The organism is Izhakiella australiensis (genome assembly GCF_002006995.1).
GTDB classification, from domain to species: Bacteria; Pseudomonadota; Gammaproteobacteria; order Enterobacterales; family Enterobacteriaceae; genus Izhakiella; species Izhakiella australiensis.
On the sequence record NZ_MRUL01000024.1, the window covers coordinates 1 to 51450 of the forward strand.

Sequence of the window (51450 nt, forward strand, 5' to 3'; positions counted from 1 at the left end):
CTGTAACGTCCTGCGCAGCTTATCAGGATATTTGCCCGGATATTTCTCCTGCAGATACTCAAGAACCGTTGCCGGCGAGATTTGCGGCCGGGATTCAAGTAAGGGAAGAATGTCGCTCAGCCAGACATCCTCCAGAGGATCCTGGCGGGTCCGCCAGTGTCGCTCCCCGAACGGTTGCCACTGTCCTTTTTCAATACGCCGGCCTGAACGGACCGAGATGCCCGCAGTAGCCGCAGCGGCTTCCTGGGTAAGACCTTTATTACGTTGAGTCATGTAAAAACTGACCTGCCTGATATTCAGCGCCACAACCTCTCCCGGGTGGGGAAAAAACGGGACGCTAAGGTTACAAACAGGCCAGAGTAATTGTCGCGAATCGGACGGGGTAATTGTCGCCTAATACCGGCATGGGTAATGGAAGCACCATCGAAGTCAGCAGAGAAACTGGACAGGCTGTTCTCGATATCCGGTCAGGAGTAATCAGTGACCAAACGAAATTACGCTTCCTGCAGAATTACGTCAGTACACAGTGTCATTAATAACTATCAACGTGACGTTGATAAAAACGCGGCTTTATATTCATAAAGCTAATCTTGTATGAGTAATACGGAGAATATGTAAATGAATTTAAATGATTCAGCCTGGATGAGTAATAATATTTCTGATATTGGGAATAAAACACTCAGAGAAATCTGTATGCTAGGAACACATGATGCTGGCATGGGAGTTTTTACCTCAGGAACACCTTTTGCTTCCCCCTGCAATACAGTGACTCAAAAAAAACAGATATCAGGCCAGTTACAACTTGGTTCAAGGTATTTTGATATCCGCCCGGTTGTCAGTGGTGGAAATTTTTTTACCGGTCACTACACAGAAATTGATGCAGGTTTGATTAAAAGCTGGCAGGGCGCAAATGGACAATCCATTGAGTCAGTTATTAACGACATAAATGAGTATACGAAGGAAAATGCAGAACTGATTATTTTGCACTTATCTCATGACCTTGACACTGACGTTGGTAATAGCAAATATTCCCCGTTTACTCAGGAGCAATGGGGCGATTTGCTCAGTTATATGAAAAGTAATATTTCTCATCTGAAATCAGTCACAGGTGATGATATCACAAAACTGACACTCAATGACTATATCGGTGATGGTGAGGCTGCGGTCATTATTGTGGTGGAACCTTCGGGGGAAAATATAAAAAGTGATGAATTCATTGGTGAGGGGGTTTATCCTGCCACCTGTTTTCCTGTGTACAATTCCTACGCAAATACGAATGATCTGGATGTAATGATAAAAGACCAGCTGGATAAGATGCGTAAGGAGAAAACTTCACCAGAAGGCAGTTATTTTCTGCTGTCCTGGACACTGACTCAGTCAGCCAGTCAGATTACTACCTGTGCAACAGGTCTGGGGAAGAGTATCCTTGATCTAGCTGAAAACGCGAATGCTTCCCTGAATGCAAAGTTGCTACCAGCGTGTAATAAGACCTGCTTCCCAAATATTGTATACATTGATGCAATTAATGAGGATACTGATGTTATTGACCTGGTTATGAAAATTAATGACAGTCTGGAAAAAGAAAACAAGGATATGGAAGTTACTCCTCAGGAAATAAAATATCCCACAGCAGATGGTACAGAATTGCCAGCACTGGTCGGTTATGTGAAAGACTCCAAGCCTGGTCGTCTTATTATTTTTTGCCATGGTCATACGGAAAATATGCATGTATTTGACAAATATATTCCGGAGTTCACCGATGTTAATACTATGACGCTGGCTGTTACTTACCGTAATGATGATAAATTTCCTGTACTGGCCGGCGCGGAGGATGTGATTTATGCATCAACAGCTATTCTGAAGCAATACCCCAGCGTTGAAAAAATTTACCTTTACAGTGCTTCTATGGGAGGTGCTATTGCAGGTACGGCGATTGGTGAGAGTAAACATTATACGCTACCTGGCAACAGACGATTTGAATACTGGGTCAGTGCATCCGGTGTGACGAATCTGATTGAGCTTTATGCTGAAGCTGCATTGTTTGTGCCGGGGACGCGAGAGGAAATCGAAGATGATGCAGGTGGCACTCCTATTGAAAAACATCAGGAATATGTTCGGCGATCTCCGGCTCTGCGTGCTGAGGACCTTAAAGCTGCAGGCCTGAAGCATGTCGAAGTTATCCACGCCAAGTACGACGGTATTGTACTTTATAATCAGGCTGAGGAATTAGTTTCAGCGCTGGAAAAAAATAATGTGGATGTTAAATTAACAACACTTAAGTGCTTTAAAGGAGAGGGAGGCGCTGGCGCGACCATATACAGCGATGTTCTTTTACCTGACAATGTAGCCTGCCTCCTTAGTGGTTGTTCAATCAGCAGTGAGAGGGTTGCTGGTCATGTAATTACTGGTGACATTAACAATCCATCATCCAGCGCCGGGAGAGGCGCGCTGAAAAAAATATTATTACCGTAAGAAGTACACTTTTCAGTCTACCCCTGTTAAATGATTTTTTTATCGTGTGGATAAGTAAATCAAATGTAAGTTAATTAACTAATGACCTGGTAAGCATTTCAGCTAATTAAAGTGTGTGCTTAGTGTTTTTTTAAATTAATCCGAAAGGAATAAAGTTATGTCTGATTTTTCATTGAAAAAACCACCCGTTGTGCTTGTTCATGGCCGAAATACTGATTCCGGAGTATGGGGGGAGTTAAAACAATTCCTGATAAATAACGGTTATTCTGAAAATATGTTATTTGGATGGAATTATGACACCACGCAGTCAACCAATGAAGTCCTCTCTGCTAAGTTCAAAGAGTATGTCAAAGGTGTGCTTCAGCAAACCGGCGAAAAAAACGTTGATATTGTAGCCCATTCTCTGGGTTCACTTCCCAGCCGCTGGTATATTAAGTTTGATGGTGGTAAAGATATCGTGCGTAACTGGATTTCGTTGGCTGGACCAAATCACGGAACAGCTCTCGGCTATCTGTGTGCTATATGGGACCAGGGATGTAAAGATATGACTCCAGATTCCTGGGTTATATCACATCTGAATGAGGATACAGAAACACCTGCCCCAACGAAGTACACAACCATCTGGTCTCCGGGAGATGAGCAGATTTCTCCTCCTACAAGCACGAAGCTTTCCGGTGCAGATAATATTGAAGTTTCTTCAATGAAACATAATGACTTACTGAGCTCACAGGAAGTATTCGGGCATATATTATCCACGTTAGACTCTGGCAATTAACTGCCATTTTGACAGTCAGTGGTCAGCTAAAACTGGCCACTGCCTGACGATAATTGCCGGGCTGAAGCAACAACAGGACTGGGGCTGATGAGCAAGCCGGATGAGAAAGCAATCGAGCGTGATTTCTGTGCTGGTGTGCTTTCCCTCCAGGCTTTGGCGGATAAGTACGGAATCACGATAAAAGCCCTGCGCTACATGGCTGGTAAAAAGGGCTGGATAAGGGCAAAAGGGGCAGGGACAAAAGCGGGGCAAAAAAACGGGGCAAAAAAAATTATGCCCCAAAAAAAATCAGCCCCAAAACAATCACAGAACATGGGTGAACGGTCGCCTAAAAGTGAGCAAGTTTCAACCGTTGGGATAATGCACCATGACGATATCGATCTGGCGCTTGATCCTGATGAGTTCGGCTTAACCGAAAAAGAGGCGCTCTTTGCTTGGGGTTGTGTCAGGACCAACAGTAGGATCGGGGGATACCGTTTTGCCGGTTACAGCGACAACAAAAAAACGGCTTACGTTGAAGCGAGTCGTTTGTATAGAAAACCCAATATTGCCCGCGCTATCCGCGAACTAAAAAACCGGATGAGAAAGCGCTACACCGCTGACCTGGATGAAATTGTCGATCAGTTAGTGGCGATCACAAAAGCCGACCCTAACGCGCTGACGCAATATCGCCGTCTTAACTGTCGTTACTGCTGGGGTGAGTACCACCTGTATCAGTGGCGGGATATTCAGGAATTTGACCGTGCGGCTGAAAAAAACATGAAAGATGGAAAGCCCGAGCCAGAGTATGGCGGGCTGGGTTTCATCGAGAATGCTGACCCAAACCCTGATTGTCCAAGGTGCTACGGCGAAGGTATCAGAAGTTTAATGCCGGTAGTGATGTACATGAGCCGGATAATGAATATCAGCCTGGTATCACCAATAAAGATTTTTTCGCCAACCTGAAAGCACAGGCGTGGTGGCTGGTGGCAGATCGGTTCCGCAATACTTTTAATGTCGTGAACGGTAAAGAGAAGCGGGAAAGTTTTACCGACGATCAGCTAATCAGTATCGATAAAGATTGTCCTTTTCTGGACAAGCTGAAATTCGAGCTTTCGACACCCAAACGCGATTTTGACCGCAACGGGCGGGTGAAGGTGGAGAGTAAAGACGATTTAAAAAAACGCGATGTGCCGTCACCCAATATTGCGGATGCGTTCATCATGGCGTTTGCGCCGGTTGACTCTTCTCTTGATGCCTGGATGCGGCTGTAACGGGGACAATAATGGCACGAAAAAACAGAAATCCGGCTGAGCGTGTGGGGCAGATCACCGCTGACAGCTATGATAATTTTATGGCCCGCGTTGGGATGGGCCAGCCTACCGGTGCATTTCTTGTGGGGGAACTGGAGCGTCTGGACCAGACCCTGAATTTACCGCTGGTGGGTTATACCTACTCGCGCGATGTTCAGTTCCGTGAAGATGTTTCAATTGCTGATGATATTTCAAGCTGGACTAACACCAGCTTTGGTGCGGCGGGGAGTGGTGCCAATCCTAACGGCAAAAACTGGATCGGCAAGGATTCCACGGCGATTGCCGGGGTAAACGTCAATATTGATAAAGATGGCAACCCGCTTTCTCTGTGGGGAATGGAGCTTGGCTGGACGGTCATTGAATTACAGGCCGCGCAGCAGGTTGGTCGCCCAATTGACGCGCAGAAATATGATGGTATGCAGCTTAAGTGGAATATGGACGCCGACGAGCAGGTTTATATCGGTGATACCAGCCTCAGCGTTAAAGGGCTACTGAATCTTGACAGGGTGCCAGTGAGTAACGCGGTTAAGCCCTGGGCGCAGTCAACCCCCGACGAGATCCGGGACAGTATTAACACGCTGCTTACCAACGCCTGGAAAGCCTCCGCCTATTCAGTTGTGCCGACTGATTTACTGCTGCCACCTGAGCAGTTTGCCTATTTGTCATCAGTCATTGTGTCCTCTGCCGGTAATCAGTCACTGCTGACCTACCTGAAAACCAACACCATTTCCTATCACCAGAATGGTGTGCCGCTGGATATTCGCGCGGTGAAATGGCTGAAAGGTCGCGGTGTCTCCGGCAAAGATCGCATGGTGGCTTACACCAATGATAAAAAATATGTGCGTTTCCCGCTGGTGCCGTTGCAGAGCATTCCTGTGCAGTATCGTGGCATTTACCAGATTGTGACCTACTACGGCAAGCTGGGTGCCGTCGAGCCTGTGTACCGCGAAACGCTGTCTTATTGTGATGGTATCTGATAACCGGAACGGCCCCGCCTGACTGGCGGGGAACAATATTCTGTTTAGATAACGAGGGATTCATATGTCTTTCACAGACTACGCAACAGTCGTTGCTGATAGCGGTAGCGACCTACAGACTCAGATGGCTCAACGTATCAAAGATGGCTGGCAACCTTTTGGACAACCTCTACTGGTGACTCCTAACCTGAGCCGATCGTTTCAAATAATGCAAGTGGTTGTAAAAGGTACTGGTGGTGGGGATGGTGGTTCTGCAAGTGTCGATACGCTTGAAGGGGCAACGGATACCGGCAAGGCGTTGATGAAAGCGGCGGATTCCGCAGCAGGCAGGACAGCAATTGGGGCGGGTACATCGAATCTTAAAGTCGGTACCGCCGCAACGGATGCCAAAGCAGGTAATTATGCGCCAAAATCTACCGACATAAGCGATGCTACTGATATCGGGAAAAAGATCCTGGTAGCAGCAGATGCTGCTGCCGTGAAAACGCTGCTGGGTATCAGCTAATCATTTTGAAACATATTCAGGAGCAGCTTAAATGACCAAAGAAAAGTTGATTGCGATTACTGTACACACGCCGTTCAGCCTGACGCTTGGCGATGGAACAGTACAGGATTTTCCCCGTGGGCGGCATAACGTACCCGCGCCAGTAGCAGAACACTGGTTTACCCAGGCGCACGCGGAAATAAACGATATTGCCGTGCCGGATAACAGCGACGAATATCAGGCACAAATTGAAGCCCTGAAAAACCAGATTGCAGAACGTGACTCGACCATCCGTGATCTGACTTCACAGGTGGACGAGCAAAAAGCGCAAACTGAAGCGCTGAATCAGCAGATAGCGGAACTGCTTGCCGGAGGTGATGGCGATGGCAAAAAACCAAAACCTTCCAACAGTAAGTGATTTTCGTACCGCTTTCCCGCAGTTTTCCGATACCACCCGATACCCCGATGCTCAAATACAGTTTCGCCTGAACCTGGCTGATGTGCTGCTCAGCGAGAAAGTCACGGGTAATGATCTGTTTCCTTACTTTGTTGAGCTTTTTGTTGCGCACTACATGGTGCTGTGGGCGGCTGACAGCCGAGCGATGGCTACGGGCGGTGCCGGGGGCGCATCGGGTGGTGTGGCTTCATCTAAATCTGTCGATAAAGTCAGCGTCAGCTATGACACTGGAGCCACGTTAAACCCTGACGCTGGCTTCTGGAACTATACCCGTTACGGGACTGAGTTCTGGCAGTTAATTATGATGTTCGGCGCGGGGGGTATCCAGCTATGAAAAGCGGCGTCACGATGAGAGTTGATAAGGCGCAATCTGTTTTAGATGCACTGAAGACTATCGGTAACAGGGATGTACTGATTGGCATTCCTGCTGAAGACTCCGCGCGGGATGATGCGCCTTTCGGCAATGCTGGCATTGGTTATATCAATGAAAACGGCTCTCCTGCGCAAAATATTCCGGCCAGACCACATCTGCAACCCGGTGTTAAATCGGTACAGGATAAAACGCTGCCCATGCTTAAACAGGCAGCGCTTTTTACACTTGATGGCAATATCTCTGGCGCGGACAGACTTCTTAATCAGGCCGGGGCAACAGCAGCGGATGGCGTAAGGCGTTTTATTACCGCCTCTGATTTTGCTCCGCTGGCGGACAGTACGGTAGCTGCCCGCGCACGAAGGGGGAGGAAAGGTGCCAAAGCGGAACTTAAAAGCCGCGCGGCGGGTAACGCACCTGATAATGCCACGGCCCGCCCACTTATCGATACCGGACAGTATCGTCGCTCTATCACGTACATTGTGAGGGATAAAAATGCCAAATCTTGATGTAACAGACGTGCTGTTTGATCCCGACTTCTGTGATACCCGTCTGCTGGTTACGCGGCGGTTTCAACAGACGGATGCAGACGGCATCACGATCAGCGTGGAAGAAAAATCGGGCTTTTCGGGTGTGGTGACGGTTGATCGCTCACTGGAAAACCGCCGAATGCAGGCAGGGCAGGCTATTGGCGGGGCGATACTGGTGGTGACGACTGAACGCCTGAGTAACGGCGAAACGGGACGTGATGCTGATATTGTCACGTATCAGAACCGTGATTACCGGGTGTCCTTTGTCGATCCTTATACCGCGTATGGTGCGGGTTTTGTTCAGGCGCACTGTGAATTGCTGCCATTTGATGGAGGAATACCGGTTGAGCAATAACACAAGCCAGGAGCGTGGCTGGCTGACACCTGTCAGGGAATCACCCGTTTATGGTGAAGAACTGGACAGGCTTCTCAGCCGATGGCTACGCGGTGTTTCCGGCCTTCCTGAGTCTGTGGTTCGTCCCCGCTGGCAACCAAAACAGCCCGCACTATTGCCGCCAGAGACTAACTGGTGCGCTTTCGGTGTGGTGGATATGTCGGTCGATGATAATCCGGCATTTGTTAACCAGACCGAAGATAATACTGAACTCTGGCGGCATGAGACCATTGAATGCCTAGCTTCCTTTTACGGCCCCGCAGGGCAGCAGTATGCGACCCGTTTTCGTGACGGGATCGCCGTTAGTCAGAACAACGCGGAACTGAACACTCAGGGGCTGTCGCTCGCGGGTTACAGCCACATTATCCCTTTTCCCGAACTCATCAACAATCAGTGGGTACGCCGGTACGATTTTACCGTGCGCCTGCGCCGTAAGGTTGTGCGCGAATACAACATTAAATCGCTGGTTGCTGAATCACCGACCGATATACCGGTCTCCTTTTCCGGAGAATAAATTATGTCACAGGGCTTACCTGTATCGAGAGTGGTTAATGTCACTGTCGATATGTCGCCGCGTGCGGCAAGCGCACGGAATTTTGGTGCTCTACTGATAATTGGGGCATCGTCTGTTATTGATCCCCTGGAGCGCCTGCGGGCGTATTCGTCTGTTGAAGAAGTGGCTACCGATTTTGGCACTGACGCGCCGGAATATCAGGCAGCGGCACTTTATTATCAACAATCCCCCCGTCCGGTTGATCTCTTTATCGGGCGCTGGGTCAGTGAAGCCTCTGCGGGAATGCTGCGCGGCGCGATACTGACCTCAGAACAGGCGAAAATCAGTAACTTCACCGGTGTTACCGATGGCGCTATGAAAATCACCGTCAACGGGAAAGCGGTAAATGTTACTGGCGTCGATTTATCGAAAGAGACTAACCTGAACGGTGTTGCACAGCGTATTGCGGAAAAAATCAGCACCGCTACCGTCCTGTGGGATGCGAACAACAGCCGGTTTATGGTGGTGTCATCTACAGCAGGTAAGAACAGCACGGTGGGTTACGCTACCGCGCCGGACAGCGGTACCGATCTGACCGCGTTAACACTGCTGTCACAGGCGGCGGGCGCGTCACCTGTAGCGGGTATGGACGGGGAAACAGCGGTGCAGGCGGTAGCGACACTGGCCGATTTTTCCAGCGCCTGGTATGGTCTTATCGTTGCCGCTGACCTGTCGGCGGATGATGCCACCTCCATTGCTGCCTTTATCGGTGCCAGCAGCACATCGCGTATTTTCGGTTTAACCACGCAGGATACGGCGGCTATCGACGCCACCAGAACGGACGATATTGCCTCGGCGCTGAAAAAAGGCAATTACGGTCGTGTTTTCACACAATACTCCACCTCATCCCCCTGGGCCGCTGCTTCGGCATTTGGTCGCGCTTTTACGGTGAACTTTGGCGGTAACAATACCACTATCACGCTGAAATTTAAGCAGGAGCCGGGCATTACAGCGGAACTGCTGCGAACGTCCCAGGCGGATGCGCTGGCGGCAAAAAACTGTAACGTTTTTGTTCGTTATGACAACGAAACGGCCATTTTGCAGGAAGGCGTGATGACCAATGGCGATTTTTTTGATGAGCGCCACGGCCTCGACTGGCTGCAAAACTATGTTCAGAACAATCTCTATAACCTGCTTTACACCAGTACAACCAAAGTACCGCAAACCGATCCGGGAGGGACGCGGCTGTTGGCCAGCGTAGAGCAGTCGATGGAACAGGCGGTGAATAACGGTCTGATCGCCCCCGGCGTCTGGAATGGCGGTGTGATAGGGCAACTGTCTCCGGGCGATACGCTGACCAAAGGGTATTACGCCTGGATCCAGCCAATGGCAGAACAGGCGCAGGCAGATCGCGAGAAACGCAAAGCGCCGCCGATTCAGGTCGCCTGCAAACTCGCCGGTGCCGTGCATTTTGCTGATGTACTGATCACAGTCGTTCGCTAAGGGGAAAAAATGGCAACTTACAGTTTTATGGATGTGTCGGCCTCAATGACGGGGCCGACCGGTGTAATTGACCTCGGTTATGGTTCGGCAAACTCCGATGAGGGGATCGTGGTCGCCATGACAGAGGCGAAGAACACCATGACTATTGGCGCAGACGGTGAAGGTATGCACAGCCTGCACGCCGGGAAATCGGGCACTGTCACGATTAACCTGCTTAAAACTTCTCCCGTTAACAAAAAGCTGATGATCGCCTACAACGCACAAAGTCAGTCGTCAGCGCTATGGGGCAACAATGTGTTTGTGATCCGCAACCATGCGTCAGGCGATATCGCTACGGCTCGCGGCGGTGCGTTTCAGAAAATACCCGACTGGCAGAATGCCAAAGACGGCAACACGGTGGCCTGGGTGTTTGACTGCATCAAAATCGATGAACTGCTGGGAGAATTTTAAACGATGGAAAAGAAAACCTGTTGTATTGGCGGCGTTGAAGTGGATGCCGATATTGCGCGAACCGTGCTTAATGATGTACTGCCCGCCGTTACAAGAGTAACGGAGGACAGTGTTATGCGGGGATTATCCGCAGAGATTGTCAGGGAACGGGCAAAAATCACCGCCGAAACGGTGATAAACGTTATGTCATCCCTGCTGAAAACTAAAGCTTAGACCAGACCTCAAGAGGATCAGGTAAGCCCTCATCAAGATACTTCTGAAAAGTATTCTCAGTTTCAATCAATTTACGCAGGTATTCAGCTTCATTCAGAACTTTTCCTGAATTTGCCGAAACATACTGGAGATAATTTATCGCCAGTTCTCTTGCGTTAAGTTTTTCAGACATGCGGACCTCCTTAGTCCTTCGGTGTGAGAGCCAGAAGGATAACGCTAAGGCTGTCCGCAACCAATTATACGGAGAAATCACCGTGGATATTGAACTGAACGGTAATACCTACCGCGCCGGAAAACTCAGCGTGTTTGATCAACTGAAAGTGGCAAGAAAACTGTTGCCGGTATTATCCGGCATGGTGGGTGAATTGCAGAAGCTGCGCAGTGGCGAAACCGCCATTGAAACGTTGTTGCCTGCCATTGCTGATGCGGTGGCGGGAATGAGTGACAGCGATTGTGATGCCATCCTCCACCCGTGTCTTTCCGTGGTTTCCCGGCAGAACGGTAATAAATGGATGCCGGTTTTTCGTCAGGGTGAACTGATGTTTGACGATATCGACCTGATTAGCATGTTGAACATCGTTGCTCAGGTTATCGGGGATTCGCTGGGAAATTTTTTTCACGCACCCCAAGACGCCGTGACAGCACCCCCGCAGCAGGTTTAGTCCTCGACAGTCTTCCTGATGGCGAGAACTACCTGATGGATCCGGTGGATGCCGGTTACATCCCCTATACCGCTCTGAAAGATGGCTCGGTCGATCTCGCTGATAACCAGTTACGCAGTCGCCAGAAGAAGTCTGTTGCACTGCCCTCGCGCACTGTGCTTGACGGCATTCAGGGCGCGGTGGCACTGCTTTCCGGCGTGGTGCGTCAGCGTGGCTTTGAGAACGACACCAGCGAGACGGATAAAAATGGCATTCCGTCCCATTCTATCGCCATGATCGTTGATGGTGGTGATGTGAACGCCATTGCCCGTGCGATTGCTTTAAAAAAGACGCCGGGGGCTGGCACTTTTGGCGATACGGCAGCACAGGTGACCGACAGTTACGGGATGCCACGTAAGATCAGCTTTTCCCGTCCGAAAGAAGTGCGCGTATCCGTTGAGATCGACCTGACGGCATTTACCGGGTACACAACGCTCACTGGCGATAAAATCCGTTCTGCTGTCGCGGCGTACATTAATGCGCAACTGATAGGCGACAAGCTGTACCTGACCCGGCTGTATTCCCCCGCCAACCTGCCCGGTGATGAGGAAGGGCAGACCTACGATATTACCGCGATAAAAATCGGTCGCTCTGCGGATGCTGTCAGTGAAGAAAATCTGCTGGTGGCCTTCAACGAGGCGGTTAGCTGTACGGCGGATGATGTTCGACTGGTGGTAACGTCATGAGAGACTATACCGACTACATTACGCCTGCACATCTGACCGCAGATAAATTCTTCAGGCATATCAGTCTTATCACCCGCCCGTTTACCGACATTGCCACGCAGGCAGGGCAACTGAACGCGCTGTTCAGCATTGACCACGGTAACGGGCCGCAGCTTGATGCCGTGGGGGAATGGATCGGCCTGTCACGCTACGTCAAAACGCCGATAACCGGCGTTTATTTTGCGCTCGATACGGAAGGGGTGGGCTTTGACCAGGGAAGCTGGAAAAGGCGCTTTGATGCGGACAGTGGTTTTACCGAACTCGACGATGATACCTACCGGTCTATATTACGGGCAAAAATTCGCGCTAATCACTGGGACGGCACCTGCGAAATGCTGGCCGATATTTACCAGGGCGTTATCCCCGATGAATCCGTAAAAATCTTCTTCACCGACAATCAGAATATGTCGATGGATGTTTATCTGACGGGCGGTGTGGTGCCGGAGGTAATAAAAGCGGTGATTAAGCAGGGCTACCTCAATATCAAGCCGGAAGGGGTGAGGGTAAATAACTACACCGGTTCAGAAGGTGATAACGGTATTTTTGGTCTGGACGTTAACAATGCATTTATTTCCGGCTTCGATACCGGAAGCTGGTCAGTAAAACTCTAAGGAAACAGTGATGGCAAAGAATGATTTTTTACCGTTTGCTACGGCGGATGGCGCTAACGTATTGTCTGCGGATGAGTATCAGAAATTAACCTCGCGCAGCAACGGTTTCAGCGCAGGTGTGGCTCGTTCTCAGGAGCTGAATACCGTCTGGCGACAGGCGTCAGTGATTGCTCATGTGGTGGCGCAGTTTATTGCGGATATCAATAACAGCGATGTGGCCGATAATGGTGATTTGGACGCGCTTAAAACGGGTCTGATAACTGCGCTTTCAAAAAACGTCAGTAACACTGTGCCAGCAGCGTCAACCACGGTCGCCGGTATTACCAAACTAAGCAGCGCAACCAACAGTAATGATGAAACGATGGCCGCAACACCGAAAGCGGTTAAGGCAGCGTATGATCTCGCCAGCAAGGTTAGTGTGGACGCACTTTATCCTGTCGGAATTGTGACGTGGTTTGCTCAGAATAAAGACCCGAATACGCTATTTCCTGGCACAACGTGGAAATATATTGGGGAGAATCGCACGGTTCGTCTGGCCAGCGCCAACGGCAGCGATGTGATGACAACGGGCGGCTCCGATTCTGTAACGTTGGCTGTAGGCAACCTGCCAGCGCACGGCCATACGTTTTCGGCTAATACCAGCACCTTTGATTATGGTACGAAAACGACAAGCACTTTTGATTATGGAACTAAACAAACTGATGTACAGGGCAACCATGCGCACACCTATAATGAGGTGATACCTCGCGGCGCTTCTGGTATGGATATTGGCGGTAATTGGGAAACTACAATCAGAGGAAGCGCTACATCAACATCCGGTGCCCATGCGCATAATGTCGGTATAGGTGCACATAACCACACTGTTTGGATCGGTGCTCACACCCACTCTGTTTCAGGCACAACCGCTAATGTTGGTTCAGGCTCAGCAATTTCGGTCACCAATTCCTTTATAAAACTTATGGGCTGGTATCGTAGTGCATAAGATTCAGGCATCTTCGGATGCCTATTTTTTTCTAAAAGACAGTATGAACTTAAAATATAGAGGGAATAAATATATCGCGAGCCTCTTATGTGAAGGAAACTCACGAGAGAAGTGTAACAATGTTTTTTGAATTCGTAGAATATCAAAAAATCGGACATCAAAGTCTCTGTTCTTTATCATCAGGCTTTTGATTAGATCAAAGGCTCTCTTTACAGCAGGATAAAGAGTATTTTTTATATCATGATGTTTCTTTTCCACAATGCTAATGCTTTTATATTTCTCTAGCGTTGAGATTAAATCTAATATATCCTTTTTTCGGAAAGTCTGTGATATGCTGCTTTCATTTGTGCGATAATGTATCAGGTCATTCTTGATTGGAAATACAGATTTTGCAACTAAATATATTTGTGGGATAGTATACATGTCTTCATAATGACAGTTGTCAGGGAAAATAATCTTATGAAGTTTAAATAGGTTAGTTTTGTAAACCCTTGCCCATGGAAACCATTGTGAGTTTTTGAATGCTGGGGTTCTCTGATTCATGCATTTGAAATGCGTTTCATCATCAAAACTTACAATATTGATTGTTTTTTTATTGTTTGAGCTGGTTTGGAGCGCGTTGAATTCGAAAATATCACATTCCTTAGATTCTAAAATGTGCGGAAAAATATCCCAAAAAGATGGGGCGTAGTAATCATCAGAATCGAGGAAGGTAATATATTCCCCCGTGCTGTAATGAATACCCGTGTTCCGAGCGGAGGATACCCCTAGGTTTTCTTGTGTCAATATTTTTATTCTTTTAGTTGAATATTTCTCAGATGTTATTTTGATTTTTTCCAGCGTATCATCTGTTGAACCATCGTTAACGATAATAACTTCGCATGTTATTGGCATATAGTCCAAAATGGATGTTAGGCACTCTTCAATGTACCGGTAACTGTTATAGCATGGTATTATAATACTTAATAATGTTTTCAATATCGTTAATCCTTCGTTTACCAATAAAGCCTCTTACGAGGCTTAACGTTTTTCTCGTCCTATCACTTTATCAGCCGCCACACGGGACAGGAAGCCGGAACGGCTACCGTACTCAGGATGCGCAGCGACAAACTGATCGATACGGCGAATCAGCAAAGAAGGAAGTGTTACGTTGATTTTTTCCGCTTTCCCCATCAACCGGGTAACATCCACATCAACCAGTGCCCACACCACGCCAGCATAATCGGGATCGGCCAGCCAGTTTTCCACGTTGGTGGCTTCCGGCACCGCTTCGCCATCTTCCACCAGTAATTCGATATGTGCGTCGATAGCCTCACGCACGCTCTCAATCGCATCCTGATAGTTGTCGCCGCCAGAGAAGCAGCCTGGAATATCAGGTACACGAACGCCGAAGGATGAATCGCCTTTATCAATAGCAACAGGGTATAACATTTAAACCTCCAGTAGGTGGGGCTTAAAGCCCCGCCTGTTTTTTGATGCTTTTCAGTGTTGGTAGCGGTATATCCTTTTGTGGATGTTTTACCGTTACCAGCCCTTTTTTCGTTGGGTGTTTGAACTGGTGATGGCTACCTTTAACTCTCACCAGATACCACCCATCGGCTTCTATCATTGCTATTGCATTCCTGCTATCCATCCTCCGGCTCTCTATGTTGTTTTGATGGGGTTATAGTAACCTTGGTTTATTCTGTTGTCAAATCTTATTAGGGTTATAGGGGTTATCGAGCATTGAATAAAAGTTTCGCTTATATTGGTGACGGCAACTCATATCGTGATGCTTCGGTACTTTGGGGCATTTTTGGGGCAGTAGTGAGCGTAATCCAGCTTAACAATAGGAAAATCGGCTTTTATAGCTGCTTTAGGATCTGAGCCGCAAGCCGCTTGTGGCAAGGGATTCAGGGATTGATGGAAAAAGACTGCTGCATCATCGGGGTGTGGGTGGAAAAGTCCTTGTCTACAGACTCTTTCATATTGAATTTACTCGTTTTTATGGCTTTAGAAGTACTCAAGTGGCCCCATATGAAACCGTGTTAAACCCATCTAAATCCGAAAATTTTTATGCCAGATGTATTCTGGATCCTATCCAGAATACAACATGTCAGTTTGGTATACATGAGGCAAAAATCGTGAAGATGATTCTGAGTCAATCCATAGTAATCAACAAGTTGTCTATAGAGACAAAACCCGAGTTTGATTCAGATGGACGAGTTATGTATGTGCCTAATGTATCTGGAAAACCGTATCTTATCACTGACAGTCACCGTGATTCACCCGTTGGCTTTGGTGTTAAGATCAGCGCCACAAAGAAGACCTATATCATTCAAAGAAGGGTTTCAGGTGAGGGCAGAAGCCGTTCAGAGGGGAAGTCACCTTCGCAGGTTATCAGAGCGACTGGATTTGACCCTATACACCAATGCTTCGACAGACGTCGGTTAGTCGTCGTCCCCGGACAACAAGGGTGCATGTGCAGGTCTAAGACTACCTCTTATTTTAAGAGAGGCGAAGTGTCTGGTGATCTATGGGGCCAGTCTATTCTGACATCCGCCCAGACAGTTTTGATATGTAATAAAGCCGCAACGTGGATTTACTGGTGCCTGATGCCAGTGGCATTTGGGGCGTTGTGTCAGTCCACCGACGGTTTGATACCAAGCCTGACAAAAATATGAAAGTGTCCTGACCAGATAACAATCCAAGACTCCTCTCCGTAACGCCTATTTAACACGTGTCTATTTTGTGATCTACAATGCAGTACAACTAAAAAAAGTTGTACTACAATAAGCCCTCATTTAGCTACAACCAGCTACACACAACGTTTACACCGTGCTTGTCATGCAGGGCGGGTGCCCCGGAGTCGACCGGAGAGAGATGAAATGATTCTGAATAAAGCCGATCGCATTGTTGTTTCATTGGGTACGCAGATTGCTCATGGCAAGTACTTGCCGGGCCAGTCTTTGCCATCGGAGGCAGAGTTGTGTGAAGAGTTCGAAACCTCACGTAATATCATTCGCGAAGTTTTCCGCTCGTTAGCAGCGAAAAGACTGATTGAGATTAAACGTCATTGCGGAGCGTTTGTCACAGCGAAAGAGCAGTGGAATTACCTGGATTCCGATGTTCTTCAGTGGGTGCTGGAAAATGATAGAGATCCACATTTAATTAATGCAATGAATGAAGTTCGTAACCTTGTTGAGCCGGTAATCGCCAGATGGGCGGCAGAACGGGCTTCTTCAACAGACCTGGCACGCATCGAAGCAGCTTTGGATGATATGATAGCCAATAATCAAAATCGTGAAGCCTTTAACGAAGCAGATATACGTTATCATGAGGCTATTCTGGAGTCTGCGCATAATCTGGTTTTACAACAACTCAGCGTGGCAATCAGTTCATTGCAGCGGGCTATATTTGAACGCACCTGGATGGGTGATGAAGCTAATATGCCAAAAACGCTTATTGAGCATAAAAATTTATTTGAAGCCATCAGGCATCAGGATCCTCATGCGGCAGAGCTCGCAGCACTGAATATGATTGCAAGCTCAACTCAACGGTTGAAAAATATTTCATGAAAAACTGCCGTTAATCAGATTTAAGAAAATATGTGAAAAATTAATGGAGAAAACGTATTTACTAAAGGTCTTTTTTTAGAGAAATACGTTATGTCATTAATTTGAAAAATTCGGTCAGGGCTCGCGTCAACGTACTGGAGAACATTCTCCGGTGAAATATTCCGCTGCGGCAGAAGGGATAATGGCGCCTTGAGTTCGATACAATCATTTGCTGTCGGTACTGATAAACCGGTCGTGCCAGCGGTACCGCACCAGATATTAATCGCGCAATAAGCATAAGCGTTTATTTAAGCATAGTAAGGGACCAGTAATGAAAATCACTAAACTGACAACGTATCGTCTTCCTCCTCGATGGATGTTTCTGAAGATAGAAACGGATGAAGGGATAACGGGTTGGGGAGAGCCCGTTATTGAGGGGAAAGCTCGCACGGTGGAAGCTGCTGTTCATGAATTGGGCGACTATCTGATTGGGCAGGACCCTGCGCGAATTAACGATCTTTGGCAGCTCATGTATCGGGGCGGTTTCTATCGCGGCGGTGCCATTCTAATGAGTGCGATGGCCGGGATTGATCAGGCACTCTGGGACATTAAAGGTAAAAGTCTGAATGTCCCCGTATGGCAACTGTTAGGCGGACTGGTACGTGACAATATGAAGGCCTACAGCTGGGTGGGTGGAGACAGGCCGGGCGATATTATTGACGGCATAAACAAGCTGAAAGCGATTGGTTTCGATACTTTTAAATTAAATGGTTGTGAAGAATTAGGTTTTATTGATAACTCACGTGCGATTGATGCCGCAGTCAATAAGGTTGCTCAGATTCGCGAAACCTTTGGTAATGAGATTGAGTTTGGTCTTGATTTTCACGGCAGGGTCAGTGCACCCATGGCCGGTATTCTCATTAACGAGCTGGAACCTTATCGGCCACTCTTTATTGAAGAGCCCGTGTTAGCGGAACAAGCTGAGTATTATCCCAAGCTGGCGGCTAAAACGCATATTCCAATCGCAGCAGGGGAAAGAATGTATTCACGTTTTGAGTTTAAACGTGTTTTACAGGCGGGTGGTCTGTCTATTTTACAACCTGACCTGTCCCATGCCGGAGGAATTAGCGAGTGTCTTAAAATTGCCGGAATGGCAGAGGCCTGTGATGTCTCTCTGGCTCCGCACTGTCCTTTGGGACCGATCGCGCTGGCTGCATGTTTGAATATCGATTTTGTTTCGTGGAATGCCGTTTTTCAGGAGCAAAGTATGGGTATTCACTATAATCAGGGCGCGGAACTTCTGGATTATATTAAAAACAAAGAAGACTTCACCATTCGTAATGGGCGGTTTAACCCCTTAACGAAACCAGGGCTAGGGGTTGAAGTGGATGAAAAGCTGGTAATTGAACGCTCGGCTAATGCACCTGAATGGCGTAACCCAGTCTGGCGACATAAAGATGGCTCGGTAGCAGAATGGTAATTCTCTGTTTGTGACAGGGCAAATGGCGGGTTAATTTCTCAAGCCTTAAATAAAATCAACGACTGTGTCGGGGATAAAGCAGTTCTCGAATACATTTTATGTCTTCGAGTAGGTGTCGTATCGATTTTTTTAATGATCACCTTTAACAGAGTTAATTGCGGCGCTCATATTACCAGAATGCTGCAATTCACCGCCCGGAGAAAAAATAATGAAAGACAAAGCTAAAAAAGTCAGAGTTGGAGTCGCACTACTCTTATTTTTTACCGTAGTGATCAACTATCTTGACCGAAGTTCAATGTCGATTGCTGCTCCTCATATTGTCAGCGATTTAGGATTAAGTAATCTTGAGTTGGGTCTGTTATTCTCGGCATTTGCATGGACGTATGCGCCATTACAGGTTCCCGGTGGACTGATGGTTGACCGTTTTTCATCCCGCCATCTCTATGCACTGGCGGTGATGTTATGGTCTGGCGCTGCTGCCCTGCACGGTCTTGCAACAACCATCACCGGCTTATTCTTCCTGAGGTTATTACTGGGTGCCTGTGAGGTACCAGCATTCCCGTTAAATAACCGTATTATTACCCGCTGGTTCCCGGAAAAGGAGCGCGCTTCTGTCGTCGGCTTTTATACCTCAGGGCAGTATGTTGGTTTGGCCTTTCTCACTCCTGTACTGATTATTCTTCAGGAGCAAGTTGGCTGGAGGGGAATGTTTTTAACCATAGGGTTGCTGGGAATTTTATGGGGAATATTCTTTTATGCCCGCTATCGTGACCCTCTTGATTCAAAAAATATTTCAAAAGAAGAGCTTGGATATATTAAGGCGGGCGGTGGTGAAATTGAAACTAAAAGCAAAGTACGCGAGAAACTAACCTTCAGAAATGCCATGTCTTTATTATCAAATAGAAAACTGGTTGGGCTCTTCATTGGTCAGGCCTGTGTAACGGCAACATCGTGGTTCTTTTTGACCTGGTTTCCCACCTATCTGGTGAAATATCGTCACCTCGATTTTATTAAAGTGGGCTTTCTTGCTGCCGTTCCTTTCCTTGCCGCCTGGGCAGGCGTGCTCCTCTCCGGCTTCTTTTCTGACTATCTCATCCGTAAAGGCTGGTCATTGGGCACGGCAAGAAAATTACCGATTGTACTTGGGTTGTTATTGGCTTCGACCATCGTGGGTGCCAACTATGTTGATAGCCCGACACTGATTGTTGCGTTTTTAACCATAGCGTTCTTTGGCAATGGCATGGCAGCGATTACCTGGTCACTGGTATCCAGTATCGCCCCCGTGGAACGAATTGGGCTGGTCGGTGGTGTCTTTAACTTATGTGGTACTGCAACCGGTATTCTGGTTCCGTTAGGGATTGGTGCCGTTATTTCTCAGGATAACTTTGCGCCTGGTCTTATTCTGGTTGGTGCGATGGGGATTATTGGTGCGCTCTCCTTTTTGTTTATCGTCGGTAAAGTTGAAAAAATTGGTTATGGCCAACCAGAAAGCCGCGCTGAACTTGCAAAGAGCAGAATGTGATGCGTACTCACACTTTTATTTTAAATAATTGAGGAGTAGTCATGAAATTAGTATTTGTATTGTTCGATTCATTGAACCGTCATGCTCTATCGCCCTATAACTCTTCAGCGATACCTACGCCAGCTTTTGAGCGGCTGGCTAAAAAGTCGGTGACCTTTAATAATCACTACGTCGGCAGTATGCCCTGTATGCCCGCACGCAGAGACATTATGACGGGGCGGCTGAATTTCCTCCACCGTGCGTGGGGGCCGCTTGAGCCATTTGACAATGCATTCCCTGAAATTTTGCGCAGGAAAAATGTCTATACACATTTAATTACCGACCATTACCACTATTTTGAAGATGGCGGTACCGGTTTTCATGGCCGCTATAATTCCTGGGAATTTATTCGAGGGCAGGAGAAAGATAAATGGCGGGGTATTGTCTCACCAGATATTGAACGGCTGAAAAAGGAATATCATCCACTGGTCTTTGATGGCAGAACGGATATGAATGCAAATCTGCCCTATGTCCTCTCCCGTGAAGTCATTAAACAAGAAGAGGATTTCCCTCTGGTCAAATGCTTTAATTCCGCGTTTGATTTCCTTAAGGCAAATGCCAGTGCTGATAACTGGATGCTCCAACTGGAATGCTTTGACCCACATGAACCTTTCTTTTCCCCGGAAAAATACAAAGACCGTGCTGCCTCCGATTATGAGGGGCCGGTTCTGGACTGGCTGCCTTATGGGCGAGCAGACTTATCCGGGCCGGAAAGCCGTGAGCTCAGGGAGAATTACACGGCTTTGGTTAAAATGTGTGATGACTATTTGGGACGCCTTCTGGATTATTTCGATGAGAATAATCTTTGGGAAGATACGGCGCTGATCGTTTCAACGGATCATGGTTTATTGTTAGGAGAGCACGAATATTGGGGTAAAAACCGGCCCCCATTTTATGATGAGGTCAGCCATATTCCTCTGTTCGTCCATGACCCACGTGCTCAGCAATATGCAGGACAACGGCGTGAGGCACTGACGCAGACAACAGATATTATGCCAACTATTCTTGATCTTTTTGACGCCGACATTCCGACGGAAGTGCAGGGGCATTCATTAATCCCGTTGCTCCACAAAGATATCGCGCTCAGGGATGCCTGCATTTATGGGCAATTTGGTGGGGCGATTAATGTCACAGATGGCCGCTATACCTATTTTCGTTATCAGACGGATAGCAGCGTCACTCTGTATAACTACACCCTGATGCCAATGCACATGCGTACCTTCTTTGAACCGATCGAATTGCGTGAGGCCACGCTTCGCGAACCGTTCAATTTCACCATGGAATTGCCCGTTCTCAAGGTACCCGTTCTCGTACAGGCGAAAGCCAATATGTTGTCACGTTATCCTCTGCTTGAGGCCGACACCGTTCTGTACGATCTCGCAGACGATCCCGAGCAAAAAAAGGCTCTTCATGATGCCGATACTGAAACCCGGATGGCCGCGCTGATGGTCGCTGAAATGCAGGCCCATGATGCTCCCCCTGAGGCTTTCCGCCGCATGGGGCTTGGCGAGAACCATTAAGTTCTGTCTGTCCCGCCCGGTACCAGATCCTGTTCGCCGGGTGGGATTAACGCACTGCCAGCACCGCTGCAGCTGCAATCAATAAGGAGTCAGACTGCTTATGACGCTGAACGGCTGCCATGTCATGGCCAAACCTTCCAGTTCCGTCTGCAATATTGACTGTCACTACTGTTTTTATCTGGAAAAAGAGGCGCTGTATCCAGAACGAAAACAGAACTGGCGGATGTCTGAGGAGACACTTGAGCGCTATATCCGCCAGCACATCGAGGCTCAGGATTCTCAACAGGTACTGTTCGCCTGGCAGGGTGGCGAACCGACAATCATGGGGCTGCCTTTTTTTCGTAATGTGGTCGCACTGTGTGAAAAATACGGGCAGGGACGGCAGATCCAGCATGCATTACAGACTAACGGCATGCTGATTAATGACGAATGGGCCCGTTTTTTCTCGGAGCACCATTTTTTAATCGGCTTATCCATTGATGGGCCACAGGCGCTGCATGATACGTACCGGGTGAATCGTGCCGGAGCAGGGACGCACCATAAAGTGATGGCCGCGCTGGCAACGCTGAAAGCACATCATGTAGCATTCAACACCCTGACCGTAGTGGGAAAACACAATGCGGCTCATGCATTGGAAGTGTATGAGTTTCTGTTGGCTGCGGGTTCCCGCCATATTCAGTTTATTCCCTTAGTTGAACGACTCAGCACTTCCAATGATTCGGTTTTGAACCTGGTATTACCGGGTGAAAGTGCTGCAACGCTGGCTCCCTGGACCGTGCCCTCATGGCAATATGGCGAGTTTCTGAATCAGATCTTCGATGTCTGGATACGTCGGGATGTGGGGCGGGTTTCGGTACAGATGTTCGATGTGGCGCTGGCGGCCTGGACGAACCAGCCTCCCGTGCTCTGCGTACATTCAGAGACCTGTGGTCACGCCTTTGCGCTGGAGTCCAATGGCGATCTGTATAACTGCGACCATTTTGTCTACCCGGAACACCTGCTGGGCAATATTCATCAGCAGACTATTCACACGTTAAATCATAGCGAACAGGCGATAGCCTTTGGCGAAGCGAAAAGGGAGACGCTGACAGCGGACTGCCTGAAATGCGAATACCGTCCGGTTTGCCACGGCGGTTGTCCAAAGCACCGTTTCGCCGTCTCGCCCTCTGGTCATCCGGGACATAATTATCTTTGTGCCGGTTATAAGCATTTCTTCAAACATATCACCCCGGAAATGAACCTGCTTGCAGATGTGTTGGCTGCGGGGTACCCGGCAGAAACCGTCATGTCGGTGTTGCAGCAGAAGAATCAGGTTGGGCTGCCGGTACAGAGAAATGCGCCGTGCCTCTGCGGTAGCGGCAAGAAATTTAAAAAGTGCTGCGGAGTCTGATTAGGCGAGCAGTTTAGCTTATCCTTTTTATATTTTTGGCAATAACCGGGAAAAAGCGCTGCCGCAGCCCGAAGAGCTGACCAGCCTCCCGTTACCAATACTGCGTAACATCGGTAAGGTTTTGTCACCACCAGATGAATCTTTGATGGCAAAGCTGAGTGAACGGAACCGTGGACAGGGAATCTTCGCACAAGAGCAATGACTTACTTTCCGGGCCGGTTTTATGAGCGATTCGTTCTATAATACTCTTTTCCGTAATCTCGCAGAGATGCTCGGGATCTCATCATTATTGCCAAACAATCAGATGGTTAGTGATAAAAATGGATCTTATATGACGGATCGACCAACAGGCAAACCTTTGTCATCAAAAGCTAGTGAAATGATGATGTCTGCGGACAAAATAAATCCGCTAGCGGAGAAAACCGGGGTCTGCGTATTGACAGAGATTCGCCAGCGGAGCTACGCGACGACGACTATTTGGTCGCTGGAAAGCGTTACTGGCATGCTATCAGAAAACCTGAGGTTGTTCCCGCCGCATGACGCGTCGAATAAGGTGATAGGGCGAGTAATTCGAGCGGCCTCACAGAAGCAGGCAACGCAACGGGACAGACGCATGGCGTTATTTTATCCGCTGGTAGTCCACTAAGGCGCCTGCATCGGCAATCCGGCGCGCAGGCGGCGAAGCGGCACTTTTTTCCCGCTCACATCGATGCCAGTTACCCTTATATTTTAACGTTATAGCGGACAAAATCGTCCAGCGTCGCCAGCTTGTCATACAGCTTACGGGCCGGGTTATTTTCGCGTGTCACCCAGTAGACGCTGGAGCACGACTTTTGCCGGGCCTCAGCGCAAATAGCTTCTATCAGCGCTCTTCCTGCGCCAATACCACGGGCGTCCTGCTGAACATACAGATCCTCAAGGTAACATAGTGGCTGCGTTGACCAGGTTCCTTCATGCAGCACGCACATCGCGAAACCAATAATGCCGCGCTCTGTTTCGGCAAGCCGGCACAGTATGTTCGAATCGGCAGAAAGCGCTCTGCGCCATGTTGTTGAGGTAACATTTTCGTCTAAGTCGTTTTGATAAAACCCCAGATAACCCTGCCAGAGCGTTAACCATGCCGGGTAATCCTGCGCTTGCGCATGTCTTATGTTAATCATCATCATCATTATTCCTTCACTGTCCGCTAGCGTGATGATAACAAAAAGTACATCCGGGCAATGTCTGCAACTGAACGGATCGCCTGAAATAGTGGCGCCGGTTGCGGCAAGGTTTAACTAGCCGCCGGGAAAGGGCAATGACAATGCCGGGTTTGCCTTTACGGCTGGTTTTATCAGTAGCGGGACGGCAGAAATTACCCTGCCAACAGCAACAGGCACGGATTATTCTGGCTGCTGGCGCCTGACCATTACCAAATCGCGGTGAATATCGTCACCGCAGCGGAAAGTCGTTTCGCCAACCTCCTGAAAGCCATTGCGCTGATAAAAGCGTATTGCGCGCCGGTTCTGGTCGTTAACGGTCAGCCTGATTGGGCCCGGCGCTGTAGACAGGGTTTCCGTCAGCAGATATTGCGCCGCGCCGCTTCCGTGATAGGCCGCTGCAACGTAGCAGCGGGTCAGCTCCGGTATGCTATCGGCCTGGGCGATGCCTAAATCTTCAGCGGCGTGATTGACCAGGCTAAAGCCCGCCACGCGGCCCGAGGTTTCCACCACCAGGATCCGCTGGCGGTGGGTGTTCAGCGCGAGATAAAAGCAGTCCGGCGTCAGGTTGCCCTGGATGTAATGTTCCAGTTCCTGAGGTGGCGTATCGGCGGGGCAGGCCAAATGAAAGGTGTCGATAGCGATTTTACTGATGGTTTCACAGTCTTCTGACGTTGCTGCACGCACTTTCATTGGGCGCTCCTGATCATTGAACTCACCGACATTGAAGGCTTTCGGCGAGCTTAAGCGATGGTGCCGTATTCGTCTATCAAAAAGGCGTCGGTCAATGCGGGCAATTTCTCAGGCGGTCTTATTTTGTGCGTTAAGAATTATCTTATCCCTGCGCCGCCTGTCTGATGCAATATCCGCTGCCGTTTATCTGGCAGCAATAAGATAACGCGTTACTTATTCGCCGTGGCAGCAAGCAGTTTTATGTCGCGGCAGCTTCAGATCCTGGCGGACTCTGCATTATTTATTGTGAGGTAAGGCGCTTTTTTGATTTAGGATACTTGTATGGTAGTAGGTGTAAGGTTAGGTTTTAATCATCTGTCAATATAAGTGGCGGGCAAAAGGAAACTCTGGCGTTCGCACCGCGGGCTTTGCGTCGTCGGATAAATAGCGCTGGATTCCGGCAAGGATAGGAATATCGCCACAGATGACGCCGTACGCGCTTCTTAATGCGTTTGCTGCCATCCATCCCTGAGGATATAGATATGATTAACCATGATAAAAGCAGGCCTATAAAGCTGAGAAATATGCTGGCTTATGGTGGCGGTGATTTCTTTGGCGGCGGAAGCTTTGCCGTGCTTGGCCTGTGGTTAATGTTTTTTTATACCACTTATGCCGGATTAAGTCCGGCACAGGCCGGATCTGTTATTGCGATTGCACGCCTGCTGGACGCTTTTTTTGATCCGCTTATGGGCTATGTCACCGATAACTTTTACCGCAGTAAAGTTGGACGGAAATTTGGCCGGCGAGGATTCTTTTTTCTTTTTGGCGGGCCGCTGGTGATGCTGACATATATTATTATGTGGGTTGATGGCATGGGGTTCTTCTATTACCTGGCAACCTATATTCTTTTTTATATCGCCTATACGCTGGTCATCGTGCCTTATGAAACCCTGGCTGCGGAAATGACCAATGATTTTAAACAGCGCGCCAGGCTGACGGGGGTCAGGATGTTTTTCTCCACCGGAGCCGGCATTCTCGCCGCGTGGTTACCCGGCAGAATTATCAGTTTTTTAGGCAATGATGATCCGTCCTCTTTCCTGTATATGGGGATCATTTTCGGTGCGCTTTTTGCACTGGTTATCCTGTGCCTGTACTTATTTACGTGGGAAAGACCGGGTACATTCGATCCGTCGGCGCCGAAAAAAAAGTTCTCCGAGGATATGGCGCATCTTTTTCGCTCATTAATCTCAACCTTCCAGTTAAGAACATTCAGGCAGCACGTTGGTATGTATCTCGGGGCCTACGTTGCCCTTGATGTACTGGGTGCCATTCTTGCTTATTATATTATTTTCGTACTGGGTGAAAGCGCGGTAAGCGCCTCGAATGCGTTAACCTTCATGACGGTCGTGCAATTTCTCTGCGTCGCGTTGTTTATCACCCTGTGTATTAAATTAGGTAACGGTAAATCATATAAAATAGCCCAGGGATTTATGCTGTTAAGCGTCGGGCTGTTTCTTAGCATTCATTTGTTTTCGCTCCCTTATAGCTCATGGCTGGTTTACGTCGCCGCGTTATTAATGGGCGTCGGACGCTCCGGCACCTATTACGTATGCTGGAACATCTATAGCTTTATTCCTGATATTGACGAAATGCTTACCGGCAAGCGCCGGGAAGGTATTTTTGCCGGCGTAATGACCTTCGTACGTAAGGCTGTTCAGGCGCTGGCTTTATTTATGGTCGGGATCATCCTACAGCACTACGGATTCGCTGCAAAAAGTGCGCTGCAAAGTCCGGAAGCCATCCATGGCATTGTCGCTGTATTCGGCGTTGGCTCCACGGCGTTTCTGATCTTCGGCATCGCCTGCTCGCTAAAATTCAGGCTGACACAGCAGAATCATGCGCTGCTTATCGCAGAAGTAAACCGGCTGAAAAATAACGGCAGTAAGCAAAACGTTACTCCTGAAACCAGGAAAGTGACTGAAATGCTTACCGGCTGGGATTACCAGTATTTGTGGGGAAATAACAAAGTCTCCCGGCAGGAGGATACGTTATCCGGGGGATCGGAAAGTTCGCGTTTAAACGATAAGGATGCATCATGTCAGTAGTTATGTTCGATGAGATGAAACAGACGGTTAAGCAGGCTTTTTTAAATGCAGGTTTAAATGAATCACAGGCGGATGTCTGCGCCAGCATACATACCGAGGCCAGCTGTGACGGCATTTTCTCCCATGGGCTAAATCGGGTCGCCCGCTTTGTCGACTATGTCAATAAAGGCTGGGTCGATATAACGGCGGTCCCTGAGAAAGTGAAAGCTCTTGGCAGTATGGAAATTTATGACGGTAAACAGGGCATTGGTATTACTAATGCGCTGTTTGCGGTTGAAAGGGCGATGGCGCTTGCCAGCGAAGGGGGGATGGGTCTGGTCGGCCTGCGTAATACCAGCCACTGGATGCGCGGTGGTTCGTACGGCTGGAAAGCGGTGGAAAAAGGCTATGCGGCAATTTGCTGGACCAACACTGAGTCCTGCATGCCCGCCTGGGGGGCAAAGCAGCCTCGCCTGGGGAATAACCCGTTTGTTATGGCCGTACCGATGAAAAGCGGCGCCATGGTGTTGGATATGGCGATGTCACAATATGCTTATGGCAAGCTGCAGGTAACCCGTCTTAAAGGAGAGAAACTGCCTTTCCCTGGCGGTTTCGATAAAGCGGGTAACCTGACCGATCTGCCCGGGCCAATTGAGGAGTCCATGCGCATTCTGCCCGCCGGTTACTGGAAAGGTTCCGGTATGGCGATTTTACTGGACGCCATGGCCGCGCTGCTGACCGGCGGCGCGCCTACGAATGAGATTGATAGCATCCAGCGCGGTAGCTGCACCGGTGCCAGCCAGGTATTTATGGTGTTTGATCCCCGCCACTTCGGAGGGAAAGCGTTTAGTGAAGACATGGCTGCCAGCGTGGCTGCCTATGTGAATTCGTCTGAACCTGCCGAGGGGCAGCAGCAGGTAAGCTATCCGGGCGAAAGGCAGCTCAACAATCGCGCCAACTTCATGGCGAACGGCATCCCGGTAGATGACGGGGTCTGGGCGGAAGTCAAAGCGCTGGCGAAGCGGTCCTGATCGATGGATAAACCTTTGCCATACTGTCAGCGGGGCTAAGGGCGGGCCGCTCCGCTGATATAAACCGGTCACATGGGTTACAGATTTGACCGGTTTATACGCCTTTGGCGCTGCCAAATCGCCCGGCAATCGGCTTCTCCACGGCTTGCAGGCGTAACCACCACATTTGCATGGTGCGGCGATTACACCTGCTCGGCCGGCGAAAGGCTACAAACCTTTTTGCGCCATCAGTCGCGCCAGATCCACCAGGCGGTTAGAAAATCCCCATTCGTTATCGTACCAGGCGAGGATTTTTACCATGGTGCCGCCAATCACCAGCGTTGATAGCCCATCGATGATTGAAGAGCGCGGGTCGCCCTGATAATCGCTGGAGACCAACGGCTCATCGCTGTAGCCGAGGATCGCCTTTAACGGACCAGATGCGGCCGCTTCACGGAAGGCGGCGTTAACTTGCTCCACCGTAACCTCTTTTTGCAGCGTGACGGTCAAATCGACTATTGAAACCACCGGCACCGGAACGCGCAGCGAGTAGCCGGTCATGCGTCCATCCAGTTCGGGAATCACTTTACCCAGTGCTTTTGCCGCGCCGCTGGAATAGGGCACTATCGACAGGGCTGCGGCCCGCGCGCCGCGCAGATCTTTTTCCGGCTGATCGTGCAGAGCCTGGCTGTTGGTATAAGCATGGGTGGTGTTCATCAGGCCATGGCTAATGCCGAAATTCTGATGCAGCACCTGAGCGGCAGGCGCCAGACCGTTGGTGGTGCAGCTGCCGTTGCTGACAATAAAATGGCGCTGCGGATCGTAGCGTTGATGGTTAACGCCCATCACCACCGTCAAATCTTCATTTTTGCCCGGTGCGGAAATAATGACGCGCTTTGCGCCTCCGTGGCTAATATGGACCGCTGCTTTTTCACTATCGGTGAAGAAGCCGGTGGCCTCAATAACAATCTCTGCGCCGACGCTACTCCAGGGAATATTCTCCGGATTACGTTCATTAAAAATGCGTATTGCCTGACCATCAACCTGGAGCTGCCCCTCTACGGCTTTTACCGACGCCGGTAAGGTGCCCAGCAGCGAGTCATATTTCAGTAAATGCGCCAGCGTTTTGCTGTCCGTCAGGTCATTAATTGCCACGATTTTTATATCCTGGCTACCGAGTGCGGCGCGTAATACGTTGCGTCCAATCCTGCCAAAGCCATTAATTCCGACCGTTACCATAACTTTCTCCCGCTATGCTGAATCTGAAATTAATCTAGGCTGGTTTGCTATTGGCGTAAATGACAAATAAGGATCACTTTACGCCATATTGCGGCTATGGAAGCGCTGGCGATATTCCCCCGGCGTAAGATGCAGCTGTTTCTCAAAGCTACGACGCAGATTTATGCTGGAACCGAAACCGGTTATTGCGGCGATTTTCTCCAACGTTTCGCCCGTCTGTTCCAGCTGGCTGCGGGCTGCGCAGAGGCGCGACTCTGCCACGTAGCGAGCCGGGGACGAGCCGGTCTCCCGGGTAAAGACCCGGGTGAAATTGCGCGGGCTCATGGCGACCCGCTGCGCCAGTTTTTCAACGCTGAGGTCGGCATCAAGATTCGCCGGGATCCAGCTCAGTAGCTCGCTAATTGGGCCATGTCCGGTGGTCTGATAAAGCTGGTAGCGACTGAACTGCATCTGCCCGCCGGGGCGGTGCAGATACATCACCAGATCCTGCGCCACCGTACGGGCGAGGCTAAATCCATAATCCTCTTCCACCAAGGCGAGCGTTAAGTCAAAACCCGTGCTGACGCCGCCTGATGTCCATACTGAACCGTCCTGAATATACAGCGGGCCCTCCTGTACTTTTACCTGTGGAAAGCGCGATTGCAGCTTTTCCAGTAATCTCCAGTGAGTCGTTGCGCGCAGGCCATCAAGCAGCCCGGTTTGCGCTAACAGCAGTGCGCCGCCGCAAATGGAAACCAGCCGTCGGGTATGAGGCGCCGCAAGGCGCACCCAGTCAACCACCGCGCAGCCTTCCTGCTCATTATTACCCTGACCTGTAATGATAATCGTATCCCGCGCTTCGCGAGGATCAAGTTCGGCAAGGCGATGGTCGGCGAACAGGTTTAACCCTGACTGACCGTGGATCACCTGATGTGGCTGCGTTGTGGCGAGGCTGACCTTATAGCGCGGCTGGCTTACGTCTCCGCCGTGTAATCGGTTAGCCTGCATCAGAATGTCGGCAATGCCGGCGGATTCGAATAGCATCCCGCCATCCGGGACAATGATTAGTATGGTTTTCATGTCCTGAAAAGTACGCTGATAACAGTATAAGTCAACAGAGGCGCAGAAGAATTTTCGCGCGCGCTGCCAGCGTGAAGCTGTTGGGTGAGGGCGCCGTCTTGACGTGATTCACAGCAAGTGATTGTTATTTAATGTTTACATCGCTTTTACAAAAGAGATATATGCCGTTAATTATTCTCTAAAGATCTGCCCGCAGAGGTCGATAACTCGTCACAGCTGACCAAACCGGACTCTACCATGTTTAAAAATACTAAAATTATTACCGGCATAACCGTAGTGCTGTTTATATCTGGATTACTGTGGTTTTCCATCGCGGGTCTTTATTACACTGCCGTAGATAATGACAGGACCAACTTCCTTAATAATGAGCAGCTTAGCGAACAGCAACAGCAGTTAAGTGACAGTTTTCAATCATTGGTAGTCACGCGTGTTGCGGTGACGCGTGCAGCGATACGCTTTCTTAAAAATCAAAATAACCCTGCAACCGCATCTCAATCCGGTCTTGATGATCTGCTGCAAAAAGCCAATACCTCTCTTGAGCAATCTGACCGTAATTTCCAAAAGTACCTGGATATCACCAAAAATTCCGAGCGTGATGCGCCCGGGGAAGAGCAGATCCATCAGACTTACTCCGCCATGTTTGAGGTGCTGAAAAGCTCGATTGCTTTCCTGCGCCAGGGGAATTATGCCGCCTACGGTAACCTGGATGCGCAAAAAGCTCAGGACGATCTGGCGGCGACATACAATAGCTGGCGGGTGAAAAATAACCAGTTGCAGCAGGCGGCATCCGAGGAAAACCTGAAAAACTTTAACCAGATGATATGGACTTTGAGCGCAATCGCGCTGGTTCTGGTTGTTCTTATCATGATTATTTATACCGGCATCAGGCAGATCCTTTTTGTACCGCTGAAGCAGATCACCGGCCACATCAAAGCCATTACCGGCGGCGATCTCACCTGTCCGGTGCAAGAGGGTGGCCGCAGTGAAATGGGGCACCTGCTTAGCATGTTAAAAAGCATGCAAAATTCACTGATAACCACCGTGAGTGCGGTGCGCGAAAGTGCTGATGCGATTTACTCCGGGGCTGGCGAAATCTCTGCCGGCGGCAACGATCTCTCTTCACGTACTGAAGAGCAGGCGGCTTCTCTGGAGCAAACGGCGGCTAGCATGGAACAGCTGTCTGCAACGGTTAAGCTGAACAGCGATAATGCACAGCAGGCCGCAGAGCTCGCCCGCGCCGCCTCGGTGACTGCCGAATCTGGGGGCTCGGTGGTCAGCAGCGTCGTAACCACCATGCAGGAGATATCGGACAGCTCGCAGCAGATTTCCCAAATTACTGCGGTGATTGATGAAATCGCTTTTCAGACAAATATTCTGGCGTTAAATGCGGCTGTCGAGGCCGCCCGTGCGGGTGAACAGGGGCGTGGTTTTGCCGTTGTCGCCGGAGAAGTCAGATCGCTGGCCGGTCGGAGCGCCACGGCAGCGAAAGAAATTAAAAACCTGATTGATAAGTCCGTCAGCCGGGTAGGTACCGGATCGCAGCAGGTTAGCGACGCAGGCGATGCGATGAAGGAAATTGTTGCTGCCGTCAACAGAGTGACCAGCATAATGGATGATATTGCTACCGCTTCAGGTGAACAGCGTCGCGGCATTGAGCAGGTCAGTCTTGCGGTATCCCAGATGGATAGCGTGACCCAGCAAAATGCGGCGCTGGTTGAAGAGTCTGCGGGCGCGGCATCTACGCTGGAGTCCCAGGCTGGTCAACTGCGTCAGGCCGTATCGGTATTTCGCATCGAACCTGGCAGCGCGGCTCTCCCCGTTAGCCGCGTACCGGAAAACAATAAATTGTCACCAGTCGTCGCGCTGGCTCCAGTGCCGGTCGTCGGTCACTCAACGCAAAACTGGGAAGCGTTCTGATTCTGATGTTCTGGTGGGCGGTCGGCTTTTGACGCTGACCGCCCGGTATTTGAAATCTATAGCCGTTGGCGCATTTTTGTCGCCTGTTACTCCATAGCGTTGACTGACGCCCTGGCAATAACTGTGGGCTTAATGGCAGTTTTGCCAGACAAATATCATCACCCCTCCCAGCGCAAGCCACGGGCCGAAAGCAAAGCGGCGCGGTGGCGGTTGGCGGCAAACAGATGATTTTATCAGCAAGAATATCAGCGCGCCGGCGCTGGCAATCATCAGCGTGGCGGGCAGCGCTTTTAGGCCAAGCCAGGCTCCCAACGCGGCAAATAGTTTGATATCGCCGCCGCCCAGCGCGACCTCATGGCGCCAGTAGTACCAGATATCCGCCAGCAGGCGAAACAGCAAATAACCCGCGACTGTGGCGACAATGGCCCCGGCTGGCGATGGCCCTTGCCCGATTAGCGCTGCGCGCAATAAGCCCGCCCAGAGCAGGGAAAGGGTTAAAACGTCAGGGAGCAGGTGATGATCTATATCGATAAACGTCAGTATTAATAGCGTCCAGCCAAACAACAGGGCAGGTAACCCTATTTGCCAGTTCGATTGAAAAATAGCAGCGACCAGCAGCGCGTACAGCAGGCTGAGCAGCTCCAGCGCCGGATAGCGCCAGCTAATGCGGGCATAGCAATGACGACAGCGTCCGCGTAATGCCAGCCAGCTCAGCAGCGGAATCAGATCGCGTAGCGTCAGCGTTGTGTTGCACTGGGGGCAATGAGAGCGCGGTGACGTCAGGCTGAGCTTCATTTGCGGATGTAATAGCATCAGCGGCAGACGATAAATCACCAGATTAAAAAAACTGCCCGCGCAAAGCGCCAGCAGGCTCAACGTCAGCCACCAAACCAGGTTATGTTCCATCATAACTCCGCCTGTGAAAATTGATCCTCAGCCTGCCTGCGGGCAGCTCACTATTCCAGCCAAAAGTAATGTTGCAGGCCGTTTGCAAAGCAGTCTGGAAGACAACGCGATTTTCAGTGGTTATCACCTGACGAAAAATCGGCTACACTGCCAACCCCATACTTCATGGGGTTATAGAGGAACAATTTGATGTCTGAATTACCACCGTGTCCAAACTGTGCTTCCCCTTATGCCTGGCAGGACGGGGAACAGTTAAACTGCCCTGAATGTGGCCACGTCTGGTCGCCCTCTGACGTCGCCGTCAGTGATGGACTTGAAGTTCGCGATGCCAACGGCAATTTACTGGCCGATGGCGACAGCGTTACCGTAGTGAAGGATTTAAAAGTAAAAGGCAGTTCATCTGTGCTAAAGATTGGCACCCGGGTAAAAGGGATTCGTCTGGTAGAAGGCGATCACAATATCGATTGTAAAATTGATGGCTTTGGTCCGATGAAGCTGAAATCTGAGTTTGTTAAAAAAATCAGTTAAGGTGATTTAGCCCGTTGTCACCCGCCTTTTCTCATCGCAGGTTATAGTTGGTAAAGATGGCACAGCATCGGCCGTCTTATTCCACGAATGTAATAACAATCTGGAGAGAAAATGAAACTGCTGCGTTATGGCCCGGCGGGCAAAGAAAAGCCGGGCATTCTTGATGACCAGGGCCAACTGCGCGACCTTTCATCGGTCATTGCAGACGTCAATGGCGAAGCGCTACAGCCGGCTTCACTGGCGCTGCTACGCCAACTCAAACTTAATGACTTGCCAAAGGTAGAGGGCGATCCTCGCATTGGTCCCTGTGTCGCTCGTCCCGGTAAATTTATTTGTATCGGTCTTAATTACGCCGATCACGCCGCGGAAACCGGGGTGGAACCGCCCGCTGAACCGGTGGTATTTAGCAAATGGACCAGCTCAATTATCGGCCCCAATGATGAGGTCGCGCTGCCGCGCGGTTCGGTGAAAACCGACTGGGAGGTAGAGCTTGGCGTGGTGATCGGCCAGGGGGGAAGTTACATACCGCCTGAGGAAGCGATGCAACACGTTGCCGGTTATTGCGTGATTAATGATGTCTCCGAGCGTGAGTTTCAGAGTGAACGCGGCGGAACCTGGGATAAAGGCAAAGGCTGCGATACCTTTGGTCCCATGGGGCCCTGGCTGGTTACTGCCGATGAAGTTGCCGATCCGCAGAATCTCAATTTGTGGCTGGAGGTCGATGGCCAGCGCTATCAGAACGGCAATACCCGCACCATGATTTTTACCGTGCAGCAAATCATCAGCTACCTTAGCAACTTTATGAGCTTGCAGCCGGGCGATGTGATTTCTACCGGTACGCCGCCGGGCGTTGGCCTGGGAATGAAGCCGCCGGTCTTTCTGCGGGCAGGCCAGCAGATGCGCCTGGGCGTTGAAGGTCTTGGCGAACAGCGGCAGCGCGTTATTCAGGCATAAGCTAAGCGGGCTTTATTGCTATGCGCTAAAGCCCGATTTAACAATGTTGTAAAGTTCACGCCGTCTGGCTTTCCTTTAGTCGTTCTGATGTTTTACTATGACGGGCAATTTTCTTGCCGGCACAGGGACATCTGATGCGCTCGCTGTTCACCCCGCTCTTACTTATCTCACTGCTCACTGCGTGTAGCAGCGCGCCGAAGCAGGCTGCACCTCCGGCTTATGGCAATCCTTTTAAAGGGGGCGCGCAGACTGCCGAGGATAGCGGGACTTCACTGCTCAGCGGTGATTTTGCCGGTAATCCGGCGGCGCAAGCTTTTGTCACAAAGATGGTCAATGAGCATGGTTTCGATCGGGCGCAGCTGGAAGGCACCTTATCGGCAACCAGACGCCTTGGCTGGGTGCTGGATTATATGGATCGTCAGGCGCCCATCTACCAGGGCCCGGTCGGGCCAAACGGCGCATGGCTTCGCTATCGTAAAAAATTCATCACCCCCGGCAATGTACAAAACGGCGTCGCGTTCTGGGACCAGTATCAGGATGCTCTGAACCGCGCCTGGCAGACGTATGGCGTACCACCGGAGATCATCGTGGGGATCATCGGGGTTGAGACGCGCTGGGGTCGGGTGATGGGTAAAACCCGCATTGTTGACGCGCTGGCGACGCTGGCCTTTGATTACCCACGGCGAGGTAAATATTTCGCCAGCGAACTGGAAACCTTTATGCTGATGGCGCGCAAAGAGGGCGATAATGTACTCGACCTGCGCGGCTCTTTTGCCGGCGCAATGGGCTACGGACAGTTTATGCCGTCGTCATATCAGCAGTATGCGGTTGATTTTAACCACGATGGGCATGCCAATTTGTGGGATCCGGTCGATGCCATCGGCAGCGTAGCGCATTACTTCAGCGCCCATGGTTGGACGCCTGGCGCCGCAGTAGCCGTGCCGGCGAGCGGCCAGGCGCCGGGACTACAGAGCGGTTATGATACGAAATACCTGCCTTCTTCTTTGATTGCCGCCGGTTTGACGCCGCAGGGCCAGCTGGGCGACGTCCAGCAGGTCAGCCTGCTTAAACTGGATATGGGTGATTATTACCAGTACTGGTTTGGCCTGCCTAATTTTTATGCTATTACCCGTTATAACCACAGTACGCACTATGCTATGGCTGTGTGGCAGTTAGGATTAGCGGTGCGTCAGGCGCGCGGAGCCGGTTAATTTCCGGCAAGTCTCAGACGTTGCCTGAAGATTGCTGATAAAGCGTCGTATTTTTCGACGCGATGGTCTTTTCATCTGGCCTTACGGTGGACTGATTAGCGTTTCGCCGCGCTGGCCGTTCAAGGAGTAGGTAATGGTAGATTGGGATCCGCAACTTTATCGTCGTTTTGAAGCAGAACGTACTCGTCCGGCTCATGAACTGTTAGCACGAGTATCTCTTACCCGCGCTAATTTTATCAGCGATCTCGGCTGCGGGCCGGGTAACAGCACTGAGCTGCTTTTCACCGCCTGGCCGCAGGCAACGGTGACCGGCATTGATTCGTCGCCCGCGATGCTTGAGCAGGCCCGGGCCCGCCTGCCGCTGTGTCGCTTTACATCGGCAGATATCAATCACTGGCGGCCAGCTGAACCGCAAAACCTTATTTATGCCAACGCGTCATTACAGTGGCTGAGCGGTCATGAGACGCTGCTACCCGCACTGGTAAGCCAGCTGGCGCCCGCAGGCGTACTGGCAATACAAATGCCGGATAATCTTGATGAACCCAGCCATAGTTTGATGCGTGAAGTCGCCAGCGATGGGGAATGGCGCGATCTTATTCCGCCCGCCGCCGCCCAGCGTAAGCGTCTGCTTAGCGCTGAAAACTATTACGATTTACTCAGCGCCTGTGATTGCCATGTCGATATCTGGCGTACCACTTATTATCACGTGATGCCCTCTGCGGCGGCGATTATTGACTGGCTAAAAGCGACTGGATTGCGGCCTTTTCTCGCCGGACTGGACGCATCGCAGCAGGCGCGGTTTCTGAGCAGCTACCAGGCACGTCTGAGTACTGCTTATCCGGCGCGTCAGGACGGTAGCTGCTTGTTAGCTTTCCCCCGGCTTTTTATGGTGGCGCAGCGCAGGTGACTGGTTTTTTAGCCTGATATTTCAGGCTGGAATACGTCTCGCAAAACCTGAGGTCCGGCACTCTTCTGCGCGTCAAAAATGTTATTCTGCGCGCTAATTGATAGCAATAACCGTGAGGGCATATGACTGACGAACAGCTTGGCAAGCTTAGCGCGGAAATCGGTGGATTATTACAGCGTCAGCATGCCAGCGTGACTACCGCCGAATCATGCACTGGCGGTGGGATAGCTCAGGCACTGACCGCAATTCCGGGGAGTTCGGCCTGGTTTGGCTACGGTTTTGTCACCTATAGCAACGAGGCGAAGAAAAAATTGGTCGGCGTGCGGCAAGCGACGCTGGACGCCCATGGCGCAGTCAGCGAGGCGGTGGTGCTTGAGATGGCCGAAGGGGCGCTGAAAGTCTCAGGCGCAAACTATGCCATCTCCGTCAGCGGCATCGCCGGACCTGACGGTGGAACGCCACAAAAACCGGTCGGCACCGTCTGGTTTGGTTTTGCTTCCGGTACCGGAAGAAGTGAGGCCTGGCGTCAGCAATTTGCCGGCGATCGTCAACAGGTGCGCCGTCTGGCAACGGCTTGGGCGCTGGAAACGCTGCGCAAACAATTTCTCGAAAATAAACTTGATACTGTATGAGCATACAGTATAATCACTGTCAGTTTTAGTTTTACAGACGCAAAGGCACGCTACGTGCGCTTTACCCTGCATGATTAGGAGTTGAAATGGCTATTGACGAAAACAAACAAAAAGCACTGGCGGCGGCGCTGGGCCAGATCGAGAAACAGTTTGGCAAAGGCTCAATCATGCGCCTGGGTGAAGATCGCTCTATGGACGTTGAAACCATTTCAACCGGTTCACTGTCTCTGGATATCGCACTGGGCGCCGGTGGCCTGCCGATGGGGCGCATCGTTGAAATTTACGGTCCGGAATCATCAGGTAAAACCACGCTGACGCTGCAGGTTATCGCCGCGGCTCAGCGCAAAGGCAAAACCTGTGCGTTTATTGATGCGGAGCATGCGCTGGATCCGGTGTACGCGAAAAAGCTGGGCGTAGACATTGATAATTTGCTTTGCTCTCAGCCGGACACCGGCGAGCAGGCGCTGGAAATCTGTGATGCGCTGGCGCGTTCCGGTGCGGTTGACGTCATCATTGTTGACTCCGTGGCCGCACTGACGCCGAAAGCGGAAATTGAGGGTGAGATCGGCGACTCGCACATGGGGCTGGCGGCGCGCATGATGAGCCAGGCGATGCGTAAGCTGGCCGGCAACCTGAAACAGTCGAATACGCTGTTAATCTTCATTAACCAGATCCGCATGAAGATTGGCGTCATGTTTGGTAACCCGGAAACCACTACCGGCGGTAACGCGCTTAAGTTTTATGCATCCGTTCGTCTCGATATTCGCCGTATTGGCGCAATCAAAGAGGGCGATGAGGTTGTTGGCAGTGAAACCCGCGTTAAAGTGGTAAAAAACAAAGTGGCTGCGCCTTTCAAACAGGCCGAATTCCAGATCATGTACGGCGAAGGCATCAACGTGCTGGGAGAAGTGGTCGACCTGGGCGTTAAGCATAAATTTATTGAGAAAGCTGGCGCATGGTATAGCTACAACGGCGACAAAATTGGCCAGGGTAAAGCAAATGCCATTAACTTCCTGAAGGATAACCCGGCTATTGCGGCGGATATTGAAACAAAATTGCGTGAGCTACTGCTGAATAATCAGGACGATAAAGCTGATTTTTCTGCGCAAGCGTATGAAGAAGATACCGCCGGAGAAACCCAGGAAGACTTCTGATACGCGAATTATGCGGCCTGGCCGCCGCCACTGTCATTGGCGACTGACGGCCAGTAGCGAGAGTCACAGCGGGTAAGGGTAATCCTTACCCGTTTTTCTTTTTTAATCATTACCACCCGCCTGAGTTTTTTCATCCGCTTACATCCTGAACGAACGACTCACCTGATGGAACTTTGTCAATTCTCCCGGTCAGAAGTTATGCTGAAGCAATGGAGTGTGGTACGAATTGGCTGATTTAAAGTAATACGGTAGAACGCTATCATGACAGCAACTGATGCAAAAACGCGGTTAAATCGGTTAACCGCCAGAGCTATGCGCGTGCTGGCGCTGCGCGATCATAGTGAAGCAGAACTGCGTCGCAAAATGGCGCTGGCTGCGCAGCGTGCGAGCTCCGACGCCGGGCAAGATGCGGCATCGGGGCCGAGCGATGAGGAAATTGAACAGGTGATTGCCTGGTGCTATCAGCATAATTTTCTTGATGATGGCCGTTTTACTGAGCGTTTTATTGCCGGACGCTCACGCAAAGGATACGGTCCGCAGCGTATTCGTATGGAGCTTGGTCAAAAAGGCATCGATCGCCAGCTCATTGATGCCGCGCTAGCCGATTGCGGTATCGACTGGACGCAGCGCGCTGCCGACCTTGCCTGGCGCCGCTTCGGTCAGCCGCTGCCGCAGGAATGGAAGGAAAAGGCGAAAGTGCAGCGTTACCTGCTGACAAGAGGGTTCTTTATGGAAGATGTTCAGGGGATTTTCAGAAATTTTGATAATTGACCGTGAAGAGATTTTACTTCCCTCTGAAGAAAATTTATCTTATTCACCACTTTTTGTTCGTGCGGGCGGGACTGACAGCCAGACCCGGGTACTCAATGGCCCACGAACGCTATATTAGCGTGATTTCAGGACATCTATGAGCAAGAGCACCGCGGAGATTCGTCAGGCGTTTCTCGACTTTTTCCATAGCAAGGGCCATCAGGTTGTAGCAAGCAGCTCCCTGGTACCTAATAACGATCCCACTCTGCTTTTTACTAACGCAGGGATGAATCAGTTTAAAGACGTTTTTCTTGGCCAGGATAAGCGCAACTATTCGCGGGCGACAACGTCGCAACGCTGCGTGCGCGCCGGCGGCAAGCATAATGATTTAGAAAACGTTGGCTATACCGCGCGCCATCACACGTTCTTCGAAATGTTAGGTAACTTCAGTTTCGGTGACTATTTCAAGCAGGAGGCGATTGCCTTTGCCTGGGAACTGTTGACTGCCCCGCAGTGGTTTAATTTACCCAAAGAACGCCTGTGGGTGACGGTCTATGAGACCGATGATGAAGCCTATGATATCTGGGCGAAAGAGATCGGCGTACCCGCCGAGCGCATTATTCGCATTGGCGATAATAAGGGCGCCGCTTATGCATCTGACAACTTCTGGCAGATGGGTGACACCGGACCTTGCGGCCCATGCTCTGAAATCTTTTACGATCACGGCGACCATATCTGGGGCGGTCCTCCGGGCAGCCCGGAAGAAGACGGTGACCGCTATATCGAAATCTGGAATATCGTGTTTATGCAGTTCAACCGTCAGGCTGACGGTACGATGCAACCCTTGCCGAAACCTTCAGTTGATACCGGCATGGGACTTGAGCGCATTTCAGCTGTCTTGCAGCATGTAAATTCTAACTATGAAATCGATCTGTTCCAGAAGCTAATTAACGCGGTTGCTGAGGTGACCGGCACCTCGGATTTAACCAATAAATCTTTGCGCGTTGTGGCCGACCATATTCGCTCCTGTGCGTTTCTGGTGGCTGATGGCGTTATCCCATCCAATGAAAACCGTGGTTACGTACTGCGCCGTATCATTCGTCGCGCGGTGCGCCATGGCAATATGCTGGGCGCAAAAGGCACGTTCTTCTGGAAGCTGGTCGCCCCCCTGATTGACGTGATGGGCGGTGCGGGTGATGACCTTCAACGCCAGCAGGCGCAGGTAGAACAGGTGCTGAGGAGCGAAGAGGAGCAGTTTGCTAAGACCCTTGAGCGTGGCCTTGCTTTGCTGGATGATGAGTTGGCGAAGCTGAAAGGTAACGTTCTTGATGGTGAAACGGTTTTCCGCTTATACGATACCTTTGGTTTCCCGGCCGATTTGACGGCGGATGTTTGCCGTGAGCGTAATCTGAAAATTGATGAAGAGGGATTTGAGCGCGCGATGGAGCAACAGCGCCAGCGTGCTCGCGATGCCAGTGGGTTTGGCGTTGATTATAACAGCGTGATTCGGGTCGATGAATCGACTCGTTTCAACGGCTACGAGCAGCTTGAAGGCAATGCAACCGTCAAAGCCATCTTTGTTGATGGCAGCGAAGCAAAAGAGATTTCCGCGGGCCAGCAGGGCGTAATAATCCTCGATCAGACGCCGTTTTATGGTGAATCAGGCGGCCAGGTTGGTGATACCGGTACTTTGCAGGGTAGCAACGCGCAGTTTATGGTAAGCGATACCCAGAAATATGCTCAGGCGTTTGGCCATATTGGAAAACTCGTCAGCGGTCATCTGAAAATTGGCGATCGCCTTGATGCCCAGGTCGATGCCGCCCGACGCGCGCGCATTCGTCTTAATCACTCGGCAACCCATTTGCTGCACGCCGCGCTGCGCCACGAATTGGGCGAGCATGTGGCACAGAAAGGCTCATTGGTTAACGATAAATATCTGCGCTTCGATTTCTCACATTTCGAAGCGATGAAACCAGAAGAAATTCGCCGGGTTGAAGATATGGTTAACGAACATATCCGCCGCAATCATGCGGTGACTACCCATATTATGGCGCTGGAAGATGCCAAAGCGCAGGGGGCGATGGCGCTATTTGGCGAGAAATATGACGATCGCGTCAGGGTGCTTAGCATGGGTGATTTCTCCACCGAGCTTTGTGGCGGAACGCATGCCAGCCGTACTGGCGATATCGGTCTGTTTCGTATTGTTAGCGAGCAGGGTACCGCGGCTGGTGTACGTCGTATTGAGGCGGTTACCGGCGAAGGTGCGCTCAGGCAGGTACATTCGCAGAGTGAACAACTGCATGATGTAGCCCAGTTACTAAAAGCCAACAGCAGCAATCTGACTGATAAAGTTAAAGTGATGATTGAACATGCGCGTTCGCTTGAAAAAGAACTGCAGCAGCTGAAAGACCAGCAGGCCGCCCATGAGAGTGCTTCACTTGGTAGCAACGCTATCGATCTTAACGGCGCAAAATTGTTGGTGAGCCAGCTGGATGGTACTGATCCGAAAATGCTGCGCACAATGGTCGACGATCTGAAGAATCAGCTGAAATCGGCAATCATCGTGCTGGCAACAGTTTCAGAAGGCAAAGTTTCTCTGATCGCTGGGGTGACCAAGGATCTGACCGATCGCGTTAAAGCGGGTGAGTTAATTTCAGAATTAGCTCAAAGGGTCGGCGGTAAAGGTGGCGGACGCCCGGATATGGCTCAGGCCGGAGGCAATGACGTTCAGGCGCTGTCAGGGGCACTTGCCAGCGTTGAATCCTGGGTTAAAGCAAAGCTGTAACACTATAAGAAACGTACTGGGTGGTACGTGATAAGGCGCTTACTATAGCATGCCGCCTGTTGCGTACCCGTAAACAAAGTCAGGTGGTTGTTACGTATTTCGGCTAAACTATGTATCAGCAGAATGTATTGGTGTGAGGATGCACTTTTGGTGTATTTGTCATAAGCTACATTAAGCGTTATTTGATGGATAATGCCGGGAGACGGTAAACCCGACTCTATTAATCTTTCAAGGAGCAAAGAATGCTTATTCTAACTCGTCGAGTTGGTGAAACCCTCATGATTGGCGATGAGGTGACTGTAACGGTCCTGGGCGTTAAAGGTAACCAGGTGCGCATTGGGGTTAATGCGCCAAAAGAAGTGTCTGTTCACCGCGAAGAGATCTATCAGCGTATTCAGGCTGAAAAGAGTCAGCAAACGAGCTACTAACCTTATTCCACGCCTCGCAAAGTCATTGCGAGGCGCTGCTTTATCGGTATCCCTTCTGGTTTTCGCTTTTTTTCCTTTTCCGAACATTTTTCTCTGGCGCAGGCGGGTAGCAGACAGGCTACAGCCCGTAAGTTCAGTGTTGATTATTCAATCTTTTTGTCGGCAAATTATTCTGATTGCGTGGCTTTTGTGCAATCAAACTCACCGGGGGAAAAAATGTTTGACTTATAAGTGCGGGAAAGTAATATGTGCGCCACGCAACGCCGATGAACAGTTTCAAGTTCAGACGCGAAACGTTTCAGAGTCAGTGTGGTGAGGTGGCCGAGAGGCTGAAGGCGCTCCCCTGCTAAGGGAGTATGCGGTCAAAAGCTGCATCGAGGGTTCGAATCCCTCCCTCACCGCCATTTGATGCATCCGTAGCTCAGCTGGATAGAGTACTCGGCTACGAACCGAGCGGTCGGAGGTTCGAATCCTCCCGGATGCGCCATACTCTGGTAGTTAAAGCAGTTTGCAGTGAAGTTAAATAGTTGTGCATCCGTAGCTCAGCTGGATAGAGTACTCGGCTACGAACCGAGCGGTCGGAGGTTCGAATCCTCCCGGATGCGCCATCCTTACCCATACCTGATAGTAAGTTCTGCCTGACCGGCCGGTTTACTTTCCTGAGTGAGCTATCTACAGGCTGCTCGGCAAATTCTTAATTCTCATCTTTTTATTTCTCCTGTCTAAGGCATTTTCCCTCCCTGACACGTTGATTACGCATAAAAAATCCCATGCTAAGCATAAGGCATTTGCTGATCCATGCCGACGGCGACAATACAGGCCAAGTAAGTTAAAGTATGCTCTCGTTTAAGCAGGGAGCAGAGGATGATGTACGATCGCTACGCAGGCCTGATATTTGATATGGACGGCACCCTTCTGGATACGGAACCAACTCACCGTAAAGCATGGCAGGTGGTGCTGGCCCGCTACGGTATGCGTTTTGACGAACAGGCGATGGTTGGCTTAAACGGTTCGCCTTGCTGGCGTGTCGCACAGGCTATTCTCTCCTGGCATAACGTCGAGCAGGATCCTCATCTGCTGGCGCGTGAAAAAACCGATATGGTTAAAAGTATGCTGATGGAGACGGTTCAGCCGCTTCCTCTGGTCGAGGTGGTTAAGCGCTACAAAGGCCGTCGTCCGATGGCCGTTGGTACTGGCAGCGAGCATGCAATGGCTGACGCTTTATTGCGCCGTCTGGATTTGTATGACTATTTCGACGTCATCGTCGGCGCGGATGATGTTAAGACCCATAAACCTGAACCGGAAACTTTTTTGCGCTGCGCGCAGCTTATGGGCGTGCAGCCAGAGCGCTGCGTGGTATTTGAAGATGCTGATTTTGGCGTTCAGGCTGCCCGGGCGGCCGGAATGGACGTGGTGGATGTTCGTCTGGTGTAAATTGCCCTGGTAACAAAAACTATTGATGCACAGCAACCGTACGGCAGCCAGGTACAATATGGCTGCGGTATCATATTCGGCGGCCTGATGATTGCGACTGCAGGATGTCAGCAGCAGTAATCATGGTCGCAATAATTAGTTTAAAGAGCTTGGGATAGCTGCATCAATTCGCTAAACCCTCATGCTGCGGTTAACATTATGCGTAATAAAAATAAATTTCTCACAGAGCGGGAGGTCACATTGATCCCGGATGTATCACAGGCGCTTTCCTGGCTGAAAGCAAACCCGGAAGCATTGAAGGGCATTGGGCGAGGCGTTGAGCGCGAGACCTTACGCGTGCAGGCGGACGGACACCTTGCTGCAACCAGGCATCCTGAGACCCTCGGCTCGGCGCTGACGCACAAATGGATTACTACTGATTTTGCTGAAACGCTGCTGGAGTTCATTACGCCGGTTGACGGTGACGTAGATCATTTGCTGGCTTACCTGCGTGATATCCACCGCCACGTCGCGCGTGAGCTGGGTGAGGAGCGCATGTGGCCCCTCAGCATGCCTTGCCTGATTGAGCAAGGGCAGCCTATTGAGCTGGCGCAGTACGGCAGTTCCAACATTGGTCGAATGAAAACGCTCTACCGTTCCGGATTGCAGCATCGCTATGGTGCATTAATGCAAATTATTTCCGGGGTGCATTATAATTTTTCGCTGCCGCTCGGATTCTGGCAGGCATGGGCGGGCGTAAAAGATGCGGAAAGTGGCAAAGAGGCTATTTCCGCCGGCTATCTGCGCGTTATTCGTAACTATTATCGTTTTGGGTGGATAATTCCCTACCTGTTTGGTGCATCGCCTGCGGTATGCCAGTCTTTTCTCCAGGGCAAAGAGAGCACGCTGCCGTTTGAGAAACACAACGGCATGCTTTATTTGCCCTATGCCACTTCGCTGCGCCTGAGCGATTTGGGCTATACCAATAAATCACAAAATAACCTGGGTATTACCTTTAACAATCTTGATGCCTATGTAGAAGGGCTAAAGCGCGCGATCAAAACGCCTTCAGATGAATTTGCCGCTATCGGGATTAAAGACGAGCAGGGCAACTGGTTGCAGCTCAACGATAACGTACTGCAGATTGAAAATGAGCTCTACGCGCCGGTACGGCCAAAGCGAGTTACCCATCCGGGCGAAGCACCTTCCGATGCGCTTTTGCGCGGCGGCATTGAATATATTGAAGTTCGCTCATTAGACATAAATCCTTTCTCGCCGATTGGCGTTGATGCGAATCAGGTGCGTTTCCTCGACCTGTTTTTGATTTGGTGTGCGCTGGCTGACGCGCCGGATATGAGCAGTGAAGAGCTGCTCTGTACGCGCAAAAACTGGAACCGGGTCATCCTTGAAGGGCGCAAACCGGGCCTGCTGATGAGTATCGGCTGTGAGGAAAGCCAGCGTCCGCTCGCGGAGATGGGCAAAGCGCTGTTTGAAGATTTCCGCTCTGTCGCCCGCATCCTCGACGAACAGCAGGGTTCAAATGATTACCAGCAGGTATGTGATTTGTTGGCGGCCTGCTTTGATGATCCCGAGCTGACCTATTCAGCGCGCATTCTTCATGCGATGAAAGATACCGGGATTGTCGGGACGGGTCTGGCCTTAGCTGAGCAATACCGCCACATGCTAACGGAAGAGGCGTTTGAAATTCTGACGCCCGACAGCTTCACTGAGGAAGCTAAAAACTCATGGGCGAAGCAGAAAGACATTGAAGCGAGTGATACACTTAGCTTTGAAGACTATCTGGAAAGCAGAAAATAGAAAAAGAAAAGGCCACATCACTGTGGCCAAACTAACATCTCTGTTGACAGGGATGAGATGATGATAACAAATGCGCGTCTTTCATATAGTCAGACTGGCGGTGATCGTAAAAGTTCACCGTTTTATAAATAATTTTTAGCTGAGGTGACCAAATGCCATTGCTGGACAGTTTTACCGTTGACCATACCATCATGGCCGCACCCGCTGTGCGTGTAGCAAAGACCATGAAAACTCCTCATGGCGACACCATCACCGTTTTTGATTTGCGCTTCTGCAAACCGAACAAAGAAGTGCTGCCTGAGCGCGGCATTCATACCCTGGAACACCTGTTTGCAGGATTTATGCGTAATCACCTGAACGGTAATGGCGTGGAGATCATTGATATCTCCCCGATGGGCTGCCGTACGGGTTTCTATATGAGCCTGATTGGCACGCCGGATGAAAAGCTTGTTGCCAGCGCCTGGAAAGACGCGATGCGCGACGTTCTTAAAGTAACCGATCAGAATAAAATACCGGAGCTGAATGAATATCAGTGCGGTACCTACCAGATGCATTCGCTTGATGAAGCCAAGGATATTGCAAATCATATCCTGAGCCATGACGTTGGCGTTAATCACAATGAAGATCTGGCGCTGCCGAAAGATAAGCTGAAAGAGCTGCATATCTAGCTTATCCGACGTTTTGCCAGATAGTCAGAAGCCCGGGGAGCGGGTCGCTATAAGCGATCTACTCCCGGGCTTCCGTTTTTCCTGAGGCTAAAACCGTTGGAATCAGCTTTTCTGGCCGGTCAGGCGAGGTCGGTTATCGATGCCGGTCAGAATACCGCTGCTATTAAAAGTCAGCTTCAGCGTTTGCTGGGTAACCGGCTCGTGGCCTGGCTCCTGGCGGAAAACATAATACCAGGTGCTGCTGCCGAAAGGATCGCGCATCATCGGAGAGCCGAGCGTATAGGCTACCTGCTGTTGTGTCATACCTGTATGAATTTTAGCTACGTCATTCGCGACCAGGAAGTTGCCCTGGTTGATATCAGGACGATACACCACGCGTTCCAGTGTAGAACAACCCGCAGTCATCATCAGAAGTACCGCCGCAGCAGCAGTTAGCGTTTTACAGCGCATATCAATTACATTCCTTTTTGGGCAAAAGCGCCTGGTACATCAGGCTGGTGTTCTGGCGAATGAACCAGCGAATAAGCTGCCGATGATAATAAACCTTTTGGCAGTTGGAAACCTCTTCAGCGTATCCATGAGACTCTGACTGTGGAAAAAAGTGCCATGAGGGCGATAAAAAGCACGCTGTCTGCTTATTAAAGCATCATTATGCAGCCAGCAGTTCGCGTGCATTCGCCAGAGTATTGCGCGTGACTTCACTGCCTCCCAGCAAGCGGGCAAGCTCCTGCAGGCGAGACTTTTTATCAAGCATCTGCATATGCGTTTCTGTCATTTCACCATCGGTTTCCTTACTGACGAAAAAGTGAACGTGACCGCAGCCGGCAACCTGAGGTAAATGGGTAACACACATCACCTGGGTAGATTCGCCAAGCTGGCGCAGCATTTTGCCTACTACGGCGGCGGTGGGGCCGCTGATACCGACATCGACTTCATCAAAAATTAACGCCGGAGCATCCATTTTGCGGGCGGTAATAACCTGAATTGCCAGTGCGATGCGAGACAGTTCGCCGCCGGAGGCAACTTTTGCCAGCGACTGTAATGGCTGGCCCGGATTGGTCGATACCAGAAAATCGATGCGATCGGCGCCCTCTGAGGTTAAGCGCTCGGGATTATGGCTTACCTCAATTTGCAGCTTGCCGTGCGGCATGGAGAGCTGATTAATACTTTCGCTTATCAGCTCGCTCAGCTCTTTGGCATAGTGCCGACGGCGCTGGTGGAGAGTAGCCGCGCAGCGTTGCGTTGCCTGATGATAATGGTTAACCGCCTCGCTGAGGTCGCTTTGCGTTTGCTGTTGCTGTTCCAGCGCATTTTGTTCCGCCAGTAGCTGCTGGTGCAGGGAGGGCAGTTCTGCCGGCGTGACGTGATGCTTCCTTGCCAGCAAGACGTAACGGGAAAGACGCTGCTCCAGCTCATGCAGGCGATTAGGATCCAGATCGAGGCGGTCGCAGTAATGTCGCAGCTCGTCAGTCGCCTCAGTGAGCTGGATCGCGGCTTCTTCCAGCATAGTCAGTACGCCGCTGAGCTTGTCATCGAGTGCGGTCAGCTCGCTTACGCTCTGGCGGGCAGCATACAGCAGGCTTTGCAGCGTATTTTCATCGCCTTCCGCCATGAGCTGCAGCGTTTGTTGGCCTACCGAAAGCAGCTGGCCACTGTTCGCCAGCCGCTTGTACTCTTCGTCAATTTGCTCATATTCACCGTTTTGCGGTGAAAACTCATTCAGCTCTTTTAACTGATAATGTAATAGCTCGCGCCGCGCTTCGCGCTCCTGCATTTGCTGCTGGTGCTGAGCCAGTTCGCGACAGCTTTGATACCATGTCTGGTAGGTGCTGGCCATTTCATCCATCAGGTCGGATTCACCGATGTAGGCATCCAGCAGCTGTTTCTGATACTCGGGCTTAAGCAATAGCTGGTGCATATGCTGCCCGTGAATTTGAATCAGCATCTGCCCCAGCTCGCGCAGCTGTGACAAGGGCACGGCGGTGCCGTTAATAAAGCCGCGCGAACGTCCGTCGCTGTTGATGACGCGTCTTAGCAGGCATTCACTGCCGTCATCGAGCTGGTTTTCACTTAGCCAGCGCTGCGCAGAGGGGGTGTCTTTTAACAAAAAGCGGGCACAAAGATCGGCGCGGCTGGCTCCCTGACGCACCATGTCCGCTTCGGCGCGTCCTCCGAGGCAGAGCCCCAGCGCATCGATAGCTATAGATTTACCTGCGCCTGTTTCACCGGTTATGACGGACATCCCCTGCTGAAAATCGATATCCAGCTCACGGACGATTGCAAAATTACTGATGGTCAGTTGTGCCAGCATGGTGTGATTCCTGTATAAAAACACATGTATGCTTTTTCATACAGTATACCCTGTGTTTTTATACAGTAAAGAGGGCGGGTTAAAATTAAAACAGTTTTTTTGACCAGCCTAACTTTGAGCTAAGGGTATTGAAATAATTGTAATTTTTTGGATGGATAAGGTTGAGGCGATCCTCACTGCGCCGGATCAGTACGTCTTCGCCTTCCTGGATCGGCAGGGCAATCTGACTGTCACAGCTGATTTCCAGGTCGCTTCTTATATGTGAAAACCGCAGGCGAATGGTGCTGCTGCTATTAATCACCAGAGGACGCGCGGAAAGGGTATGCGGGAACATGGGGACTAAAACGATAGCATCAAGGGAATGCGTCAGGATAGGCCCGCCAGCGGAAAGAGAATAAGCGGTAGAGCCGGTTGGCGTGGAGATTATCAGGCCGTCAGAGCGCTGAGAAAAAGCAAAGTTTTCATCAATATATACTTCAAACTCAATCATATGTGCGACTTTGCCGGGATGCAGTACCACCTCGTTGATGGCGGCGCCAAGTCGTGGCGCACTCTCTTTGCGACAAACCTGGGCTTCGAGCAGAAAGCGTGATTCGACAAAATACTCGCCCTCAAGTACATCGGCCAGCTGCTGCTGCGCATTGTCCGGATCGAGATCGGTCAGAAAACCAAGATTGCCGCGATTGATGCCGATAACTTTAATATTGTAGCGCGCCAGCACCCGCGCCGCGCCCAGCATATTACCATCGCCGCCGACCACCACCGCCAGATCGGCCTGTTGACCAATTTCGGATAACGAGCCGGTTCTGACATTGCTCAGGTTGAGCTCGCGCGCAATTTGCTGCTCAATTATCACCTCGTAGCCTTTGCTGGTGAGCCAGCGATAAAGCATTTCATGAGTGGTGAGCGCCGTGGGATGGCGCGGGTGTCCTACTATGCCGATGCAGGTAAAGTGCGTATTCATCAGGCTGGTATTCCTCTACTGGACAAATGACCCGACATTGAGACGGAGTCCCTTGAAACCGCGATTCTGATCCCCATAATAAGCGAACCAGCGAGAATTGAGCACAAACGCGGAGAAATTCATGAGTAGTAAAGAACAGAAAACACCAAACGAGCAAGTCTCAGATGATATTGAGATGGAACAAACCCGGCCGGAAACCGCAAGCGCAGAAAGCGATGAGACTGCAAGTGAAGTGGATCCGCGCGACGAACGCATTGCTGAGCTGGAAGCTCAACTGAGCCAGGCTCAGGGCGGCGTTCGTGAGGCGCAGCTGCGCGCCCAGGCTGAAATTGAAAATATCCGTCGTCGTGCCGAACTGGACGTTGAGAAAGCACACAAGTTTGCGCTGGAAAAGTTCTCTAACGAACTGCTGCCGGTTATTGACAGTCTTGAACGCGCGCTGGAAGTGGCTGATAAAGAAAATCCCGAGCTGGCCGCGATGATCGAAGGCGTTGAGTTAACACTGAAATCACTGCTATCGGCGGTGGGTAAATTCGGCGTTGAAGTCGTGGGCGACGTTAAGGTTCCTTTCAATCCGGACGTGCATCAGGCGATGTCGATGATGGAATCTGATGAAGTAGAACCAAACCATGTGCTTATGGTTATGCAGCGCGGCTATAGGCTGAATGGCCGCTTGCTGCGTCCGGCGATGGTTGCCGTCTCAAAAGCAAAAAGCTGAGTACGACCTCCCGTCGTTTTGTCGGGAGGTTTTTTTCAGGCCTCGGGCAACTGGGGCATCCAGTCAATCGGCGTTTCCCCCTGTTTCTCCAGCCAGGCGTTTGCCTGCGAGAAATGCTTACAGCCCAAAAATCCACGATGCGCTGACAGCGGCGAAGGATGTGGCGCCTGCAGGACGTGGTGGCGCTGTCTGTCGATCATGCTGCCTTTTTTCTGCGCATGCGAACCCCAAAGCAAAAACACCACGCCTTCACGATGTTCATTAATGGAAGCGATAACCTTGTCAGTAAAGGTTTCCCAGCCAAAGCGCGCGTGCGAATGGGCCTTACCGGCCTCGACGGTCAGCACGGTATTCAGCAGCAGCACCCCCTGACGCGCCCAGCTTTCCAGATAACCATGGGCCGGACGTGAAAAATCGGCAATGTCCGTCTCCAGCTCTTTGTACATATTCACCAATGACGGTGGCGGCGCAATTCCAGGGCGGACTGAGAACGAGAGTCCATGGGCCTGGTTAGGGCCGTGGTAAGGGTCCTGTCCGAGAATAACGACTTTTACCGCGCCGAGTTCCGTATAGCGAAAAGCATTGAATACATCTTGCTGGGGAGGGTATACCGTCATTCCATTCGCGCGTTCCTGTGCGACGGCATTCATGGTCTCAATGAAATAGGTCTTTTCTTTTTCGCTGGCCAGCACATCATGCCAGGTAAGTGCATTTACCATTGCCGTTTCCTCGTCAAATTACCGACCGTTAGCTTAGCGATAATTGTTTCAGGCGAAAACCCTAAAAAAAATTGAAATTTTATTGTTTTTATTAGGCGACAATTACCCCGTCCGATTCGCGACAATTACTCTGGCCTGTTTGTAACCTTAGCGTCCCGTTTTTTCCCCACCCGGGAGAGGTTGTGGCGCTGAATATCAGGCAGGTCAGTTTTTACATGACTCAACGTAATAAAGGTCTTACCCAGGAAGCCGCTGCGGCTACTGCGGGCATCTCGGTCCGTTCAGGCCGGCGTATTGAAAAAGGACAGTGGCAACCGTTCGGGGAGCGACACTGGCGGACCCGCCAGGATCCTCTGGAGGATGTCTGGCTGAGCGACATTCTTCCCTTACTTGAATCCCGGCCGCAAATCTCGCCGGCAACGGTTCTTGAGTATCTGCAGGAGAAATATCCGGGCAAATATCCTGATAAGCTGCGCAGGACGTTACAG

General features: G+C 50.6%; 55 protein-coding genes, 3 tRNA genes and 2 pseudogenes. 45 read left to right on the forward strand and 15 right to left on the reverse strand.

The genetic code is table 11. The features are described 5' to 3' along the window. Positions 1–306 (reverse strand): helix-turn-helix domain-containing protein (locus BTJ39_RS21285; RefSeq protein ID WP_139356346.1); only part of this gene is annotated, 306 nt, incomplete at its 3' end. 312 nt (positions 307–618) lie between these two features. On the opposite strand from BTJ39_RS21285, the gene BTJ39_RS21295 reads away from it, so the two are divergent. From BTJ39_RS21295 to BTJ39_RS21360, 14 genes and pseudogenes are all read left to right on the forward strand, one after another. Continuing rightward, positions 619–2472, forward strand: coding sequence for a prolyl oligopeptidase family serine peptidase (locus BTJ39_RS21295; protein ID WP_078004737.1), 1854 nt, complete (start codon positions 619–621; stop codon positions 2470–2472). A 157-nt stretch (positions 2473–2629) separates the two neighbouring features. Then, positions 2630–3247, forward strand: a complete 618-nt coding sequence (locus tag BTJ39_RS21300; RefSeq protein WP_078004738.1) for an esterase/lipase family protein — start codon at positions 2630–2632, stop codon at positions 3245–3247. An 87-nt stretch (positions 3248–3334) separates the two neighbouring features. Next, entirely contained in the window at positions 3335–4192 is an 858-nt protein-coding gene (locus BTJ39_RS21305) for a terminase small subunit (RefSeq protein WP_078004739.1), read from the forward strand. Next, positions 4093–4500 (forward strand): annotated as a pseudogene (locus BTJ39_RS21310) (PBSX family phage terminase large subunit); the annotation flags it as partial. The gene BTJ39_RS21305 and the pseudogene BTJ39_RS21310, both read left to right, overlap by 100 nt. An 80-nt stretch (positions 4501–4580) precedes the next feature. Continuing rightward, positions 4581–5516 (forward strand): DUF2184 domain-containing protein, encoded by a 936-nt coding sequence (locus BTJ39_RS21315; protein ID WP_078004782.1) that lies wholly within the window; start codon positions 4581–4583, stop codon positions 5514–5516. A gap of 64 nt (positions 5517–5580) precedes the next feature. Beyond that, the gene (locus BTJ39_RS21320) at positions 5581–6021 is read left to right on the forward strand and encodes a DUF1737 domain-containing protein (RefSeq protein WP_078004740.1); all 441 of its coding nucleotides are present in this window, start codon (positions 5581–5583) and stop codon (positions 6019–6021) included. Positions 6022–6052: 31 nt separating this feature from the next. Next, on the forward strand, positions 6053–6418 hold the full coding sequence (locus BTJ39_RS21325) for an STY1053 family phage-associated protein (RefSeq protein WP_078004741.1): 366 nt from the start codon (positions 6053–6055) through the stop codon (positions 6416–6418). Then, complete coding sequence (locus tag BTJ39_RS21330; protein WP_078004742.1) at positions 6384–6791, forward strand: DUF4054 domain-containing protein; 408 nt, start codon at positions 6384–6386, stop codon at positions 6789–6791. Before BTJ39_RS21325 ends, BTJ39_RS21330 begins: the two co-directional genes overlap by 35 nt. Then, entirely contained in the window at positions 6788–7336 is a 549-nt protein-coding gene (locus BTJ39_RS21335) for a hypothetical protein (RefSeq protein WP_078004743.1), read from the forward strand. Before BTJ39_RS21330 ends, BTJ39_RS21335 begins: the two co-directional genes overlap by 4 nt. Further along, positions 7323–7712: a head-tail adaptor gene (locus BTJ39_RS21340; protein ID WP_078004744.1), complete on the forward strand. Its 390-nt coding sequence runs from the start codon at positions 7323–7325 to the stop codon at positions 7710–7712. The genes BTJ39_RS21335 and BTJ39_RS21340 overlap by 14 nt, the downstream gene beginning before the upstream one ends. After that, positions 7702–8265: a phage neck terminator protein gene (locus BTJ39_RS21345; protein WP_422386058.1), complete on the forward strand. Its 564-nt coding sequence runs from the start codon at positions 7702–7704 to the stop codon at positions 8263–8265. Before BTJ39_RS21340 ends, BTJ39_RS21345 begins: the two co-directional genes overlap by 11 nt. 3 nt (positions 8266–8268) lie before the next feature. Beyond that, positions 8269–9747, forward strand: a complete 1479-nt coding sequence (locus tag BTJ39_RS21350) for a DUF3383 domain-containing protein (RefSeq protein WP_078004746.1) — start codon at positions 8269–8271, stop codon at positions 9745–9747. A gap of 9 nt (positions 9748–9756) precedes the next feature. Continuing rightward, positions 9757–10197, forward strand: coding sequence for a DUF3277 family protein (locus tag BTJ39_RS21355; RefSeq protein WP_006118372.1), 441 nt, complete (start codon positions 9757–9759; stop codon positions 10195–10197). A gap of 3 nt (positions 10198–10200) precedes the next feature. Beyond that, positions 10201–10410, forward strand: coding sequence for a hypothetical protein (locus tag BTJ39_RS21360; RefSeq protein ID WP_078004747.1), 210 nt, complete (start codon positions 10201–10203; stop codon positions 10408–10410). Here the strand turns inward: BTJ39_RS21360 and BTJ39_RS21365 are convergent. Continuing rightward, on the reverse strand, positions 10400–10582 hold the full coding sequence (locus BTJ39_RS21365) for a hypothetical protein (protein WP_078004748.1): 183 nt from the start codon (positions 10580–10582) through the stop codon (positions 10400–10402). The genes BTJ39_RS21360 and BTJ39_RS21365 overlap by 11 nt on opposite strands. 82 nt (positions 10583–10664) lie before the next feature. Here BTJ39_RS21365 and BTJ39_RS21370 point away from each other — a divergent pair, with 82 nt between their 5' ends. The 4 genes from BTJ39_RS21370 to BTJ39_RS21385 are packed head-to-tail and all read left to right on the forward strand — an operon-like array spanning position 10665 to position 13429. Further along, positions 10665–11072: a phage tail assembly chaperone gene (locus tag BTJ39_RS21370; protein ID WP_078004749.1), complete on the forward strand. Its 408-nt coding sequence runs from the start codon at positions 10665–10667 to the stop codon at positions 11070–11072. A gap of 35 nt (positions 11073–11107) precedes the next feature. Then, the gene (locus BTJ39_RS21375; protein ID WP_241825961.1) at positions 11108–11797 is read left to right on the forward strand and encodes a hypothetical protein; all 690 of its coding nucleotides are present in this window, start codon (positions 11108–11110) and stop codon (positions 11795–11797) included. Further along, positions 11794–12447, forward strand: a complete 654-nt coding sequence (locus BTJ39_RS21380; protein WP_078004750.1) for a baseplate wedge 1 family protein — start codon at positions 11794–11796, stop codon at positions 12445–12447. The genes BTJ39_RS21375 and BTJ39_RS21380 overlap by 4 nt, the downstream gene beginning before the upstream one ends. 7 nt (positions 12448–12454) lie before the next feature. Continuing rightward, positions 12455–13429 (forward strand): phage tail protein, encoded by a 975-nt coding sequence (locus tag BTJ39_RS21385; protein ID WP_241825962.1) that lies wholly within the window; start codon positions 12455–12457, stop codon positions 13427–13429. 21 nt (positions 13430–13450) lie between these two features. Here the strand turns inward: BTJ39_RS21385 and BTJ39_RS21390 are convergent, their stop codons facing one another. The 3 genes from BTJ39_RS21390 to BTJ39_RS21400 are packed head-to-tail and all read right to left on the reverse strand — an operon-like array spanning position 13451 to position 15062. Beyond that, on the reverse strand, positions 13451–14407 hold the full coding sequence (locus BTJ39_RS21390) for a glycosyltransferase family 2 protein (RefSeq protein ID WP_176110397.1): 957 nt from the start codon (positions 14405–14407) through the stop codon (positions 13451–13453). A gap of 42 nt (positions 14408–14449) precedes the next feature. After that, a complete protein-coding gene (locus BTJ39_RS21395; RefSeq protein WP_078004753.1) occupies positions 14450–14860 on the reverse strand; it encodes a type II toxin-antitoxin system HicB family antitoxin in 411 nt (136 codons plus the stop codon). 22 nt (positions 14861–14882) lie between these two features. Then, positions 14883–15062: a type II toxin-antitoxin system HicA family toxin gene (locus BTJ39_RS21400; RefSeq protein WP_012906750.1), complete on the reverse strand. Its 180-nt coding sequence runs from the start codon at positions 15060–15062 to the stop codon at positions 14883–14885. 490 nt (positions 15063–15552) lie between these two features. On the opposite strand from BTJ39_RS21400, the pseudogene BTJ39_RS25375 reads away from it, so the two are divergent. The 7 genes and pseudogenes from BTJ39_RS25375 to BTJ39_RS24680 form a co-directional block, all read left to right on the forward strand. After that, positions 15553–15819: pseudogene (locus tag BTJ39_RS25375) on the forward strand (integrase); the annotation flags it as partial. A gap of 477 nt (positions 15820–16296) precedes the next feature. Continuing rightward, positions 16297–16986, forward strand: a complete 690-nt coding sequence (locus tag BTJ39_RS21410; protein WP_078004754.1) for a FadR/GntR family transcriptional regulator — start codon at positions 16297–16299, stop codon at positions 16984–16986. A 310-nt stretch (positions 16987–17296) separates the two neighbouring features. Beyond that, positions 17297–18445 carry a galactonate dehydratase gene (dgoD, locus tag BTJ39_RS21415; protein WP_078004755.1) on the forward strand — a complete coding sequence of 383 codons (1149 nt, stop codon included), beginning with the start codon at positions 17297–17299 and terminating at the stop codon, positions 18443–18445. 208 nt (positions 18446–18653) lie between these two features. Next, positions 18654–19967: an MFS transporter gene (locus BTJ39_RS21420; RefSeq protein ID WP_078004756.1), complete on the forward strand. Its 1314-nt coding sequence runs from the start codon at positions 18654–18656 to the stop codon at positions 19965–19967. Positions 19968–20008: 41 nt separating this feature from the next. Next, positions 20009–21526, forward strand: a complete 1518-nt coding sequence (locus tag BTJ39_RS21425) for a sulfatase (RefSeq protein ID WP_078004757.1) — start codon at positions 20009–20011, stop codon at positions 21524–21526. A gap of 100 nt (positions 21527–21626) precedes the next feature. Beyond that, a complete protein-coding gene (locus tag BTJ39_RS21430) occupies positions 21627–22916 on the forward strand; it encodes an anaerobic sulfatase maturase (RefSeq protein WP_078004758.1) in 1290 nt (429 codons plus the stop codon). 223 nt (positions 22917–23139) lie between these two features. Then, positions 23140–23562, forward strand: a complete 423-nt coding sequence (locus tag BTJ39_RS24680; protein ID WP_139356393.1) for a hypothetical protein — start codon at positions 23140–23142, stop codon at positions 23560–23562. A 76-nt stretch (positions 23563–23638) separates the two neighbouring features. Here the strand turns inward: BTJ39_RS24680 and BTJ39_RS21440 are convergent, their stop codons facing one another. Both BTJ39_RS21440 and BTJ39_RS21445 read right to left on the reverse strand, forming a co-directional pair. Continuing rightward, positions 23639–24076: a GNAT family N-acetyltransferase gene (locus BTJ39_RS21440; RefSeq protein ID WP_422386059.1), complete on the reverse strand. Its 438-nt coding sequence runs from the start codon at positions 24074–24076 to the stop codon at positions 23639–23641. Positions 24077–24298: 222 nt separating this feature from the next. Further along, on the reverse strand, positions 24299–24808 hold the full coding sequence (locus tag BTJ39_RS21445) for a GNAT family N-acetyltransferase (protein ID WP_078004760.1): 510 nt from the start codon (positions 24806–24808) through the stop codon (positions 24299–24301). A 521-nt stretch (positions 24809–25329) separates the two neighbouring features. On the opposite strand from BTJ39_RS21445, the gene BTJ39_RS21450 reads away from it, so the two are divergent. Together BTJ39_RS21450 and yiaK are read left to right on the forward strand one after the other, a co-directional pair. Next, a complete protein-coding gene (locus BTJ39_RS21450; protein WP_078004761.1) occupies positions 25330–26892 on the forward strand; it encodes an MFS transporter in 1563 nt (520 codons plus the stop codon). Further along, complete coding sequence (gene yiaK / locus BTJ39_RS21455) at positions 26883–27902, forward strand: 3-dehydro-L-gulonate 2-dehydrogenase (protein ID WP_078004762.1); 1020 nt, start codon at positions 26883–26885, stop codon at positions 27900–27902. Before BTJ39_RS21450 ends, yiaK begins: the two co-directional genes overlap by 10 nt. Before the next feature lie 207 nt (positions 27903–28109). Here yiaK and gap read toward each other — a convergent pair whose 3' ends face one another. After that, positions 28110–29120 (reverse strand): type I glyceraldehyde-3-phosphate dehydrogenase, encoded by a 1011-nt coding sequence (gene gap / locus BTJ39_RS21460; RefSeq protein WP_078004763.1) that lies wholly within the window; start codon positions 29118–29120, stop codon positions 28110–28112. A gap of 78 nt (positions 29121–29198) precedes the next feature. Then, entirely contained in the window at positions 29199–30179 is a 981-nt protein-coding gene (locus tag BTJ39_RS21465) for a GlxA family transcriptional regulator (RefSeq protein WP_078004764.1), read from the reverse strand. 237 nt (positions 30180–30416) lie between these two features. Between BTJ39_RS21465 and BTJ39_RS21470 the strand changes: the two genes are divergently transcribed. Further along, positions 30417–32096 (forward strand): methyl-accepting chemotaxis protein, encoded by a 1680-nt coding sequence (locus tag BTJ39_RS21470; protein WP_078004765.1) that lies wholly within the window; start codon positions 30417–30419, stop codon positions 32094–32096. A gap of 129 nt (positions 32097–32225) precedes the next feature. On the opposite strand, the gene BTJ39_RS21475 is transcribed toward BTJ39_RS21470, so the two are convergent. Next, positions 32226–33005, reverse strand: coding sequence for a prepilin peptidase (locus BTJ39_RS21475; RefSeq protein WP_078004766.1), 780 nt, complete (start codon positions 33003–33005; stop codon positions 32226–32228). A 186-nt stretch (positions 33006–33191) separates the two neighbouring features. Here BTJ39_RS21475 and BTJ39_RS21480 point away from each other — a divergent pair, with 186 nt between their 5' ends. The 6 genes from BTJ39_RS21480 to recA all read left to right on the forward strand — a co-directional run bounded on the left by BTJ39_RS21480 (position 33192) and on the right by recA (position 38388). Further along, the gene (locus BTJ39_RS21480; RefSeq protein ID WP_078004767.1) at positions 33192–33530 is read left to right on the forward strand and encodes a zinc ribbon domain-containing protein YjdM; all 339 of its coding nucleotides are present in this window, start codon (positions 33192–33194) and stop codon (positions 33528–33530) included. A gap of 111 nt (positions 33531–33641) precedes the next feature. After that, positions 33642–34484: a fumarylacetoacetate hydrolase family protein gene (locus BTJ39_RS21485; RefSeq protein ID WP_078004768.1), complete on the forward strand. Its 843-nt coding sequence runs from the start codon at positions 33642–33644 to the stop codon at positions 34482–34484. Between the two features lie 134 nt (positions 34485–34618). Beyond that, positions 34619–35695: a lytic murein transglycosylase B gene (mltB, locus tag BTJ39_RS21490; RefSeq protein WP_078004769.1), complete on the forward strand. Its 1077-nt coding sequence runs from the start codon at positions 34619–34621 to the stop codon at positions 35693–35695. Between the two features lie 133 nt (positions 35696–35828). Further along, positions 35829–36602 (forward strand): trans-aconitate 2-methyltransferase, encoded by a 774-nt coding sequence (tam, locus tag BTJ39_RS21495; RefSeq protein WP_078004770.1) that lies wholly within the window; start codon positions 35829–35831, stop codon positions 36600–36602. 122 nt (positions 36603–36724) lie between these two features. Further along, entirely contained in the window at positions 36725–37234 is a 510-nt protein-coding gene (gene pncC, locus BTJ39_RS21500) for a nicotinamide-nucleotide amidase (RefSeq protein ID WP_078004771.1), read from the forward strand. Between the two features lie 86 nt (positions 37235–37320). Beyond that, entirely contained in the window at positions 37321–38388 is a 1068-nt protein-coding gene (gene recA / locus BTJ39_RS21505) for a recombinase RecA (RefSeq protein ID WP_078004772.1), read from the forward strand. A gap of 8 nt (positions 38389–38396) precedes the next feature. Here recA and BTJ39_RS25315 read toward each other — a convergent pair whose 3' ends face one another. Then, positions 38397–38522 (reverse strand): hypothetical protein, encoded by a 126-nt coding sequence (locus BTJ39_RS25315; RefSeq protein ID WP_277869795.1) that lies wholly within the window; start codon positions 38520–38522, stop codon positions 38397–38399. A gap of 127 nt (positions 38523–38649) precedes the next feature. Between BTJ39_RS25315 and BTJ39_RS21510 the strand changes: the two genes are divergently transcribed. The 9 genes from BTJ39_RS21510 (at position 38650) to luxS (ending at position 46250) form a co-directional block, all read left to right on the forward strand. Continuing rightward, entirely contained in the window at positions 38650–39159 is a 510-nt protein-coding gene (locus BTJ39_RS21510) for a regulatory protein RecX (protein WP_078004773.1), read from the forward strand. A 136-nt stretch (positions 39160–39295) separates the two neighbouring features. Continuing rightward, positions 39296–41923 (forward strand): alanine--tRNA ligase, encoded by a 2628-nt coding sequence (gene alaS, locus BTJ39_RS21515; RefSeq protein ID WP_078004774.1) that lies wholly within the window; start codon positions 39296–39298, stop codon positions 41921–41923. A 242-nt stretch (positions 41924–42165) separates the two neighbouring features. After that, a complete protein-coding gene (gene csrA, locus BTJ39_RS21520; protein WP_013574027.1) occupies positions 42166–42351 on the forward strand; it encodes a carbon storage regulator CsrA in 186 nt (61 codons plus the stop codon). Between the two features lie 311 nt (positions 42352–42662). Further along, a tRNA-Ser gene (locus BTJ39_RS21525) sits at positions 42663–42755 on the forward strand. A gap of 6 nt (positions 42756–42761) precedes the next feature. Next, positions 42762–42838, forward strand: a tRNA-Arg gene (locus BTJ39_RS21530). 44 nt (positions 42839–42882) lie between these two features. Beyond that, positions 42883–42959 (forward strand) — tRNA-Arg (locus BTJ39_RS21535). 259 nt (positions 42960–43218) lie between these two features. Further along, complete coding sequence (yqaB, locus tag BTJ39_RS21540) at positions 43219–43785, forward strand: fructose-1-phosphate/6-phosphogluconate phosphatase (protein WP_078004784.1); 567 nt, start codon at positions 43219–43221, stop codon at positions 43783–43785. A gap of 198 nt (positions 43786–43983) precedes the next feature. Continuing rightward, entirely contained in the window at positions 43984–45582 is a 1599-nt protein-coding gene (gene gshA, locus BTJ39_RS21545; RefSeq protein ID WP_078004775.1) for a glutamate--cysteine ligase, read from the forward strand. A gap of 152 nt (positions 45583–45734) precedes the next feature. Further along, positions 45735–46250, forward strand: a complete 516-nt coding sequence (gene luxS, locus BTJ39_RS21550; protein WP_078004776.1) for an S-ribosylhomocysteine lyase — start codon at positions 45735–45737, stop codon at positions 46248–46250. Positions 46251–46352: 102 nt separating this feature from the next. On the opposite strand, the gene bamE is transcribed toward luxS, so the two are convergent. The 3 genes from bamE to nadK form a co-directional block, all read right to left on the reverse strand. Continuing rightward, on the reverse strand, positions 46353–46700 hold the full coding sequence (gene bamE, locus BTJ39_RS21555; protein WP_078004777.1) for an outer membrane protein assembly factor BamE: 348 nt from the start codon (positions 46698–46700) through the stop codon (positions 46353–46355). A gap of 199 nt (positions 46701–46899) precedes the next feature. Then, positions 46900–48561 carry a DNA repair protein RecN gene (gene recN / locus BTJ39_RS21560; protein ID WP_078004778.1) on the reverse strand — a complete coding sequence of 554 codons (1662 nt, stop codon included), beginning with the start codon at positions 48559–48561 and terminating at the stop codon, positions 46900–46902. Between the two features lie 85 nt (positions 48562–48646). After that, a complete protein-coding gene (gene nadK / locus BTJ39_RS21565; protein ID WP_078004779.1) occupies positions 48647–49525 on the reverse strand; it encodes an NAD(+) kinase in 879 nt (292 codons plus the stop codon). 121 nt (positions 49526–49646) lie between these two features. Between nadK and grpE the strand changes: the two genes are divergently transcribed. Continuing rightward, positions 49647–50243 (forward strand): nucleotide exchange factor GrpE, encoded by a 597-nt coding sequence (gene grpE, locus BTJ39_RS21570; RefSeq protein WP_078004780.1) that lies wholly within the window; start codon positions 49647–49649, stop codon positions 50241–50243. A 35-nt stretch (positions 50244–50278) separates the two neighbouring features. Here the strand turns inward: grpE and ung are convergent, their stop codons facing one another. Continuing rightward, a complete protein-coding gene (ung, locus tag BTJ39_RS21575; RefSeq protein WP_078004781.1) occupies positions 50279–50962 on the reverse strand; it encodes a uracil-DNA glycosylase in 684 nt (227 codons plus the stop codon). A gap of 182 nt (positions 50963–51144) precedes the next feature. On the opposite strand from ung, the gene BTJ39_RS21580 reads away from it, so the two are divergent. Then, positions 51145–51450 (forward strand): helix-turn-helix domain-containing protein (locus tag BTJ39_RS21580; protein WP_139356346.1); only part of this gene is annotated, 306 nt, incomplete at its 3' end.

Coding starts and splice junctions, on each gene's coding strand:
- BTJ39_RS21295 (WP_078004737.1), top strand. CDS start 619: ATGAATTTAAATGATTCAGCCTGGATGAGTAATAATATTTCTGATATT.
- BTJ39_RS21300 (WP_078004738.1), top strand. CDS start 2,630: ATGTCTGATTTTTCATTGAAAAAACCACCCGTTGTGCTTGTTCATGGC.
- BTJ39_RS21305 (WP_078004739.1), top strand. CDS start 3,335: ATGAGCAAGCCGGATGAGAAAGCAATCGAGCGTGATTTCTGTGCTGGT.
- BTJ39_RS21315 (WP_078004782.1), top strand. CDS start 4,581: ATGGCCCGCGTTGGGATGGGCCAGCCTACCGGTGCATTTCTTGTGGGG.
- BTJ39_RS21320 (WP_078004740.1), top strand. CDS start 5,581: ATGTCTTTCACAGACTACGCAACAGTCGTTGCTGATAGCGGTAGCGAC.
- BTJ39_RS21325 (WP_078004741.1), top strand. CDS start 6,053: ATGACCAAAGAAAAGTTGATTGCGATTACTGTACACACGCCGTTCAGC.
- BTJ39_RS21330 (WP_078004742.1), top strand. CDS start 6,384: ATGGCAAAAAACCAAAACCTTCCAACAGTAAGTGATTTTCGTACCGCT.
- BTJ39_RS21335 (WP_078004743.1), top strand. CDS start 6,788: ATGAAAAGCGGCGTCACGATGAGAGTTGATAAGGCGCAATCTGTTTTA.
- BTJ39_RS21340 (WP_078004744.1), top strand. CDS start 7,323: ATGCCAAATCTTGATGTAACAGACGTGCTGTTTGATCCCGACTTCTGT.
- BTJ39_RS21350 (WP_078004746.1), top strand. CDS start 8,269: ATGTCACAGGGCTTACCTGTATCGAGAGTGGTTAATGTCACTGTCGAT.
- BTJ39_RS21355 (WP_006118372.1), top strand. CDS start 9,757: ATGGCAACTTACAGTTTTATGGATGTGTCGGCCTCAATGACGGGGCCG.
- BTJ39_RS21360 (WP_078004747.1), top strand. CDS start 10,201: ATGGAAAAGAAAACCTGTTGTATTGGCGGCGTTGAAGTGGATGCCGAT.
- BTJ39_RS21365 (WP_078004748.1), bottom strand. CDS start 10,582: ATGTCTGAAAAACTTAACGCAAGAGAACTGGCGATAAATTATCTCCAG.
- BTJ39_RS21375 (WP_241825961.1), top strand. CDS start 11,108: ATGGATCCGGTGGATGCCGGTTACATCCCCTATACCGCTCTGAAAGAT.
- BTJ39_RS21380 (WP_078004750.1), top strand. CDS start 11,794: ATGAGAGACTATACCGACTACATTACGCCTGCACATCTGACCGCAGAT.
- BTJ39_RS21395 (WP_078004753.1), bottom strand. CDS start 14,860: ATGTTATACCCTGTTGCTATTGATAAAGGCGATTCATCCTTCGGCGTT.
- BTJ39_RS21400 (WP_012906750.1), bottom strand. CDS start 15,062: ATGGATAGCAGGAATGCAATAGCAATGATAGAAGCCGATGGGTGGTAT.
- BTJ39_RS21410 (WP_078004754.1), top strand. CDS start 16,297: ATGATTCTGAATAAAGCCGATCGCATTGTTGTTTCATTGGGTACGCAG.
- dgoD (WP_078004755.1), top strand. CDS start 17,297: ATGAAAATCACTAAACTGACAACGTATCGTCTTCCTCCTCGATGGATG.
- BTJ39_RS21420 (WP_078004756.1), top strand. CDS start 18,654: ATGAAAGACAAAGCTAAAAAAGTCAGAGTTGGAGTCGCACTACTCTTA.
- BTJ39_RS21425 (WP_078004757.1), top strand. CDS start 20,009: ATGAAATTAGTATTTGTATTGTTCGATTCATTGAACCGTCATGCTCTA.
- BTJ39_RS21430 (WP_078004758.1), top strand. CDS start 21,627: ATGACGCTGAACGGCTGCCATGTCATGGCCAAACCTTCCAGTTCCGTC.
- BTJ39_RS24680 (WP_139356393.1), top strand. CDS start 23,140: ATGAGCGATTCGTTCTATAATACTCTTTTCCGTAATCTCGCAGAGATG.
- BTJ39_RS21440 (WP_422386059.1), bottom strand. CDS start 24,076: ATGATTAACATAAGACATGCGCAAGCGCAGGATTACCCGGCATGGTTA.
- BTJ39_RS21445 (WP_078004760.1), bottom strand. CDS start 24,808: ATGAAAGTGCGTGCAGCAACGTCAGAAGACTGTGAAACCATCAGTAAA.
- BTJ39_RS21450 (WP_078004761.1), top strand. CDS start 25,330: ATGATTAACCATGATAAAAGCAGGCCTATAAAGCTGAGAAATATGCTG.
- yiaK (WP_078004762.1), top strand. CDS start 26,883: ATGTCAGTAGTTATGTTCGATGAGATGAAACAGACGGTTAAGCAGGCT.
- gap (WP_078004763.1), bottom strand. CDS start 29,120: ATGGTAACGGTCGGAATTAATGGCTTTGGCAGGATTGGACGCAACGTA.
- BTJ39_RS21465 (WP_078004764.1), bottom strand. CDS start 30,179: ATGAAAACCATACTAATCATTGTCCCGGATGGCGGGATGCTATTCGAA.
- BTJ39_RS21470 (WP_078004765.1), top strand. CDS start 30,417: ATGTTTAAAAATACTAAAATTATTACCGGCATAACCGTAGTGCTGTTT.
- BTJ39_RS21475 (WP_078004766.1), bottom strand. CDS start 33,005: ATGATGGAACATAACCTGGTTTGGTGGCTGACGTTGAGCCTGCTGGCG.
- BTJ39_RS21480 (WP_078004767.1), top strand. CDS start 33,192: ATGTCTGAATTACCACCGTGTCCAAACTGTGCTTCCCCTTATGCCTGG.
- BTJ39_RS21485 (WP_078004768.1), top strand. CDS start 33,642: ATGAAACTGCTGCGTTATGGCCCGGCGGGCAAAGAAAAGCCGGGCATT.
- mltB (WP_078004769.1), top strand. CDS start 34,619: ATGCGCTCGCTGTTCACCCCGCTCTTACTTATCTCACTGCTCACTGCG.
- tam (WP_078004770.1), top strand. CDS start 35,829: ATGGTAGATTGGGATCCGCAACTTTATCGTCGTTTTGAAGCAGAACGT.
- pncC (WP_078004771.1), top strand. CDS start 36,725: ATGACTGACGAACAGCTTGGCAAGCTTAGCGCGGAAATCGGTGGATTA.
- recA (WP_078004772.1), top strand. CDS start 37,321: ATGGCTATTGACGAAAACAAACAAAAAGCACTGGCGGCGGCGCTGGGC.
- BTJ39_RS25315 (WP_277869795.1), bottom strand. CDS start 38,522: ATGAAAAAACTCAGGCGGGTGGTAATGATTAAAAAAGAAAAACGGGTA.
- BTJ39_RS21510 (WP_078004773.1), top strand. CDS start 38,650: ATGACAGCAACTGATGCAAAAACGCGGTTAAATCGGTTAACCGCCAGA.
- alaS (WP_078004774.1), top strand. CDS start 39,296: ATGAGCAAGAGCACCGCGGAGATTCGTCAGGCGTTTCTCGACTTTTTC.
- csrA (WP_013574027.1), top strand. CDS start 42,166: ATGCTTATTCTAACTCGTCGAGTTGGTGAAACCCTCATGATTGGCGAT.
- yqaB (WP_078004784.1), top strand. CDS start 43,219: ATGTACGATCGCTACGCAGGCCTGATATTTGATATGGACGGCACCCTT.
- gshA (WP_078004775.1), top strand. CDS start 43,984: ATGCGTAATAAAAATAAATTTCTCACAGAGCGGGAGGTCACATTGATC.
- luxS (WP_078004776.1), top strand. CDS start 45,735: ATGCCATTGCTGGACAGTTTTACCGTTGACCATACCATCATGGCCGCA.
- bamE (WP_078004777.1), bottom strand. CDS start 46,700: ATGCGCTGTAAAACGCTAACTGCTGCTGCGGCGGTACTTCTGATGATG.
- recN (WP_078004778.1), bottom strand. CDS start 48,561: ATGCTGGCACAACTGACCATCAGTAATTTTGCAATCGTCCGTGAGCTG.
- nadK (WP_078004779.1), bottom strand. CDS start 49,525: ATGAATACGCACTTTACCTGCATCGGCATAGTAGGACACCCGCGCCAT.
- grpE (WP_078004780.1), top strand. CDS start 49,647: ATGAGTAGTAAAGAACAGAAAACACCAAACGAGCAAGTCTCAGATGAT.
- ung (WP_078004781.1), bottom strand. CDS start 50,962: ATGGTAAATGCACTTACCTGGCATGATGTGCTGGCCAGCGAAAAAGAA.